We start from the raw sequence: 57,671 nt of genomic DNA, 5'->3' as shown, positions 1-57,671 counted from the left end.
TTTCCATCCCTTTAAGGACACCAACTAACAATGTATTTTCCGTTTGTCCATATCCATCTCGAACGTCTATCCCGAAGTATTTTCGAAATGTGTCGATTACTTCTCGGTTAAGTGGCTCACCAGCAGAAACGGCACTATGTAACCTCGGTAGATCATATTGACTGAGATCGTTTACCTTGGCCATTAACCGATATTCAGTTGGGGTACAACAAAGTACATTCACATGATAAGACTGAAGTAGTGATAAATATTTATTTGGATCAAATTTGCCGTAATATATAAATCCTGTTGCACCTGATCCAAGTGTCGCTAAGAAAGGACTCCATATCCACTTTTGCCATCCAGGTCCTGCTGTCGCCCATACAGTATCATCCTCATGTATATCTAACCAATTGGTAGCTGACGTTCGAAGATGTGCATATCCCCACCCATGAGTATGAACAACTCCTTTTGGATTTCCAGTTGTACCAGATGTATAGGAAAGAAACGCCATATCACCACTTGTTGTAGTGGCGGTTTTCAGTTGTTCAGCTTCACTATCAGCCATCAGATCCAAGTTATTCCAACCATTCGCATCTCCTCCTACTGAAAAAAGCTGCAGGTAATCCGTGTTTATATCCTTAAATTGATTGGTAAAGGTTTTATAGCAAATCACTGCCTTTACTTCGCCGTGCTGCAGCCGATATTCAATATCTTTTTTACGGAGCATTTCAGAACTAGGTATTACGACTATGCCACATTTTAAGGCTGCTAAATATACTTGATACGCTTCAATTATCCTTGGAATGATCACTAAAACCTTATCTTCCTTTTGAAGACCGGAATGAAGTAAAGCATTACCGTACTGGTTCACGCGTTTCATCAATTGCAAGTATGTAATTTCTTTCATATAGCCTTCTTCATTCTCCCATTTAAGGGCAATCTTTCTTTCATTAGAGGCGTATCGCTCAACTTCCTGTACAATATTATAAATTTCAGGTGCTAGTAGCTCTTCTCTATTCATCATGTCCCCCCCTTTGCTTGTATATCTAAATTATAGCAAATAGAATGACAATTATGAATATTTAATCCATTATGATGCACAGAAAATACAGAAAAATGATAGATACAGAAAAGGGTGAGGATATCCTCACCCTTGTAGCCATAATATGGAATTGTTATTGAATTCTACCACCAAGTTGTTGTTCAGCCATTTGAACTAAGCGCTTAGTGATTTCTCCTCCTACTGAACCGTTAGCACGAGAAGTTGTGTCTGCACCAAGGTTTACACCAAATTCGTTAGCAATTTCATACTTCATTTGGTCAAGTGCTTGTTGAGCTCCTTGAACAAGAAGTTGGTTTGAGTTATTGCTGTTGTTGTTTGCCATGTGTATCACCTCCTTGTGATAATAGAGTGTGATAAAACACACGGCTTCATTCATTAAATCATTGGTAATTGTTAGTAGTATAAGGGAATTCTAACATACTAAAATAAATCACTCATTGCTTCTCCAGCCTTCTTTCTAGCTGGAATTCTAATAACCTCCGTCTTTTCAACGGCTTCATCAATCAACCTAGAAAAGTCAAACGACTCTTCGAAACGATTAGCCTTATCTCGTTTTGGTCTTGTTGCTGGAGCCGCTGGGGTAAAAATGGTACAACAATCTTCATAAGGTCTAATCGAAATTTCATACGTATCAATTTTATGAGCGATATCTACAATCTCTAATTTATCCATTGTAATAACAGGTCTTATAATAGGCATATTCGTCACTTCATTGATGGTATTCATACTATAAAGGGTTTGGCTTGCAACCTGGCCTAGGCTTTCACCAGTTGCTAAAGCTAAGATTTCATGCTTTTCAGCAATTTTTTCTGCAATTCGAAGCATCATTCTTCTCATAATTGTCATGGAATAATTACTTGGAATTTCTTTATGAATCGTCGTTTGAATCTCTGTAAATGGAACAATATGAACATGGATTTTTTTACAATAGTTGGTTAACTTTTCAGCTAAATCCAGAACCTTTTGCTTGGCACGTTCACTCGTGTAAGGCGGACTATGAAAATGGATGGCTTCTACGGCTAAACCTCTTTTCATCGTTAAATACCCGGCAACCGGACTATCGATTCCTCCAGATAATAATAGTAGTGCTTTTCCACTAGAACCTACAGGCATTCCTCCCGCACCTAAACGATTATAGCAAGAGATAAACACTCCATTATTCCTAACTTCCACTCTTACTTCAAGATCGGGGTTATGCACATCAACTGTTATTCCTTCACTGTTCGTTAATATATGACTTCCTATTTCATAATTTAATTGATACGTATCTAACGGAAATTGTTTATACGACCTTTTTACATTTACCTTAAACGTTTGAATTTGATCTTTTGCTTCGTTAAAAGCATAAAGTGCTCCTTTTTTAATTTCTTCAAGATCTAACTCGGTTCGAAGTGCTAGACTATATGAATAGATACCAAACACTGTTTCAAGTCTATTCATAATTTCTTGATGATCTTCTCCATTTAATTTAATATACATTCGGTCTCGTGTTCGTTCTATCTTGATGTTTGGAAAGTCCTTAAGCTTGTGCTGAATATTCTCTTTTAGAACATCAACAAACTTCAAACGATTTTTTCCTTTTGTTGTAATCTCACCATAGCGAATTAATATTTGATCATACTGCATACAATTACCTCATTATCACTTTATTTTGTTGGAGTATATCTTCTATAACAGCCATACATTTTTTTACTTCTTCTATTGTAGTCTCAGCAGAAAAACTGATTCGTATTGCACTTTCTGCTACTCTCTCGTCTTTACCCATTTCCAATAAAATACGACTTGCACTTGTTTGCTTTGACGAGCATGCCGATTTTGTCGAAACATAAATTTGGTGTTCTTCAAGGGCATGTACAATCACTTCTGGTTTTGCACCAGGAATTGAAAAATTAATAATATGAGGTGCGGACCATTCTTTTGGGGTATTCAACACTGTTTGTTCTGTTTTTTCAACAAATTGAAAAAGCAGATTCTTTAAATGTGTTAAATGAGCTATTTTATTTTGCTGATGATCCATCGTCATTCGTAATGCTTTCGTCATTGCAACGATACCAGATACATTTTCGGTACCCGCTCTAAGCGAGTTTTCCTGTGATCCTCCTGTAAACAATGGCTCAAGCTTGATACCCTTTCTAACGTATAAAAACCCTGTCCCTTTAACAGAATGAAATTTATGACCTGATACCGTACATAAATCAACATTTGAACGTTTAAAATCTAACGGAACTTTCCCAATTCCTTGTACGTGGTCCACGTGAAATAGGACGTGAGGATACTTCTTTAGCATTTCACCGATTTCAGTGATCGGTTGTATGCTTCCTACTTCATTATTTACATGAATGACTGAAACTAATATTGTGTCTTTTCTTATTGCTCGTTGTACTTGATCAATAGAAATACGGCCCCTCTCATTTACAGGTAAAAAGGTAATCTCGAACCCAAGCTGCTCAAGCTGTTTATACCCTTCATAAATAGATGCATGTTCAACTGTAGTTGTAATAATGTGCTTTCCTCTTGATCTATATTTAAGTGCTGTTCCTTTTACAGCAATATTGTTCCCTTCTGTTCCTCCTGATGTAAAAACAATTTCACTTGGATGTATGTTTAATAATTTACTAATTACTTCTCTTGATTGATTCAACAACTTTTCAGCTTCACTACCAAGTGCATTTACTGACGATGGATTTCCAAAATAATGGCTTGCCACTTTCGTAAAAACATCCAGCACTTCTTTGTAGGGCTTAGTCGTTGCACTATTGTCTAAGTAAATCACAGACACGGTTCCCCCCTATGACTTCAGGTTTGCAACTAACAATGTTAACACAATTTTCTCTAATTCGAAAGAACTGTATTTACGCCATTTTACAATAGTTTGCTCAAGTATTTACGATTAAGTCCCATCGAGAACGATTCAAATCTCGACTAAAAAGCAAAAAATACCCATAGGGTATTTTTAAGAGTTAGTTGAATCTAACCTATATTGAATTTTTTTAAGTGCTCCTGGCTCAATTTTTTCAAGGGCAGTAGCTGCTTGCTCTAAAGCAAGCGAATATTCATAATTACGGAAAGAAGATTCTGCTTCATCTAACTGCTCCGCCAATTGATAATACTTTCCTCGGTATCGATTTCCATACTGAATGACTTGCTCCACTAAGTAAGCCTGCTCAACCATTTCTTCTGTTTGAACGGTAAGCTTTTTCACTACATGAAAGGCTTGTTCAAGCATTTCATTTAAACCAGGTATATGAAGGGGCTTTTCTTCTAACTTTTCCGCTACCATCTTTACATTCTGATTACACTCTTGAATTTTAGATAAGTATGTTTGAGGTAAACCCGGTAAGTTACTTTTTTGAACAAGACGCTTTGCCTCTAGAATCATCTTTCTCATTTCTTCTAATTGTTCCTTAGCATGAACTTCATCTTTTCTTAAGGTTTGAAGCATATTAGAGAACTCTTGATGAGAATACTTTAATGATTCAATCTGATATTTAATATCCTCAAGCTCAATCCTAATTAATGAGTAGGCCATATCCTTTTCTTCAACAGAGGATTGAACCGCAGAAAGTCTTTTTATTAACTCATTAATTTGTTTTTCAATGTCAGTTTGAGTTTCAAGGTCAGTCTTTGATATTTGATAGCTTAACTGAACTTGTTCAGTTTCTTCTTTTGTCTTTTTTGTTTCTTCAAATAGTACATCCAAGTCTTCATGAACAATATTTCTCTCTTTAAGAACAAAGTGTTTAGAAAGAGCTTCTTTCTCAAGGCTTTCATATATGGACTCTATTTTTTCCTTAATATCAGCAATTCCCTGTTTTACTGGGTCGATATTAGCATTCTCTATCAGAGTTAAAAAGTCTAGCAATTGATCCCGAATGATTGTAGTTTCCTTATCTAGAAGTAGATGCGATAGGATAAACCCTTCATCCTTCATTTCTTTAATGCCAACGACAAGCTCATCAAGTTGGTTTGGAATATGTACTTGACATTCCTTTAAAAGCTGTGGGACTTCCTCAATTAGCTGTTGCACGAGTTTTAGTTGGCCAGAAATTGCGAGTACCATTTCTCTAGCAGACATAATATTTCCTAAACTCATTGCTTCATCAAACTCTTTGAAAATAATCATTGTTTCGTCCAAAAGCTTTTCCATTTTACCTTCAGCTCTGCCAAACGAATTGCTATGTGCTAATAAAGCACGCTTTACTTCCCGATACTCTTGCTTTAATTCTTCTATTTCTGTTCGATTTTTTTCTTCACTTCCAACAAGATCTTTTAATTCTTGAAGAATCGTTTGGATCGTATCCTCAATACCTTGTAAACGATCATGTAATTGTTTCACTAGTGCTCTTGATTTTCTAAATTGGAATTTATCCGCGCACTCCTCTATATCAAAAAGGGCTTCTTCTACATTCGGAAGTTCTGTCGTGACGATTTCGTCCCATTGCTTTCGCCACCTTTCAAATAGTTCCTCTGTTTGACCAGTCATGTTTAAGCTTTTAACCATTGCCATTTCATCTGTTACGGGCCTATTCATGATTTCAATTTTCCACGATTCTAGCCGATCAACCTCTTTATATATTTTTTTCCTAGAAAGCATCCCATATATAATAACCGCAACTATTACAAGTATAATCCCGATGATGAATTCCATAAAAAGCCCCTTTCTTTACCACGTTCACCATCTTTATTTATTTTAAAAAGATAGTATTATTTATTTGTACGTCATTAAATGAAAATTCAATGACTTTATGATACCATGTAAACGACAATTTTTGACCTAATTTTTAAAATTTTTTACAGTTATGATTGAAAGGGGTTCATTATGATAGCCGACGGACATATTCATACACCTTTCTGTCCTCATGGGACTAAGGATTCGTTTGAGGATTATATCGAAAGAGCGATAGATTTAGGTTATAAGGAAATGACATTCACAGAACATGCACCTTTACCTAGAGGGTTTATTGATCCTACTCCAACAAAGGATAGTGCAATGGACCTAGAAGACATTGAAAAGTATTTTACAATACTTTCTGATCTACAAAAACGCTACCAAAAGGAGATTAAAATAAACAAAGGGCTTGAAATTGATTATATTGAAGGTTACGAGGAAAAAATAACGGATTTTCTTAATACGTATGGGCCATTTATGGATGATAGTATCCTTTCTGTTCATTTTCTCAAAAAGGATACGAACTATTACTGTATCGATTATAGTGCTGAAAGCTTTGGTAAGATGATTGCAACGTTTGAAACAGTAGATGCCATTTACCAAAAATATTTTCATACCCTACAAATGTCGATTCAGGCTGATTTAGGAAATTATAAACCAAACAGGATTGGCCACATAACACTTGCGTATAAATTCCAACAAAAATATCCCGCCCATAAGAACTTCGAGCAGGAAATAAGAGCAATTATAAAAGAAATGTCCATTCAGAAGTTACAATTAGATTATAATGGTGCTGGTGTAAACAAACCACATTATCAGCAGCCTTATCCCCCACAACATGTAATGGACTTTATAAAAGCAGAAGGGATAGCCTTTGTTTATGGATCTGATGCGCATCAGGCAAGTGATTTAGGGCAAGGACTTGAGCAGCTAGATTCTACTGTTCTTCTCCAATCACCTACCTTTTTATAGGTGTAATGCAAGCTTTTGAGAATGAGGTGGCAAGCAAATAGCAAACTCCATCCAACGTTCCATCTCTTTCTCAAATTGTTTATAGAAAAAATCATCATAAGGTACCACATGCAAAACCTCTGTTAAGTATTGGGGCTGTAAAAAAGGCATGGTAATCATCCCTTTTAATTGAGCAATAACTGTTGGAACAGAAACTCTTCTAAACTCTCCATTTCGTATCCCTTTCTCAAATATTTGTTTGAAATAATATTTTTCCTTTGCCAAATACGTTGTCATTACTTCACGAATTAACACATTATCAAGTGTCATTTCACGATATACAAATCGTGCCAAATGCCGGTTCTCTGACTGAAAGCAAAAAATTCTATGAATCATCTGCCGAAGTACCTCTTTAGAAGTAGTAAGGTGTTCGTTGGAAATGACAGATTCCATCTCAATAATATATTGATCTAAAAAAGTGGCAATTAAATATTCTAATAATCCCTTTTTATTCTTAAAATAATATGAAATCACCGCAACATTTACATTTGCTTTGTCTGAAATATCCCGTACCGATGTTCCACTAAAGCCCTTTGTATTAAAGAGGGAGATTGCTGCGTGTATAACCTTTTCCTTTGAAGAGATCGATGAACTCATTAAGTATCACTCCATTCTTACCTACTCATTCTGTTTTATTCGGTGTAATCCTCTATATTTTCATCGACAAAGTCGTGCCTAATCCAACGAATTCTGATATGATTAGAATAATTTACGCAAGAAAAAAGGGGGATTTTTGTGTTTAAGGTCGAACAATATCAACAATCAAAAGAAAAAAACTATGACTTATTGTTAAAACAGCTATCAGCTTTAATAGAGGACGAACCAAACAACATTGCTAATTTAGCTAACGCTTCTGCATTATTGAATCAATTTCTAGATAATATCAATTGGGTAGGTTTTTATCTTACAGAGGGAAGTAATGAGTTAGTATTAGGCCCATTCCAAGGGTTACCAGCATGTGTAAGAATTCCATTCGGGAAAGGTGTTTGCGGTACTGCAGCGGAAACTAGGATTACTCAGCGTATTGCAGATGTTCACGCATTCCCAGGTCACATTGCTTGCGATGCAGCATCACAATCCGAAATCGTTGTTCCAATAATTAAAAATAACGAGGTTGTAGGAGTTCTTGATATAGACAGCCCAATAAAAGATCGGTTCGATGAGATTGACGAAAAGTACTTAGAAAAGTTTGTTGAGATTTTAGAAGAGCATATTTAATCATTAAAAATTTACGGCATTAGACTTTTGAGTATAAAGTAGTAGCAATCCTTGATCAATACTACAACTTACGGTGAATAACCCTAATTCCATAGAAACTAAACGAAAACAACCAAATCCACTTTAAGGATTGGTTGTTTTTAGTTTTCCCTACACTCTATCAGTTGAAATAACATTAAGTGCCTGTTCTAAATCCTCCCAAATATCCTCCCAAGACTCCAGTCCAACCGATAGACGAATTAAGTTATCTGTAATACCCATGTTTTGTCTCTCATTTTCTGGAACTACCGCATGAGTCATAGTAGCGGGGTGTTGAATAAGGGATTCAGTATCTCCTAAACTTACGGCTACTTTTATTAATTGCAAATGATCCAACAAGGTTTGTGCTTCTTGTTTATCTCCTTTAATAGTAAACGAGATAATACCACCTGGCTTTTTCATTTGCGAATCTATGATTCTCTTCTTGTCCCCAGTCAGTAAGCTAGGATAAATAACTGTTTCGATATTTTTATGCTGTTGTAACTTTTGAGCAATGAACTCTGCATTTTCACAATGTCTATCCATTCTTACATGTAAGGTCTTTAATCCTCTTAATAGTAGCCAAGCATCAAAAGGAGACATAATTCCTCCAATGTCTTTTCTTTCATTTCCAGCAATGGCGACGATATCTTCTTCATTTTGACCGACTAGGATTCCGGCTACAACATCTCCATGACCTCCAATATATTTTGTTGCACTATGAACAACGAAATCACACCCCATAGTGAGTGGACTTTGAAGATAAGGTGAGCAAAAAGTATTATCAACAATAACTGGAATTCCTCGTTCCTTAGCCACTTCAACAACCATTGTTAAATCAATAACTTCCATTGTTGGGTTAATCGGTGTTTCAATAAAAATACAAGAAGTCTTGTCATTTATTGATTCATGTAGTTCTTCCTTTGTCTGCATATTTGATAAGTTAAATGATATATTAAATTTTTCTTTTAGCCACGTTAGAAGTCCATACGTACAACCATAGATTCCCTTTGAGCATAAAATATGACTATCTTTTTTGACATGATGCATTAACACGGCAGATACAGCTGCCATTCCTGAACCAAACGCAAGTCCTTTTGCTCCACCTTCTAAAAGAGCCATTCGGTCCTCAAGAAGCCGGACGGTCGGATTACCTAATCTAGAGTAAATCATTCCATCCTCTTCTCCACTAAATCTACGTTCTCCTTCAAGAGCAGAATTAAAGACATACGTGGAAGTCTGAAATAATGGAGGTGTTAAGCTACCTTCAAATTGCTGACAATCATATCCTCCATGAATAGCATTCGTCTGAAACTTTTTCTCCTTCTTCATTGTCTTCCCCTCCTATTACTAGAATATGATATTTCCGCCAGAATGAAAACGCTTTCTTTTCAAAAAAAAACAAAAAGCATTCACATTAGAATGCTTTTTTAGCTATTTATATTTTAAGAAAAGAATACAAATGCATGAACACAGTATATCAATGAATTGGCTGTACACTAACTTGATCCTTGCCATTCTCTTTTGCATCATAGAGGGCTTCATCAGCACGTTTAAACAAGGTAATCGGTGTATCTGATTGTCCTTTTCGCCAATAGCCAACCCCACATGAAATCGTGATACTTGGACACGTTTCTTCTTTCACCTTTAAAACTAAACGTTTTGCAATAGCTATTCCAGCTTCAATATCCACTCGAGGTAAATAAACAGCTAGTTCTTCTCCCCCCCAGCGTGAACCTACATCAAATTCCCGAATATTTTCAATAATTACCTTTGCAACTTGCTTTAAAATTTCATCTCCAACCTGATGCCCATGCTTATCATTTACTTGTTTAAAATTATCAATATCAATTAATATAAACGTCCCGTAAGCATCAGTTTCCATAGATTTACTAATTTTTTCATTTAAGTATTTTCTTGAATGTAGTTTCGTCAAGTGATCGGTTATAACTAATTTCTCAAGTTCTTCGCGAAGCATAGCATTTGTAAAAGCAAGTGTTGAATGATGAATTAATGATTGTAACAATTTAAAGGTCTCAAATGAAAAATAGTATGGTTCCTTATGAAGAACAACTGCAATTCCTCTTAAAATCCCACTTTGAATCATTGGAACAGCCATTACAGACTTAAATTCATGCTGAAATGAACGAGGATCTAATGATACATCACCGACAAATATAGGTTCGTTTTCGATATTTATTTTACTATATAGATAGTTTACGAATTCCTTTGAATTATCATCTAGAAAGAAGCCTGTACTTCCAGGAAGCAACTTATTTTCAGATTTTTCATCAAATAATATAAATCCTACCTCATCAGCAAAAAACGAATTAACGATTTGTTTTGACATAAATGTCATTGCTTCTGTAAGTCGAAGGTTTGAATTTAACTGATGTGATGTTTCATTTATCAACTGCAAGTCTACAATAACACGCTTTGATTGCTCATATAGTTGAGCATTTTCAAGAGCACTCCCTGCAGTATTAGCTAGTAGCATGATAAAGTTAATTTCTTGTTTTGGGAATAGAAGTGTATTAGGTGCCATTACCTGTAAGACCCCATATACACCTTGTTTTCCTTTTAAAGGAGCATATAGAATTGAACGCCGATCTTTAAGTGCATCCTCTAATTGCAGGTCCCCTGTTACATAAGCTTGTGCGGCAGCTAAATTCGAATCATCATATTGCAATTCTTTTATCGGTAGGTTATTTAAATTTTTGTTGTCATGGGATAATAATAAATAATAAGTAAAGTCAGGGTATACCTCTCTCAATGTTTGAATGACTTCATTTAGGACATCATCCATTTTCATTGAAGAGTGAAATTTAGAAGTAACTCTATATAGTTGCTCATATCTACGCTCATCTTCATAAAGATTTACCAACTTGTGAGACTTTTCCAAAAATTTACCACACACTTCGGCAACAAATTCCCAAGAGGAATCCTCAATCGTTAACTCGTCTAATGAAGAGAACTGAAGAGACACGATATAACTGATTTCCTTCTCTTGTATGATTGGGAGGTAGACCGCGTGTTGAGTAATACATGTATCCTTATATGGTTTACCATTCACTAAATAATTGTATAATGGTGATGATTGCTCAATCACAAACATCCCTGGATTAGTCATAATATGCATATTTGTTGAAGATTCAGGTATAAACTGATTTTTTAGATCAACATGGGTGAAGAGGGTAACAATATCGGCAGAGAAGAATCGTTGAAGTAGTTTAACAAAAGAAGTAATAAGCTTAGGTCGTGTTGTTGTATCGTCATTTATTAGAAGATCAAATAAAATACCTTTTATGGATTGATGTTCCATTTGATTACGTTCCATTTTTATCACCTACAATTCTTCCTTAGCTTCTCTTCACATACCTAATAATTATATCATATGAATCTTCTCTTATTATATATAGAAATTATGTTTTTTATTTTTTCTTGACATCAATGCTATAAAATAATATAATTTCCTTTGTGTAAAATATTGCAGCCTATGTAGTCGCTGTTTTGTTTCATTTTATTCCCGTTTAAATGGTTTTAAAGGACATCCCTACCATTCATAACGTGGTGTATCGAGTAACTCCCTGCTGCTGGAGCGAGGATACATAGAAAATAAAATGAGCATTACTGATATGCTACATCTGTTTTTATTTTATGCTAATAAAAAGCATAAGGAGGAGTCATTCATGGCTCGTTATACAGGTCCAAGTTGGAAATTATCTCGTCGATTAGGTATCTCTTTAAGTGGTACTGGTAAAGAATTAGAAAAGCGCCCTTACGCTCCTGGACAACATGGTCCAAACCAACGTAAGAAAATTTCTGAATACGGTTTACAGCTTCAAGAAAAGCAAAAGCTTCGTCACATGTACGGAGTAAATGAGCGTCAATTCCGTCGTACTTTTGATGCTGCTGGTAAAATGACTGGTATCTACGGTGAAAACTTCATGATTCTATTAGAATCTCGTTTAGATAACCTAGTTTACCGTTTAGGTTTAGCTCGTACACGTCGTGGAGCTCGTCAATTAGTTAACCATGGTCACATCGTAGTTGACGGTGGTCGCGTTGATATTCCATCATATCGCGTGAAGCCTGGTCAAACAATTTCAGTACGTGAGAAGTCACGTAATCTATCTGCTGTTAAAGAATCTGTTGAAGTAAATAACTTCGTACCAGACTACTTAACATTTGATGCTGATAAGTTAGAAGGAACTTACACTCGTTTACCTGAGCGTTCTGAGCTCCCAGCTGAGATTAACGAATCATTAATCGTAGAATTCTATTCTCGTTAATAATGTTAAAACCCTCTGCATATGCAGAGGGTTTTATTTTACTTTCAAATAGATTGGACCAACATTTTCGTTCGAATTATAATTTCTTTCATCATAAAGATAGCGAAGAAACACAAATGGAATTTCACTTCATTTTATAAGTGATTATACAAATTTAATTAAGAAGTACTTCTTCTTCCCGCGACGAATTACGGTGAATTGATTTTCGATTCTTGCCTGCTCTGTCAATGTAAAATCAAGGTCTTGAATTCGTTCCCCGTTAATGTAAATTGCCCCGTTAGTAATATCTTCCCTGGCCTGTCGCTTAGATGACACCAACTTGCTCTCAACTAACAAATCAACAAGATTTGGTTGATCGCTCTTCTCTACTTCGTGTGATGGTACATCTTTAAAGCCTTGTTTAATTTCTTCTACTGATAAATCGGAAATGTTTCCACTAAACAGTGCTTCCGATATTTTAATCGCTTGGGATAAAGCCTCTGCTCCGTGAACAAATTTCGTTACTTCCTCTGCTAGGGTTTTTTGGGCAGTTCTTTTCTCTGGAGCTTCTTGCATATCTTTTTCAATATCTTCAATCTGCTCCTTTGATAAAAACGTAAAGTATTTTATGAACTTAATTACGTCTCTATCATCAGTGTTTATCCAGAACTGATAAAATTCGTAAGGAGATACCTTCTCACGATCTAACCAAATGGTTCCAGATTCAGTTTTTCCAAATTTTGTTCCATCTGCTTTTGTAACTAGAGGGGTTGTTAACCCAAACGCTTTAGAATCTTCAATTGACTTACGGATGAGTTCAAGTCCCGCTGTAATGTTTCCCCATTGGTCACTGCCCCCAATTTGCAAGCGGCACCCTTTGTCTTTGTATAATTGGAGGAAGTCATAGGATTGAAGAATCATATAACTGAATTCAGTAAACGAAATTCCAGCATCTAGTCTAGACTGAACAGAGTCCTTCGCCAGCATATAGTTTAGCCCGAAGCTTTTACCCACATCACGTAAGAATGAAATAACATCAAGTTTTCCAATCCAATCAAAGTTATTCGAAATGGATGCCGGATTAATATCGTGTTCAAAATCAAGAAATCTCGATAATTGCTGTCTTATTTTTTGAGTGAATTCTTCTACTACTTCTTTTGAGTTAAGTGTGCGTTCGTTCGCCTTGCCGCTTGGGTCTCCGATTAGTCCGGTTGCCCCTCCAACAAGACCAATCGGGGAATGACCTGCGAGTTGGAAACGACGAAGCGTAACAATTGCCAATAAATTTCCAATATGAAGACTATCAGCCGTTGGGTCAAACCCACAATATAATTTAATGCTCTCCTCTGATAATAGCTTTTCTAATCCATCTAAATCAGTTGCTTGATGAATTAACCCTCTAAACTCAAGATCCTTTAGTAATTCCATAAATTCCATCCCTTCTTTCTATAAAAGTAGTTTTTCCTTTTTATCAAGTTATAACTAGAAAAAGAACAAAAGGCTAAGGGCTCCCCGGTTAGCTTCAGGCAGAGCAATTGTTCTGTAATGAAGAAAACGGAGATCTTTCCCTTTTCTTCATTACAGGTTATTTGACCTCATGCGGGCTTGCCGCTGAAGCCGGATTACTAAGCACATTACTCAGTTATCTTACAAATGATGAGCTTTTATAGTTTCCTAAAAAACAAAAAAACTCCTCCCTAAAAAAGGGACGAGTTTATCATTCGCGGTACCACCCTTGTTGAAAGCTTATCACTTTCCACTCAGATCATTTAACGGTTATCCCGTCTTTTGCTACTAAAACACGTTCACAAAAGAAGCTCCTGGATGTATTTCATGTGTTTATTTGTACTGATTTCCACCACCCATCAGCTCTCTATAACAGGGATACCCACACTACTAAGTTCCAATCAAAGCTTATTTCCTATTTGATATAAAAAGAACACTTATAAAATTTAATACCATATTTATATTGTAAATGTCAAACCGAAGAAAATACATTTTTAGTAGGAAAAGGTCGAATTTCCCAATATTATCACTGCAGATGTATATAAAAGTCGAATTATTATGTGATATAATATTATCAGATTTTTAGGGGGAATAGTACATGAAAATAAATAAGTCGAATTTATTAGAAAGGCTACAAACCTTTCGAGATATTATTCTACATAGAAATACCGTAAAAAGTGCCCGCGTAACCTATAATGTGGTTTGGAATTTATTATTAGTATTTCTTGTCATTGGGTTAATGGGTCTCTCTTTTGCAGGTGGAGCTGGAGCCGGATATTTTGCCTCACTCGTTAAGGATGAACCGATTCGAAGCTACGACAGCATGAAAAAAGACATCTACAACTATGAAGAAACAACTGAATTATATTTTGCCAATAACGTCTATTTAGGGAAGCTTAGGTCTGACTTAGACCGTGAAGAAATTATGTTAGCTGATATATCACCCTATTTGATAGATGCACTTATTTCAACTGAAGATCAATACTTTTATGAACATGAAGGGGTCGTTCCAAAGGCGATTATGCGTGCTCTTTTACAAGAAGTAACGAACTCTGCTACACAGACTGGTGGTAGCACGCTCACTCAACAATTAATAAAAAACCAAATCTTAACGAATGAAGTTTCATTCGAAAGAAAAGCAAAGGAAATTTTACTTGCTTTACGACTTGAACAATTCTTTAAGAAGGAAGAAATTCTAGAAGCTTATTTAAACGTCGCTACCTTTGGACGAAATAGCTCTGGTAGAAATATAGCAGGTGTAAAAACTGCTGCTAAAGGTATATTCGGAATAGAAGTTAAAGACCTAAACTTGGCACAAGCTGCGTTTATAGCTGGTTTACCACAGAGTCCATCTCGTTATACGCCTTTTACAAATAGAGGGGAATTAAAAGAGGATATTACACCAGGTTTAGATCGAATGAAAACGGTATTGTCAAGAATGCTAGAAAATAAAAAGATTACAAAAGCGCAATACGATCAAGCTCTTGCCTTTGATTTGGTTGGCAGCTTCGCAAAACCGAAACTATCACCTCAAGAAAATTATCCTTGGCTAACTTCTGAGATTGAAATGAGAGCAAAAGAAATCTTAGCCTTTCAACTAGCAGAAAAGGATGGATACGAAGATCAGGATTTACTTAATAATGATGATTTGTTTGCTAGCTATATGAGTACAGCTGATAAAAATCTTCGTCAAAATGGATATAGAATCTATTCGACCATTGATAAAGATATCTATGATAAAATGCAACAAATCAAGAATGAATATGCATATTATGGTAGTGATCGTCCTGAAAAAGTAAAGGACAAGGAGACTGGTGAAACGGTTAAAGTGATGGAACCCGTTCAAGTCGGTGCCGTTATGATAGAAAATCAAACAGGTAGAATCATTAGCTTTGTTGGTGGGCGTGATCACTCAATTGAACAGTTGAACCATGCAACAAGAGCTAAAAGACCGAATGGCTCTACAATGAAACCACTACTTGTTTATGCACCAGCAATGGAGCTAGGAGCTTCTCACCCTGGATCGATTTTAGCAGATGTAGAGATCGAGATTCCTGCGGGTTCAGATATTTGGAGTCCAAAAAACTACGGAGAAGGCTATCATGGCTTTGTATCGGCTAGGCATTCATTAGCTAAGTCCTATAATGTCCCTGCTGCCATCACTTACATGAAGATTATCGATCAACGTCCTGTTTCCTACCTTGAAAAAATGGGCTTCTCCTCATTAGCAAAGGTAGATGCTCATATCCCAGCCATGGCTCTAGGAGGTATGACAGAAGGTGTAACTGTAGAAGAAAACACGAATGCTTATGCAACATTTGCAAATGGTGGAAAGTTTGTTGATGCCTATTTAATTGAACGTATCGAGACAAAAGATGGAGAGCTTATTTATGAACATAAGAGTGAAGAAGTAGAGGTGTTCTCTCCACAAACTGCATATTTAACGATTGATATGATGAAGGATGTTATCAAAAAAGGGACCGCTGCTGGTGTACCTGGAATGCTTAATTTTTCTTCAGAATGGGCAGGTAAGACCGGAACATCTCAAGATTACAAAGATGCTTGGTTCGTCGCATCAAATCCGAACATAACTTTTGGCTTATGGCTCGGGTACGATACTCCTAAATCTCTTGAAAAAAGCTATAAAGGATACTCTTATTCTAGACGTAACCAAATGCTATGGGCTCAGTTAATGAATGCAGCCTATGAAATTCGACCAGAGTTAATTGAAACAGAAGAGTCATTTAATATGCCAGGCGGAATTGTTAGAAGAACGTATTGTACCGTATCAGGACTCCTTCCTTCAGACCTATGTAAAGAAGCAGGACTTATTGATACGGACATATTTAATGCAGAATTTGTTCCTAAAGAAGAAGATGATAGTTTAGAATTAGGTAAGTATATCATGGTGGGAGAAAAAATTTACCGGGCGCTTGAAAACTCACCAGAGGAGTTTACAAAAGAAGGAATTATGCTAAAGCAAAGTTTCCTTGAGGCAAATGGATTAGACAAATTAGAGGATCTTTCACAGCTCATTCCAAAAGATGATCCAAGATGGAATTCTATTATCATTCCAGAAACGAAGGATACGGTAGAAGACGACGGACAAATGCCATCGCAAGTGACTCAAGTAGTAATTAAGGGAAATAAATTGACTTGGGCTGCACATCCGCATAAAGACATTATTGGCTACCGAATCTATAGAGCAAGTAATTTCACTGAACTATACGAAAAAGTAGCTAGTATTACACTAAATGACTATAATAAAGAAAATGGCTTTACCATTGATTCGTCAGTATCATCCTACTATGTAACAGCTGTAGATATTGCGGGAAATGAATCGCCTAATTCTGAAACAGTAGCTTATGGTGATTGGACTACAGAAGAGCCAATTGAAGAATTACCTGAACTTCCTAAGCTTCCAGAATTACCTGGAGACGAGGATGAAAACGAAGATGATGAATCTGGAAATGATGATGGCTCCTCAGATGATCCTATTGATGAAATCATTGATCCAATTGATGATGGAGGAACTAACAATACCTCACCTGATCCAAGTAAATCAGTAGAAGCCATTCGCCAAAGTGGAGTTCCTTCCATAAAAAAGAACAAGCCAAATCTTGGCTAGCTTGAAGCTCTTGAACACCTAATAAAATGAAACTTCAATCAGTGGAGGTTTTCCTCATCCTCTACTGATTGTTAAATGAGTCCGGCACGATGTGGCATCATCTTTGTTCCTATTATCGTGTTCTTACTTTGAATCTTCTAACGTTTTGAAGTGGGGGTCTTAATGCAGTTAGATCGGGAAAAATTCAAGCATAGGATTGGAAAAAGTACCTCTCTATTATTCGTAAGTACTACAGTAAAGGTCAACAAAAACAGCCATTAGAAATAAATCAATGGCTGTTTTTGTTGACCTTTATCAAAAGACAAACCCTAGTCATATATTGTGGTCAGTCTATCAATCTTCCATAGTTGATAAGTCACCTGTTGGCAAATTAAGCTCCCACGCTTTTAGTACACGTCTCATTATCTTCCCGCTTCGTGTCTTTGGAAGCTTATCCTTAAACTCAATTTCTCGTGGAGCGGCATGCGCTGCAAGGCCTTTCTTAACAAAATTGCGAATCTCCTCTTTCAACTCATCAGAGGCTTCAAACCCTTGTCTTAAAGCAACAAACGCTTTAATCACTTCACCACGGACTGGATCCGGTTTTCCGATGACACCTGCTTCTGCAATAGCTGGATGTTCAACTAGTTTACTCTCAACCTCAAAAGGTCCCACCCGTTCACCAGAGGTCATAATAACGTCATCTACCCGACCTTGGAACCAGAAATACCCTTCTTCATCCATATAGGCAGAATCTCCAGAAACATACCAGTCACCTGGCATAAAATAAGAATCGAATTTTTCTTGATTATTCCAGATGGTATACATCATAGAAGGCCATCCTTTTTTTATCGCTAAGTTCCCCATACGATTAGGTGGTAATTCATTTCCACTGTCGTCCACTATGGCTGCCTTTACTCCAGGAATTGGTTTCCCCATAGAGCCAGGTTTGATTTCCATACATGGGTAGTTACAAATTAATTGGGCACCTGTTTCAGTCATCCACCAAGTGTCATGGATTCGCAAATTAAATACCTTCATACCCCAGCGAATTACTTCGGGGTTTAAAGGCTCTCCTACACTTAAAATATGGCGTAATGAACGGAGGTCATATTTCTTTACAATTTCGTCCCCAGCACCCATAAGCATACGAAATGCTGTTGGTGCACTGTACCAAACCGTGACGCCGTATTCTGCAATCGTGTCATACCAAGCATCTGGACTAAAGCGTCCTCCGACAATTACATTTGATGCTCCTACTAACCATGGTCCAAAAATCCCATATGCAGTACCTGTTACCCAACCGGGATCAGCGGTACACCAATAAACATCCTCTTCCTTCAAATCTAATACCCATTTGGCTGTCTGATAATGCTGAATCATAGCATTATGAACATGTAAGACACCTTTTGGTTTCCCTGTTGATCCAGAAGTGTAATGTAATATTAGTCCATCCGTTCTAGATACCCACTCAATTTCTAGGTTTTTACTTGCATTTCTCATATGAGAATTGAAGTCTACAATTGTATCATTTTCTTGAACATCTTCTCCCACAAGGACAACATGTTTCAAAGCAGGTAAATCTTTTAATGGAACACGTTCAAGCAGCTGGGGTGTTGTAACGAGTACCTTTGCCTCACTATCTAATAATCGATCTCTTACCGCACCTTCCATAAAAGCTTCAAACAAAGGACCAACAATAGCTCCTAGTTTAATCGCTCCTAATACTGTGAAATATAATTCTGGGGAACGTGGCATAAAAACAAAGACTCTGTCCCCTTTTTCCACATCTGCAACTTGCTTAAGGACATTTCCTGCCTTATTGGATTGCTCCATCATTTCTTTAAATGTATATTTTTCATCTCTTGAGGAGTCTTTGTAGTATAGGGCAACCTTATTTTTTCTAGCCGTTAATACATGCTTGTCAATTGCCTCGTACGCAATGTTTACACGTCCATTTGAGTGCCAGCTAAAGTTTTTTTCCACTTCAGTCCAATCAAACTGCTTTGACATTTCGTCATAGTTCTTCAAGTTAAAATCACCCGTAATAACAGGAAGCGCCTCCAATTGCATTACATTATCCCCCTTTTATGTATGATTCTACAATTCTATTATAGTATAGATAGTTATTTTTCTCAATTTTTAAAAAACTAAATGTTTTAATCGTTTTGACAATTGAAAACGCTTTATTTCCTAAAAATTCATGTATAATAGAGTTGTAAACTATATTTGGCGGTGATGTAATGCTTCATAACAAAACTTACAATGCGATGGAATTAAAGACACAACATGGTAGCTTAATTATAGAAGGACCAATCCCGTCTGAAAAATTAGCAACATACGAATTTCATAAGGATTTAGTGTCATTCAGAGCACCAGAACAACAGCATAAAGCACTTGTTGAAATAGCCAAATTACCTGAAGGTCGAATCATTATTGCAAGAGATCGTCATACGATCGTTGGCTATGTTACATATTTATACCCGGATCCACTTGAAAGATGGTCTGAAGGAAGTATGGAGGATCTAATTGAACTTGGGGCCATTGAAGTCATTCCAAAGTATCGCGGAATGGCAGTAGGAAAGAATCTATTAAAGGTTTCCATGATGGATGATGCTATGGAGGATTATATCATCATTACAACTGAATATTATTGGCACTGGGATTTGAAAGGTACTGGCTTGAATGTGTGGGAATATAGAAAAGTCATGGAGAAAATGATGAATGCCGGCGGTCTTGTTTGGTTTGCGACCGATGAACCAGAAATAAGTTCTCATCCTGCTAATTGTTTAATGGCGAAAATCGGAAAACGAGTGAGTACAGATTCAATACAACAGTTCGATCGATTGCGTTTTAAACATAGATTCATGTACTAGCAGAGGAGTTGATGAGTTCATGATTATTGAAGAAATTATGAAAAAAAAGGTTATCACACTTAATCAAGAAGATACCGTTATAATCGCAAAAAGTCTCATGTTTGAGAAAGGAATACGTCATCTTCCCGTAATCGACGACGAGATGAATGTAATTGGTCTTGTGACAAGAACGGATTTACTGAAGCATCAACACCTCATTCCAAAAGAAATGGAAACAAAAGTAAGCGAAGTGATGAATCGAGATGTCATCACTGGACATCCTCTTGATTTTGTTGAAGAAGTTTCTGCCATTTTTTATGAACATAAAATTGGCTGTCTTCCAATTGTAGAAGGTGGAAAGTTAATAGGAATTATCACTGAAACAGACATGCTTCATACCTTCGTACAGCTTACTGGTGCGCATCAACCAGGATCTCAAATCGAGATATGTGTTCAAAACAAAGCAGGCATGCTATCTGAAGTAGCTTCTATAATCAAGGAACGTAAGGTAAATATTTTAAGTGTCCTAGTCTATCCTGATAAAAATGAAGCTAACAAGGTTCTAGTGTTTCGTGTACAAACCATGAATCCGCTTCTATTAATACAAGATTTAAAAACTAAAGGGTACAATGTTTTGTGGCCAAGAATTCCAGGAGTCACCTATGAGTGATCAGTCCGTGTTCATTTACTCAGATAAAATTGAAAATTATAGATTTAATGAGCATCATCCATTTAATCAGGTACGAGTTACGCTTACGAAAGACCTTCTATTACAAAGTAACCTTTTGCAGCATACATCCATTATTAAGCCTAGGATGGCGACAGATGAAGAACTAGCATTATTTCATGATAGAGACTATATTCAGGCTGTAAAAGATGCTAGTAAAGGCAAATTGTCAGAAGACCAAGCAGCAAGTTATGGAATTGGAACAGAGGACACACCCATCTTCCCCAATATGCACGAAGCTAGCAGCCTGTTAGTAGGTGGAACCTTAACGGCTGTTGATTATGTATTAGAAGGAAAAACAACTCATGCACTTCATTTAGGTGGTGGACTTCATCATGGGTTTAGAGGGAAAGCATCAGGATTTTGTATTTACAATGATACTGCAGTGGCAATAAAATACATTCAACATAAATATAATTTGAAAATACTCTATGTGGATACCGATGCTCACCACGGAGATGGTGTTCAATTCGCCTTTTACGATGACCCTAAAGTATGCACGTTCTCTATACACGAAACAGGTAGATACTTATTTCCGGGAACAGGAAATGTTTATGAAAGAGGATATGGTGAGGGATATGGCTATTCTTTTAATATCCCATTAGATGCGTTTACCGAGGATGAATCGTTCATAGAAGCCTATGAAACTGCATTAAATGAAATTGCTGATTTTTTCAAACCAGATATCATTATTACACAGAACGGTGCCGATGCCCACCATCTTGACCCGCTTACACACCTTTCCTGTAGTATGAAAATCTATGAGGCAATTCCCCGTCTTGCTCACAAAATTGCACATAAATATTGTATGGGAAAATGGATTGCAGTTGGTGGTGGAGGATATGATATTTGGAGGGTTGTTCCCCGAGCATGGGGAATGGTATGGACTGAAATGACTGAAAAATCAGCCATTTATCAAAATCCCCTTCCACTCGAATGGATTCAAAACTGGCAAAAGAAAACGAAAACCCCTTTGCCAACAACGTGGTTTGATGATTCTCAATTAATGGAGCCGATTCCTCGAAGAAAAGAGATTAATGAAAAAAACTCTATTACCGTTCAAAAGGCATTAATACCAATTCGATCTAGTAATGCTTGTTAACATTGATTCTATGAATCCCACCTTGCTGTCGTAAGGTGGGATTCGTAGCTTATAGACTATTTCTAATCAATGTAATAATGATTCCCATTCACTCTTTCAGTTATAGGTCGATCTGACATGTTATCAAATTGCAGAACGTCCCCATGGCTACTATCAACCCTCATCCAAAAACCACAAAATCCATGTATGTCTTGGGCTTTCAAGAAACGGGATACCTTAATTCTTTCTCCTCCATATTTACCAGCTATTATATCTTGCATCATCGTACCAAATCCAATTTGCCCTTCTACAAGTAGTGGGAGTCTTAGCGCCCGTTAGAGTGGGATAAACTAAAAAGCGATTCTATAAAAGAATCGCTCTAAAGGAAGCTCAGGAATGTAAGTATTTCTAGGTATAGTCATACACAACTATATTAATTAGCTAAACTAGGATCCTGATAGGTTGGGTCTGAAATGATAATTTCTACTCGCCGATTTTGCTGTAGGTTTTCTTCACTAGTGTTTGGAACTAATGGTCTCGTATCACTATACCCGATAGCCATAAACCTGGTGGAAGGCAGACCTGATTTATCAATGAAATGCCTAATAACCACGCTAGCTCTAGCACTTGAAAGCTCCCAATTTGACGGATACCGGTACGTTCCAATTGGCCTGTTATCTGTATGTCCTTCTACTTTTACTAGATTTGGAATGCTGTTAAGGAGCTCTCCAACCTTATCTAATATTGGAATAGCAGTTCTTAATATATCCGCTTCACCACTATTGAACAAGACTTGTTCTGGCAGTACAAGGACAACCCCTCGATCATTACGATTGGCGGTTAATTCATTTTCTAATCCATTTTCACTAATATAGTGTGAAATTTCTTCCATGAGCTGATCTAATTTATTTTGATTATCTTGGATGTCCTCAGCTGAAGCTGCTTCAATATCCTCTGTGCCTTCAACAGGAAAATCATTTTGTTTTATAGAAGGCTGCGAGTCGAAAATAGTCCGATCCTGAAAGGATTTAATAATTGTTTGGAATTTTACTACGTCCACCTGTGATATTGAAAAGAGTAAGATAAAAAATACTAATAAGAGCGTAACCATATCAGAGTAGGTAACCATCCATTTAGGTGCACCTTTATCTTTCATTATTGGCGTTCTTCTTCGATTTATCATGATACCTTTTCCCATTCGTCTTCGGTTTCTTCTTCTGATTCAACCTGTGCATCTCTAGTTAGATACGAAGCTAGTTTTTCTCTTAGTAATCTAGGATTCTCTCCTGATTGAATACCCATGATTCCTTGAATAATCACCTGTCTTACAAACACTTCTTGTTCAGTTTTCATAGCAAGTTTTGCAGCCATTGGCAAAAAGACTAAATTTGCTAATAGTGTTCCATATAAGGTGGTCATGAGGGCAATCGCCATGTTTGGCCCAAGTGTAGATGGGTCATTTAGTCCATTTAACATAAGAACTAAACCGATTAAAGTCCCAATCATTCCCCAAGATGGAGCATATTCGCCCGCTTTTTCAAGCAACACTCTTCCTTTGCGATGACGTTCCTCCATAGCTTGTATTTCACTACTTAGAATCTCTTCTATTTGCTCTCCATCCATACCATCGACTGCTAATAATACACCTTTTCGGACAAATGGATCCTCTATATCGATAATTTCATCCTCTAATGAGAGCAGCCCCTCCTTACGAGCTCGTTCAGAAAACCTTACAATCATTTTGACTAGTTTAGGTAAATCATAGTTATCCTTCCGAAATGACTCTCGCATTACAATAAAAATTTTCTTCACTTCTTGATTGTTGAATGAAATTAAGATTCCAGCAGTTACACCTCCTAATACGATGAACAACGAAGGTATATCAAAAAATGATGTAACTCCTTCGAAACCTTTGTTTGAAAAAATACCAAGACCAATCATTATAATACCTAAAATCATTCCAAATGGTGTAAGAGCATCAAACTTTTTCATTACTTTTTTCCCTTCTTTATAATATCTTTCATAGGTGTAAAGAACTAGGAAGTTTGTAAATGAAAATCCACCCTTTATTTGGTGGATTTTCGATATTCAATTCTATGCGGTAATACTACAATATGGTCATCTACCTTTTCTTTATTCATATATTTTGTTAATAATCTCATCGCCACAGCACCAATATCATACATCGGCTGCACGACTGTTGTTAACTGAGGTCTAACCATTGTAGCCAGCCTTGTATTGTCAAAGCCGATTACCTCAATGTCGTTAGGGATCACTTTTCCTAAATCCTGAATACTATGAATAACACCTAACGCCATTTCATCTGTAGCGACAAATATAGCTGTTGGAGGAGCGGATAACTCATTAAGCTTTTCAAAAGCCTCAATTCCAGAATCATAGGAATAATCACCTTCAACAACCAATTCTTCAGAAAATGGAATGCCTGCATCGGCAAGTGCTTTTTTATAACCTTCAAACTTTCTACCCTTGTTAATTAACTCATGAAACGGCCCTGAAAGAAATGCAACATTCTTATGGCCCTTTTCAATTAAACTATTTACCGCATCATAGGCTGCTTGTTCGTAGTCAATGTTCACTGATGGAATTTGCTTGCTTTCTTCAATCGTAGCCGCTAAAACAACCGGAACCGGTGACTTTTTAAACTCTTCTACGTGTTCAGACGTAATATTACCACCCATAAATACAATTCCATCAACCTGTTTTCCTAACATTGTATTTAACAGATGGAGCTCTTTCTCTTTATTTTGATCAGAGTTACTTAAGATGATATTGTATTTGTACATCGTCGCAATGTCTTCGATTCCCCTCGCTAACTCTGCAAAAAAGATACTTGCTATATCTGGAATAATAACACCAACCGTTGTTGTCTTTTTACTCGCTAATCCTCTAGCAACGGCATTAGGTCGATAACCTAATCTCTCAATCGCTTCTAAAACTTTTTTCCTTGTCGTAGGCTTTACATTTGGGTTTCCATTGACAACACGTGAAACAGTTGCCATTGAAACATTCGCCTCTCTTGCTACATCGTAAATGGTGATGTTCATTTCGTTCACTCCTTAACTTTTAACAAGACCGAATCGTTAACAAAATTTATGTCAAAATATGCTTATTATGTAGAGTTTTGTATGTTACTAATAATACGATACAAAATGAGCAACCGCAATGTCTTTCATAGGTTCTTTACATATTTTTCATGTCATCTAGAACAAAAGGCTCATAGCGCCCCGTTTAGCCTCAGGCATAGCAAATGTTCCTAAATGAGACAAAGAGCGCTCTTTCCCTTTTACTCAGGTTTAAGGTTATCACACTCCAACTGGCGGTAAATAAACAAAACCGCCAGTTGGAGTCCGATTGGTTCAACAAACCATCTGTAAAAAATCACTGATGGAAGTTTCACTGTATCTGACCTCGAGTAGGATGAAATGGCAAAGATCGCCGCTATTTTCATCCTTGGCTGCGCGCTGGAGCCGGATTACTAAAGCACATTGTATGATGATACAACCAAAACTTATAATTTCTTTTTCATACATAAAAACCCTTCCATTAAGAGGAATGGAAGGGTTAAGTTTAAGCCTTTACTGGTAAAGCTCTTAATTCATTAATAAAATGATTAAATTGATCAATATTCATCTGCTGCGCTGCATCTGAAAGAGCTACGGCTGGATCTGGATGTACTTCAGCCATAATTCCATCTGCACCAATAGCTAAAGCAGCTTTGGCGGCAGGTAATAGTAAATCTCTTCTACCAGTAGAGTGAGTAACATCCACTAACACTGGTAAGTGTGTTTCTTGCTTTAAAATTGGAACTGCTGAGATGTCTAACGTGTTGCGTGTTGCTTTTTCATACGTACGAATGCCACGTTCACATAAGATAATTTGTCCATTTCCGCGAGAAATAATGTATTCTGCAGCATTAATGAATTCCTCTATTGTTGCAGCAATCCCTCTCTTTAATAGAACTGGCTTGTTCACAGAACCAGCAGCCTTTAATAACTCGAAGTTTTGCATATTTCGTGCTCCAATTTGAATCACATCGATATAATCTAGAGCCTCTTCAATATCGGCTGGATTTACAATCTCACTTACTACAGCTAGATTGTATTCATCCGCTACACGCTTTAAAATTTTTAAACCTTCTAGGCCTAGTCCTTGGAAATCGTAAGGAGATGTTCTAGGCTTAAATGCTCCACCTCTAAGTAATTTTAATCCCTGATTTTTTACAGCATCCGCCACTTTTGCTGTTTGGTCATAACTTTCAACTGCGCATGGACCAAAGATAAAATGAGGTTTACCATCTCCAATTAATTCACCCTTTACGTTTACAATGGTATCCTCTGGTTTTTTCTTTCTAGAAACTAATAGCGCTTTCCGATGGTCATCTTCTTGAATTTCCAAGCCGGCCTTGAAAATTTCTTTAAATATATGTTGCAACGTTGAAGTCTCAAAAGGTCCTTCATTGTTAGTAGCTATCATATCTAGCATATATCTTTCACGAACAGGGTCAAAACGGTTTACCCCTTGTGTTTCTTTAACCTTTCCAATCTCTTGCACAATCTTTGCTCTCTCATTTAAAAGCGATAACAACTTCATATTCACATCATCTAGTTGCAATCTAAGTTGATCTAACTCAGCTTTGCTCATCTCTTTCATTCCTTTCTTTGTTTAACTCAAATTGAAAATATGGTACATTTCTATTAATTAGAGTTTATTATAAACGAAAAAAAATATGATGTCACCATTTTATGCTTTATTAATTAAACGCTTTTAAGCGATAAAGCATTATATGTATTTATAATGAAGAAGGTGAAGCTTTATGCAGGATAACGGAACGATTTTCGCACTTGATATTGGGACAAGGTCAGTTGTTGGGCTTATTGTCCAACAACAAAACGAAAAATATGAAATCAAGGATTTACTAGCAATAGAGCATTCTGAACGCGCAATGGTGGATGGACAAATACACGATGTATTATCTGTTGCAAAAGTTATTTCTACCATTAAGGAACAGCTTGAAGAAAAGCACGGGCCACTTGAAAAAGTGTGTGTCGCTGCAGCAGGACGGGCACTTAAAACAGAAAGAGCTAAAGTTTCAGTAGATATTAAAAGAAAGCCCATTATGCAAAAGCAGGATATTATTCATTTAGAATTAAGTGCTGTTCAGCAGGCACAAATCAATCTCGCTACAAAGTATGCTGAAGAAAAAAGCCATCATTACTATTGTGTAGGTTATTCAGTTATGCACTATCATTTAGATGGTGAGGATATCGGTAATTTAATTGACCAACAAGGTGATGAAGCCTCCGTTGAAATTATTGCAACCTTTCTTCCAAAAATTGTAGTAGAGTCACTATTATCTGCACTTCACCGTTCAGGATTAGAAATGGAAGCATTAACATTAGAGCCCATCGCTGCCATCAATGTATTAATCCCAACCTCCATGAGACGATTAAACGTAGCCCTAGTAGACATTGGTGCTGGAACTTCAGACATTGCCATTACAGATGAAGGAACGGTGGTTGCATATGGAATGGTTCCTGTTGCTGGTGATGAAATTACAGAAGCAATAAGTGATGAATATTTATTAGATTTCCCATTAGCGGAAAAAGCTAAACGAGAATTATATACGCAGGATTTTATAACAGTTTCTGATATTTTAGGCTTTGACACAGATGTATCAAAAGAGGATGTTATCAAACAAATTGATACTGCCATTGATCGTTTAGCATCAAGTATATGTGACGAAATCCTTCGATTGAACAAAAAACCACCAAAAGCTGTAATGCTTGTGGGAGGAGGAAGTCTAACTCCTGATTTGCCAAAAAGAGTGGCACAAAAGCTAGAGTTACCTGAAAACAGAGTCGCAATACGTGGAATTGACGCCATTCAAAACCTTGAATTAGCTGACCATGTTCATAAAGGACCAGAATTAGTAACACCAATCGGAATCGCAATTGCGGCTAATCAAAGTCCAGTTCAATACGTTACCGCTTATGTAAATGATAAACCTGTTAGATTATTTGATATAAAGCAATTAACAGTTGGAGATTGTTTGCTAGCTGCAGGGATAAAAATGAATAAGCTATATGGTAAGCCGGGTATGGCTATTATGGTGAAACTGAACAACCGTGACTATACGTTACCAGGTAATCATGGGGAGCCTCCAACCTTACTAAAGAATGGAGAGGTATGCACCCTTGACTCCGTTGTTAAAAACGGAGATCAGCTTTTCGTTGAAAAAGGCAGGGACGGAAGTTCAGCTCAAGTTCAGATACGTGAGCTTTTAGATGAACAACCAATTAAAACCGTACAAATCAACGAGTCTAAATATGATATAAAAGGCACGATTTGGCGAAATGGAGAAAAAACCACCACAGAGACTGTCCTACAAGACCATGACAAAATAACTTATCAATTTCCCGAGACAATTGATGAATTATTACGTTCACTTAAACTAGAAAAGCTTTTACAGTCTATTAAACCATTTACGATAGAAATCAATAGTAAAGCTCATAAACTAATAAAGTTCAATGGACAAATTATCAAGAATGGTCTGGTCGTCAATTTACAAGCATCGTTTTCTAATGGAGACAAAATCGTTATTAATGCACCGGATAATATCACCTTACAAGAGCTTGCAGATGATCAAAACTTAAACTTAGAGATGAATGTTCCCGTCTTTTTCAAAGGAGAAAAAGTAGAGTTATCTAAAAAACAAATCGAAATTGTAAGAAATGGGATTATTTTAGAAAGTAACGATCTCGTCTATAATGGAGATTCTCTTCAATTGATAGAAAAAAATGCTGATTCGTTTATCTTTCAGGACCTGTTTCGTTTTATTGATTTTTCCATACCAACAACGGGAATTCGAGGCTTTAAGCTGATAAAAAATGGAGAAGAGGTTACCTTCCATGAGCAAATTGCCGCTGGTGATCAATTAGACATTGTTTTTTAAATTGCTGCAAACGGCGGATAGTAAATGTATACAAACAGAGTCCCATTAATAACAAAAGGCTCATGGCGCCCCGTTTAGCCTAAGGCAGAGCATATAACTCTAAATGAGAAAAAAGGGTGCTTTTCCCCTTTTACTCATTTAGGGTTATTTGACCAAGGAAAAAGTGATTTTTTCCCCTCTAGTGGCTGGGTGCTGGAGCTGGATTCCAAGTCACTAGCCCATTCTCTTGCTGAAAACCTTTATACTTTCTTAATAATTGAGAAAAAGTAGCCACTCGGCTACTTTTTTAATTGATTATGTAATGAGTCATATGTAATCTTCCAATGCGATGCATTCCATATGACTTCGTTATTTTTAAAATGTAAGGCTTGAGGTGATTCATGTTTAATCGAATATGTCTCTGCAATATAATTAGACAGTGGACGATCATCTTGTACAAATAGATGAAAGGTAGGTATTTCAGGGAATTCTTCAGAGAATTTTTCATATTCTTCATAAGCAGCTAAGCTAATAGGGCAAGTCAAGCTGTGCTTTACTATCAAACATTCTTCATACTCATTTACAGTCTTTTGAAATTCTTCGATGGAAGAAAGCTTTGTTTTCATGAATTTTAAAACCTCCCTAACAATTAGACTCTTACTCAACAAAAGGTGAGGTAATCATATCACCCCACCTTTCCTCTTCTCAAATTTTACGCTTCAACCTTTTCTTGTTTAGGATCTTCCTCCTCAGTCTCTTTCAAATCTTGCGGATTCTCTGAACTTCCGAGCAGCTCCTCGACTTCATCCTTTAGTTCATCAAGCTTACTCTCACCAGTTTCCTTAAGCTCTTGTACCGTATCATTTTCTTGATCAGAACCTGAATTTAGCTTGTCCCTTAACTGATTAGTTTGTTCGGATAACGCCTTAGTCAAGACCATCGATTGTTCCTTTGCGTAATCCGCAAGCTCTGTTCCTTTTTTATAAACATCTTTACCGATTTGGTTCGTTCTATTTTTAACTACTACTGCCTGTTTATTCAATTCCTTTCTGAGGTCTTGTCCCGCTTTCGGGGCTAAAAATAAAGCGGTTGCTGCTCCGATTACACCACCTACAATAGCTCCGATTAGAATGTCTTTTCCATTACCATTTTCTTGATTTGCCATTGAGATTTCCTCCTATTCTCCCTTACTTGTTACATTTATTTTTTTGTGCTTTTTTTCTTTCCACTTCTCCCATAGCTCAATTGCTGCACTTCCCCATTGGATTGCCTGGGAAACTTTTTCACTATTAAAATGAGCCTTTTCTGTGACGGAAGTAGAAATATCCTTAAAAGCGTGGTTCACTCGTTGGACAGAATCTCCAATGTCTTTTACAGCATATACAACACCATTTAAAGCTTCAGACTTTTTCTGAATATCGTCAGCTAACTGATTTGTTTTCGACAGTAATTCAGTCGTTTCTTTTGTCACTCCTCGCATCTGACCTTCTAAGTCTGATACTGTACCAGATAATCGATCTAAAGTTCGTTGAAGTGACGATAAGGTTCTAGATACAAAGATAACTAAAATAAGAAATGCAATTGCCATAATTGCAGCACTAACATAAAGCAAATTAATCCACACGTGATGAAACCTCCTAAAATGACTTATCCATTTTTTGCGCCTATAATATCATTACCCAATTCTATCTTGGACGAAACATTATTTGACTAAATAGACCTTCTATATAAATAAAGAATTTCCTGCTCATAATAATGATTGAATTAAGCTTTTTTTTGACGAATCGGTTACAATATGTTTAGAGGCACTAAATATTAGACTCTGCACTTGTGCCATAATTTTTTTTTAGAGAATACATAATAGAGGAGCGATAGAATGAAGGATCCAAGAATTCAAACACTTGCAAGAAACTTAATTAATTATTCTGTCAGACTACAAAAAGGTGAAAAGGTGTTAATCGAGAATTTTGGCTTACAACGTGAGCTTGTAACAGCACTTGTAAAAGAAGCATATGCTGCTGGTGGGTATCCTTTTGTTTCATTAAAGGATCAAAGCGTGGACCGTTCACTTCTAATGGGTGCTCAGGAAGAACAGTACGAAATGATGGCAAAATTCGAAGCCAATGTCATGAGTGAAATGGATGCTTATATTGGGCTTCGTTCCGGAGATAATATTAACGAACAGTCTGATGTACCTAGTGACAAGATTTCCATTCATGGCCGTACAATTGGTCAAAAAGTACATCGTGAAATCCGTGTGCCTAAAACGAAGTGGGTTGTGCTTCGCTATCCAAATGCATCAATGGCACAATTAGCTAAAATGAGTACAGAAGCATTCGAAGACTTTTACTTTGATGTTTGTACCTTAGATTATGGGAAAATGAATGATGCGATGGACAGTTTAGTGAATCTTATGAACCGTACAGACAAAGTTCGCATTTCAGGTCCAGGAACTGACCTTTCATTCTCTATTAAAGATATCCCTGCTGTAAAATGTGCCGGTCAGCTTAATATTCCAGATGGTGAAGTATATACAGCACCAATTCGAGATTCAGTAAATGGTACCATTACATATAACACTCCATCCCCTTACCATGGATTTACGTTTGAAAATGTAAAGTTAACGTTTAAAGATGGAAAGATTGTAGAAGCAACAGCTAATGATACAGAGCGTATCAATAAAATCTTCGATACAGACGAAGGAGCACGTTACATCGGAGAATTTGCAATTGGGGTTAACCCGTATATCTTACACCCAATGCAAGACATTTTATTTGATGAAAAAATTGACGGTAGCTTCCACTTTACACCAGGTCAAGCTTATGAAGAAGCATGGAATGGAAACAAGTCAAACATTCACTGGGATATGGTAAACATCCAACGACCGGATTACGGCGGAGGCGAGATCTATTTTGATGATGTATTAATTCGTAAAGACGGCCGCTTCGTCATTCCAGAATTAGAATCGTTAAACCCTGAGAACATAAAATAACTCGAAAGGCACTGTTAAGGTGCCTTTCTTTTTTTAAAATTTTAGGTTTCCCTATGGATATAGCTAGGTTGAAATGGTTAGGTTAAGGCACATAGTGGTGGATGAAAATCCAAGTAGCTGGTGACAGGATGCCTAACATCAAAACTTTTATTGAAATATTGACTAAATTACGCTTGTCTGTAGAGTCATTTTTTCATCTCGGTTTTGATAGATTGTCGTACGTTTTTTTAGGTTCGTGAATACTCAATAAGAATTATCAGCTACCTTTTCTTTTTTATCCGTAACTTTCTTGAATTTTTCAGCAAGTCCTTTCATTTATCATCAACTTTTGGATTTGGATTTAATCAGAAACTCCTATTCCATTATCATCAACTGTATAGGTGTTAACAGCAACACTATTTCCCATATGCTCAAGTTCAATTTTATACAGCAAAAGGCACTCCAACGAGTGCCTTTCAGACTGTAGACAAACTCCAAGTACAGTTTTTTTATTTTAAACAAGGTGATTTTCGCTCCATGGCACTCGCTTTCCGCGGGGTGGGCGGTGAGCCTCCTCGGCGTGAACGCCTGTGGGGTCTCACCTGTCCCACTACTCCCGCAGGAGTCGAGTGCCACTCCGCTACAATCGAATTATAAAAATCTGTCTGTTCTTTAACTATTCAATGTCTAAAAATATATATAGAAATAATCCTGAGGTGAGATTATGCTTTCAAAACATAACTCTATACAGAGAAACCAACCGAAGGTAGAGAAGTGCGGAATTTTATCATAGTATTCGTATCCTAAAAACCAGCATATGACATGTTCAAAATTACGAAAGACGCTTTAAGGATACGAACTTATTTGAACAGATTTTTTATCGAATATTAAAAAGAAGCAGCTGATAAAAAACTTATTAGTCCCGAACACGTCTTTGTTGATTCTACACACGTAAAGGCAAGTGCTAATAAAAGAAAGTTTGAAAAGAAAGTTGTGCGGAAAGAAACTCGTGCTTATCAAGAGTGTCTACATAATGACATTAATTAGAGTCGTGAAGAGAATGGTAAAGATCCGATTCCACCAGATAAATTTAATCAAGAAGAAACAAAAGAAGTCAAAGAGATATATGCAAAACGAAAGGAAACTATTGAGCGAGTTTTCGCAGATGCAAAAGAAAAGCATGGTATGCGTTGGACAACTTTAAGGGGACTTAAAAAATTGTCGATGCAGGCGATGCTTACTTTTGCTGCCATGAATCTTAAAAAGATGGCAAACTGGACATGGAAAAGTCCAGAAATGGTTTAAAAAAGAACTACTAGAGGTCTGAAAAATATACGCGAAAACATCTATTATACAAAAAGGCATCCGATATGGTCTCATTCGGATGCCTTTTGTCAACAATCTGAAGGCACTCCAACGAGTGCCTTTTTTTATCATCTATCCTAGTGTCTTTTCATATGCTTGTTGAAACTTCTGTATGTCTCCTGCTCCCATAAAGATGAGGACGCCATTTGTGTGCTGTTTCAACATGTCTACACTTTCTTCTGTGAGTAATGCTGAATGTTCAATCTTATTTTGTAAATCTTGAATGGTCAGTTCACCTTGATTTTCTCGTGCTGATCCGAAAATATCACAAAGATACACTTTATCTGCAAGTCCAAGGCTGTCCGCGAATTCTTGTAAAAATGTTTGTGTACGAGTAAAGGTATGTGGCTGAAATATAGCGACAACCTCTCGGTCAGGATACTTTTGATTTGCAGCCTCAAGCGTTGCCTTAATTTCAGTTGGGTGGTGTGCATAGTCATCTATTAATATCTGATGACCCATTTGCTTTTCAGTAAAGCGCCGTTTCACACCTTTATGTGTTTTCAGTTGTTCCGCGATATTTTCTGCTGGGATATTCTCATAATGGCATAGAGCAATTACTGCTAGTGAGTTTAAGATATTATGATTTCCAAAGGCAGGAATTTCAAACGATGCATAATAATCATTTCTTACGAATACATCAAATGATGTGCCAGATGTAGATTTTTGAATATTACGTGCTTGAAAATCATTATCTTCCCCAAATCCGTAGAATATTACAGGTACTTTCGCTTGGATTTTTTGTAGGTGTTCATCATCCCCACACGCTATAATTCCTTTTTGTACTTGTAGGGCCAATTGTTGGAAGGCATCAAATACATCTTCTATATCGCGAAAATAATCGGGATGATCAAAATCAATATTCGTCATAATACAATAATCAGGATGATATGCTAGGAAATGTCGACGATATTCACATGCCTCCACGATAAAATATTTACTATCAGGTGTACCTTTTCCAGTTCCATCCCCAATTAAGAAGGAAGTTGGTTCAGATCCAGATACAACATGTGCCATTAATCCTGTTGTTGAGGTTTTTCCGTGTGCACCAGTTATGGCAACGCTCGTGAATTTCTGCATAAATTCCCCAAGAAATTTATGATAACGAATAACAGGTATATTTTGTTTATATGCTTCATCTATTTCTTCATGACTGTCAGGATATGCGTTTCCAGCTATTACAGTCAATCCGGAATGAATATTCTCACGATTAAAAGGGAGAATCGAGATTCCTCGTTCTTCTAAGGCTGCTTGCGTAAAAAAGTACTTTTCCACATCTGAACCTTGTACTTCATAGTTCATGTCGTGAAGTACTTGTGCTAAAGGACTCATACCAGATCCTTTAATTCCTACAAAGTGGTAAACTGTCATTTAATGAACCTCCAATACCTAAATCAATTCGAGCGGCCTATCTGTAAGACAGTATATGACGTTCATCTAGATTTGCGATTGTCCTAAATCTAGGGATATTCGTATGTAAAAAACACAACATTATTATAGCATTGTTCCATTGATAATACACCCATCTAAAAATGGGCCACTACCTATAAATAAATTAAGCTTTTTCATCAAGGTTTCAACAAGCGATTTTAAAATAGAGAAACTGATAGTGATTTCTATCAGTTTTTTACAACTTAAGCTATTTTATTTTTCTATTCAACTTTTTCAAGCCTTGGATTTGGTCTTAATCGTCTGCCGGCCTTTGCACAAGGCTCTCCGTTTAATTCAACATTGTCACCAGTAAAACCAATATTAATTTTTAATAGGCTACTTCCTACCCCGTACATATCTACCGGAACTTGTTGCTCCTCAAACTCATGGATTCTCTTTTCATTAAATCCACCACTGACGACAATCTTAACATGCTCGAAACCTTCTTGATCCAAAGCATTTCTCAAGGCAAATACTAAAGGGGCATTCACTCCTCGCGGATCAAATGTTCCTAATACTTCTGGGTGTCTAACAAAATATTGGTCAATCATTGTTCGAGATGTATCAATGCGAACAGCCTTTAACTTTTCACCGAATTCATGTGCTACCTTTAGTGCGTCTATCACGACATCATTGTTATAATCAACAAGAACAATTAACTCATCCTCGGGAAACATTTCATGGTAAGCCTTAGCTGCTGCCACTACATCACCATCAAATAATTGAATGAGTGCATGTGGCATTGTACCCATTCCCTTTTTTCCCCACCATTCATTCATTGCATGAGTGGCTTGTGCTTTAGAGCCACCAATATAGGCTGCATACCCATCCCCAGCTTGCTGGGTGAAGTGATCATCACGGTCCCCCATGAAAATTACGGGCTTTTGGACTCCGCTAATACTCGCAGCTTTCATCACATTATAAACATTAGTTGCTACAGAAGTACGTCTAGCTAGAATCCCATCTATAATTCCCTCTAGGTAACCGAAATATTGATAAGGTCCTTTTATTGTTAAAACCGTTTCAAAAGGAGTAATCTTATCCCCATCCTTGAGTGAATGAATTTCTAATTCTTCAGGATGCTCGGCGAATGTTTTAACAAGTGCGATTACTTCATCTGTTCCACACAAAACACCATGTTGCTTTTGAAAGAATTGCATTGTAACGGTGTTATTAGGCTTATATTTTTTGATAATTTCTTTTGTTTTTAGAAAATATACAGCTGAAAACCAGCCATCTTTTATTCGCTCATCAAACTTAAAGGTTTTGTTCGTGAGACGTTTGATTTTCCCTTGAAGTTTTAATTCAATTTCTTTCATAGTTTGACCCCTATCTATCTGTACTATGTCAAGTATCGTTACTAATTATCATAGCCTACTTGTATTTTATACAACTAGGTTCCATTTCACAAATTAGACTATGTCAAACTAGCTTTACTTTGTTCATTTAGCTCTTGTAGTTGATTTTCTGTTATTAGTACATCACGTGGCTTACTCCCTTTTTGCTCGGAAACAATACCTTGCTCCTCCATCATTTCCATTAAACGAGCAGCTCGATTGTAGCCAATTCTAAATCTTCTTTGAAGACTAGAAGAGGATGCTCCGCCTTGATCGATGACAAATTCACAAGCCTCATAAAACAACTCATCTTCCTCTTGGGTAATGCTTGATTTTGCAATAAGCTCTTGCTGTTCAAATAAGTACTGTGGTTTTACTTGGTGTTTAACATGCGATACAATCTTTTCAATTTCGTCATCGGATACGAAATTCCCTTGTAGTCGAACAGGTTTTGAGGCACCGTTTTCAAGAAATAACATATCACCTTTCCCTAGTAACTTCTCAGCACCACTTGCATCAACGATGGTCCTCGAATCAACTTGTGATGAGACCGAAAAAGCAATACGGGTCGGGATATTTGCCTTAATCAAACCCGTAATAACATCAACAGACGGCCTTTGAGTAGCAAGTAACAAATGAATTCCACACGCACGAGCTTTTTGAGCAATACGGCAGATAGATTCCTCTACCTCACCTGGAGCAACCATCATAAGATCTGCTAGCTCATCAATGACGATAACAAGATACGGCATTTCACCTGAAGGATCATTGTGCTCTTTAACCAACTCATTATACCTAGTAATATCACGAACACCGGAATGGACAAATCGCTCATATCGTCTTTCCATTTCCTCCACTGCCCATTTTAACGCCGCGGTTGCAGCTTTCACATCTGTTATAACAGGACTCACTAAGTGAGGTATATCATTATATGGTGCTAGCTCTACCATTTTGGGATCAATAAGTAACAGCTTTACCTCATGAGGAGAGGCCTTGTATAACAAACTAACTAACATAGCATTAATACATACACTCTTACCAGACCCTGTTGCTCCGGCGATAAGTCCATGTGGCATCTTCTTCAAATCGGTCACAATTGGAGCACCAGAAATATCTAAACCTAAAGCAACCGTCAGAGGAGACGGATTGTTTCGAAACGTCGGGCTATTAATAATTTCACTTATAAACACTGGCTTGCTGTTTTTATTTGGGACTTCAATTCCGATTGTGTTTTTCCCTGGAATTGGAGCTTCCATCCTTATATCCTTAGCCGAAAGGGCTAACTTCAAGTCATCAGTTAAATTTGTAATTTTATTCACTTTCACGCCAGGCTCTGGATGAACTTCATACCTTGTGACAGATGGGCCTTGAGTAACATTCACTACCTTGGCCTTTACACTAAAATTCTCCAATGTTGAATCTAGTAATTCCTGTTGCTCTCTTAACCACCCCTCATCCTTTCCTATATCGATACGTGGTACTGTTAAAAAGTGTAGAGGGGGAAAATGATAGCCTGAACTCGTTTCTTCAAGCTTCTTTTTCTCTTCAAGCTTTTGACGGTCCTGTTTAAGCATCACAACGTTAAAAGGGACGTAATGCCGTGACGCCTGTGTCGTATCAGCTGCTTGGGGTTCTTGACTCACACTTTCGTTCATTAAAGGCTCTTCAATTGATGAGGCTGTCTCTTCTACTTCTGGTTGATATTGCTCTTTTGCTACTTCAGACACATAAGCTGATTTTTTATCTTTGTTTTGATCATCATATAAATCTATGTTTTCTCTAACTACTGCACTATCCTCACTCATGATTTCTACTTTTATTTCGTCTGATGGTAATTCGACTTGCTCAATATCAATAATTGCTTCTTGCATGACAACATTCTCTTCAAAATCTTTAGCAAATGCAGGAGTGTCAAAGCTAGTCCTAAATTCAGGAATGAGCTCAAACTCAACTACATCTTTAGAGGTGTCTCTTTCTCGAAAACCATATATAGGTGAAGGAACCTCAGTTGATTTGAATTGAGCTTTCGGTTGTATTTTCCGTTGAGTTTTTTCAGTTTTCTTTACGTTCATTGGAACAGGTTTCGATTGATTGGGTTTGCTTTTGGCCTTCCTAGCTTCAACCCTCTGATTGTCAGGGATTAATGGAAATCTAAAATTCCCTTTCGGATATTGAAAGACAACTCGTGCTTTAACCTCCGCGTTGTAATTCGAATTAGGTGACTCCTCGACCTTCGGTTGTTCTTTTGTTTCATCTCCAGTTAAAAAGTTAACCATTCTTTTAATATATTTAAACATGTTACCACTCTTTCAAAATACTAGTATCCTTCTATTTTATCAGTATTTCATCATTTTGGGGATTTAAAATTAAAAGAACCACTAGATCTAGTGGTTCCTGAACAAAAGGCTCGGAGCACCCTGCTAATTTGGATATCAATCTATAATCGCAACGTCCAGTTGCAACGCCTGGCTGACCTCATCCTAGATCCACAGGTGAAAAAAAGGTAGTTTTCTCATATTTTCGGCGCGTGTAATTGGACCTCGATAAGGTTGAAATTGTAAGTAAGGAATCATTGCAATTCATCTTGGCTGGATTACTAAAGTAAACGAAATACGTTATTAAACTTCAAAAAAAGCTTGACCAGCTTCATATTCATCAGATAAAACTAGAATTCCTTTTTCCTGAGGGGCATTAGGTAAGTCTAGCTCTCGTGCAGAGCAAATCATTCCCGAAGAAGCGACTCCTCTTAACTCTGCATCTTTGATTACCAACCCGCTTGGCATTACGGCTCCTACTTTTGCTACGACTACCTTCTGGCCAGAGCCAACATTTGGGGCACCACAAACAATTTGTAAGATCTCATTCCCAATGTCAACTGTACAAACACTTAATTTATCAGCATTTGGATGCTTGACTTTTTCCTTTATATATCCGACTACAAATTTCGGAGAGAGGTCTACATTTAGTTTTTCGTCGTAGCCATTTTGATTCAATATTGTTTGAATATTTTCGATTAATTCTTTTGAAAGAGTAACTGAACCTGACTCTTCCACATTCAAATAGTCCGATACACTAAAAATATTATAGCCTACTGTTTCATTTGTATCTTGGTTATAAATCCTTGCAACGTTTCCTTTTCGGTCGAATCGTTTCTTTTCCCTAGGTAAATCTTTCAGTGATAGTAAAAGTATGTCGCCAATCCCTTGTTTATTATAGAAAATATTCATCATTTCTCATCCCCTTTCATGACTTTCGCTTATTTTTTCCGAGAATAAATATTGGCTCTAATTCACCGTCTTCATATAAGAATGATAGAGCTGTAATAGGAACTAGACCGTTTGTAAAAAAGCTCATCGTCATCTGGGCGAGTATATCATAACCTGTTTCATTTCGAATGTCCGCAATAATTAAAACATCTTGATGAGGGACAGCTACTGCTAAATCTCCCATTTTCTCTTTGTGATATTTTTCAAGTAATGGCTCATGTAAGATTCGACTAGCGTCATATCCATCATTCGTATTGAAAAAGTAAAACACATTGTCAGCAACCACATCCTGTTTCACTTGAATTGGCAAGGAACGTACATTAAATTTAGCGATTTCCTTAACCCGCTCAGGACTCCAGGCTTGGGCTACTAATAGTTCCTCATCAATAAGCTTATAGGTTGTTCCAAGGTCAACTGCATAGTAGATTCTTGTTTCGGCTGTATGTTCATCTGTAAGTAGCTTCTTTCCATCCTTTGTTTCCATTGGGAAGGAAGTAGATCTTATAACTGGATATATTTTATTTTCCTTACCTTCTAGTTGGTGATTTTTCTTCGTTGCTTTTAATGATTCTTCTATGTAATATACAACCTCGTCTACCGCTTGATCTTTTTGTTCTTCCCATTTATTAATGATACCTGGTAATGACACTGTCACTCCTGTCTTTGATTCAGTATCAAAGACACGCAAAGTATCTTTTTTGGTATCATATTGAAGCGACCAGGCTGGATGTTGAAGTCGAGCTTGAAGAATATCTCTCATCTTTTTACTAGTCATTTTCACATCCATCACTCCTTTAGGCTATACCCTTACATTCCGATTTTATAAAGAATGTAAGAACTGCTCTATTTCTTCTTTTGTTTTCCGATCCTTACTTACAAATCGACCTATTTCTTTGCCTTTTTCATATGCAAGAAAACTTGGAATGCCATACACTTCTAATTCCGCACAAAGATCAATAAATTGATCCCGATCTACATAATAAAACGTATAGTCCGAAAATGCTTCTTCAACTTCAGGTAGAATAGGCTCAATGACTCTACAATCAGGACACCAATCAGCTGAAAACATTAGGACTGTTTTTCCATTTTGTACAACCTCTTGATATTGCTGCATGCTTTCAAGTTTTAACATAAATGACATCCTCCCATATAGTTATGTACTTTTTTCATTATAAAGCTCCAAAAGATAGAACACAAAAATAACAGATTCTTGCTCCTCTCAACATACATTACATTTCCAATTAAAATAAAACCCTATTTCTAGGGTTTATATCGAACAGAGTTTGCAATCCGCATCATCGATTCTGTACTCTTGATAATATCTCTTTGTTTTGTCTCCGTGGTGATCTTGACACCACCAATTCCTACTGTTACTTCATAAAGCTTTTTATCAATTTGAAGCACTTGAACAAATCCAAATCGTTCTTCCCCTTCAAATGTTTGATTCAAAAGATATCCCTCTTCAGTTGAAAGGGTTGTCTCATAAATAACCCGGCTATTCTGTTTTTCCAATGTGTTTACAAACAAAATATAAGTTTGTTTTCCTTCTTTAAGTATAATATTATGATTAATTTCATTATTGACCTTCATTGATCCTGGGATATAGTAAGAAAAGCTGCTTGTCTCCGCGTTAACTCCTTTTGGACTTTCAGCAAATTCCTTTTCTGCAATGTTCTCTACTTCCTTCAATACTTCTTCTGTCGTTGAACAACCAGCTAATAGCATAGCAAATGTTATTACAAGTAATATTTTCTTTATTGTCTTCACAAAATGAACCTCCTTATTACTACCACTATTATATATTACCTCTACAAAAATTCACGTGACAAGCTCTATTTTTTTTAGTAAATGATGGAATCCACTTCATAATCTAGTAGACTAGACCGTTATGAGAGAATTTCTATATATTTTATGATATATTCTCACTAAAGCTTATGTTAGGAGGAATTGGAAATGGAATTAGTTGTATACCTAGCTGGTGAAATTCATACAAACTGGAGAGATGAGCTAAGAGAGAAGGCAAAGATAAGTGATCTACCATTAACCTTTGTTGGTCCCATGACAGATCATGAACGCTCTGATAACATTGGTGAAGAAGTACTCGGTAAGCAGCCGACTTCTGTACTAAAGGATGAAGCAGCCTCAAACATTAACAATTTACGAACGAAGCTATTAATGGAAAAATCAGATGTAGTAATTGCTTTATTCGGAGAGAAATATAAACAGTGGAATACAGCGATGGATGCTTCTACAGCTGTTACTCTCGGTAAACCTCTCATTCTTATACGTCCAGAGACACTACACCACCCTCTTAAGGAGCTATCGAACAAAGCAAGCGTCACTGTTGAAACAGTAGATCAAGCAATTAAGGTATTGAACTATATTTTTGAATAGTGGAAATCGGCATTTATATGCCGATTTCTATTTTTTTTGATGGAATGCATATTGTCCTGCCAAGAGACGAACGACATGCTCAAACATTTCTTTTCTATTCACAAACCCTTCCGTTAAGATTCCTATGGCACCTTCTAGCTGTCTAACATTTCGTTTTTGTGCATATTCGTCCATTACAGGTCCTAATTCTCTCCCAGAGCGAAGCTCCTCTGCAATTTCATCTGGTAATAGGATTCTTGCTCCTCCTGCTGTAATGATACTTCCACTCCCATCAACCAATGCCCCCCAATTACAAAGATACATCCCTCCGTTCGTTTCCATAACACCGCCTTCAAGGCCAATTCCAATATGGGACCTGCCTGCTTCAAGAGCATTTTTGGCACGGTTTAGAGCCCCCATTAAAGTTTCTTCATCTGTAATGGGTTGATCGGAGACATGAGATGGAACTGAAATGCCTTTTACTTCATCTTTTTCAAAAATGAATTTAACTGCCTCAACTTTTGCATAGTTTTTTGATCCAATTGTGATTGTCCTCATTAGTCCTTCACTCCTTTACTAAGGTAACTCTAACTAGATACTTAGTACTTCACCAAGCAATTTTGTAATTTTTTTATTATTAGTAAGAAGGAAGCATAGGCTTTAGTGAATACAATTTCAACTCTCGCTGCTGAACAAAAGGCTCAGAGCGCCCCGTTTAGCCTAAGACAGAGCAAATATTCTGTCATGAAAAAAAGGGTGGTTTTCCCTTTTATCCATGACAGGTTATCTGACCAAGGAAATAGTGATTTTTCTATTTCCCTCGAGTAGGATGAAATGGCAAAGATCGTCGCCATTTCATCTTGGCTGGGCGCTGGAGCTAGATTTAGCCGTAACATTGTATAAACTAAACACCATAAACTTATACTCTCTTAACTTATAAAAAAAGAGAAGCCCTTAATGCTTCTCTTTTCATCGATACTTCTTAACCCTTTTGAATGATTGAATCAATCGTAGATTGATCAGCTGACTTTACTAATTTTACAATTAGTTCTTTTGCAGCTGCGTAATCATCAATGTGAACAATAGATGCATGTGTATGAATATAACGTGAACATATTCCAACTACTGCTGAAGGTACACCCTCATTTGATGTATGAACGCTACCAGCATCGGTTCCACCTTGTGAAATAAAATATTGATAAGGAATATTGTGTGTTTCCGCTGTATCTAAAATATACTCTCTCATCCCGCGATGTGTGATCATCGATCGGTCGAAAATACGAAGAAGTGCACCTTTTCCAAGTTGACCAAACGCCTGCTTATCACCAGACATGTCATTTGCCGGACTTGCATCAAGTGCAAAGAAAATATCTGGTTTAATCATGGTGGCAGCTACTTTTGCCCCGCGAGTTCCCACTTCTTCTTGAACAGTAGCGCCAGAGTATAAAATATTAGGGGTCTTTTCATCTTTTAGCTCTTTTAGAAGTTCAATTGATAGACCACATCCATAGCGATTATCCCATGCTTTTGCTAAAAGCTTCTTTTCGTTAGCCATTGGAGTAAATGGACAAATCGGAACGATTTGTTGTCCTGGCCTAATACCGATGTTCTTTGCATCTTCTTTATCGTCCGCTCCAATATCGATAAGCATGTTACCAATATCCATCGGTTTTGAACGCTGTGATTCGTCAAGTAAATGTGGGGGAATCGAACCAATGACACCGACTACTGGACCATTATCAGTAATAATTTGTACACGTTGTGCTAATAGTACCTGACTCCACCAGCCACCTAGTGTTTGGAACCTAATCATACCATTTTCAGTTACACTCGTAACCATAAATCCAACTTCATCCATATGACCAGCAACCATTATAGTTGGACCATTTTCAAGTCCTCTTTTTTTACCAAATATTCCTCCAAGTCGATCTTGTACAACCTCGTCAGAATACTTTTCAAGCTCCGTACGCATAAATTGCCTTACAGCATGCTCATTACCTGGTGCTCCTGGTAACTCGGTTAGTGTTTTAAATAATTGAAGTGTTTCTTGATTCATCTTATTCGTTCCCCTCCTATGGTATTTCGGAATACTAAATAAATGATAGCCTTATTGTACAGAACTTTCTATCGTGTTTCCAGTTTAAAGTTAGAACCTCGAATGGAAGCATAAGTTCATGTATACTGTAAATAGTATAAAATAGATGCTTACACGCAGAGGAGGTAATAGACCTTGAGTTTACGAAGATTTGTTTTAGGTATTGCTGTTGGAGTTCTCGGTACATATGTTGTCCAAAAAATCGCACCTTCACCATCTATTTCATCTGAACACGCATTAAAAATTGTAAAACAAGAATTAAAAAAACATGGACCCATCGATGGATCTTGGATCCACATGGAACCAGAATCATTTGTTAGAAATAATATTACTTACAAAGTGTACAGAGGCGGTATTTCAAGAACGAAACACGAGCAGCCTGAACAAATGGAATTTCTAGTTGATGCACAAAATGGTACGATACTAGATGTCCAAAAAGTCGAGATGTAAGTACTTATCATTCATTGGTATTTCTTAGCTTTTCTTATACAGTTTCATATAAAAAGATAGTTTTAGGGGAAAGGATATTATTCTTCCTATTCGAAAACAAAATGCGCAAGCGCCCCGTTTAGCAAAGGCTGAGCAAGTGTCCTAGAAAAGAAAAAGGGTGCCCTTTCCGTTTACTCTCCAATGGTTATTTGACCAAGGAAAAAGTGGTTTTTCTTTTTTCCCTCGAGTAGGATGAAATGGCAAAAATCGTTGCCATTTCATCTTGGCTGGGTGCTGGAGCCAGATTTCGCAGGGAACATTGTAAAAGGTAAACGCCAGAGCGTTATACTTCCTATATTACAAAATAACCCACTTAAAACCTTTTAAGTGGGTTTTGTATTAACTCCTCTTTACTGAATCTGTAATTTCTCCATTTTCATTCCATTTTAATGCTCGATACTCGGCATCATGATAAAAAATGAACCAGGAATGATCCTGTACCCCTTTTTCTATCCACCTTTGCTTTTCTTTGATTGATTGCATTGGATAATCATCATAGGCCATTACCCATAAAGGATTTTGATGTGCATGAGTTGGCATTAAATCCGCCATATGAAGGATTCGTTCATTCTCGCTCGTTAACACAATGATTGAATGTCCATCACTATGTCCGCCTGTATGAATCATTTCTATTTCGTCCGTTATGCTTATATGGTCGTTGAAAGGATTAACCATTTCAGAAATCGCTTCCCAATTTTCTTTCCAATACGTGTTTCGAGACCTAATATTGGGATTCCTCATTTCATCCCACTCCACTTTCGAGGTAATAATGGTAGCGTTTTCAAATGTAGGAACCAATTTACCATTCTTCCATTTTGTTAACCCGCAAGCATGATCAAAGTGCATATGTGTCATCAGTACGATATGTATATCCTTTGTGGTTAAGCCTAATTTATCAAGATCCTTTTCAATTGAAGATTCCTCTATAACCCCGAAGTTTCTCTTTAATTTATCCGACATTTTTCCATTACCAATTCCTGATTCAATCAAAATATTCCTGTTGCCATCTTGAATCAGAATAGGATCAGTTCGAAGCTGAATTTGGTTGAGTTCATTAACCTCGTATTTTTTTGACCAAAGAGGTCTCGGTACAACACCAAACATCGCACCACCGTCTAGGTGAGTTACTCCCCCATTTAGCCAAGTTAATGTGATCTTTCCTACTTTTAACGTTTCCATTGTATCCCTCCTTACCTTCATTTTAGCATGAACGAGGGCCGTTCGTAATATAGATGATAGGAAAATAACTTATCCGATAAATTGGGCATTAGACTCTATCACCTTGCCATGTGTGTTTTTTTGTCATTTTCTGAAAAGGTAAATAATTACTATATATGAGCCTACTCGTTGGAAGTGGAATTTAGCTTGATTTTGTGGTGCGAGTAGCACAGAGAAAATGTTTTTGCTACGCAGCTATGGACACCTCGTATCATACCAAGTGGGCTTTTTTTTGTTCAAACCTCATCATAATTAAAAAATCCTGCAAGTTGCAGGACTTTTAAGAACGATACTGTACCTCTGATCGATAGATACGTTGACCCTTTGCAGAAAATTTCTCTTCATACTCTGTCATGATATTTCCTTCAAAGTCGCTGTTGTGAAGGTCAAGGCTGACAAATTTTAGCAGGAGTCCATATTCTGAGAAGCTCTTTAATGAATATTCAAATAAACCTTGGTTATCCGTTTTAAAGTGAATTTCCCCATTTTTTATGAGAAGTTCCTTATATCTGTCCAAATATGTCTTGTAAGTTAACCGTCTCTTTTCATGACGATTTTTAGGCCAAGGGTCGGAGAAATTTAAATAAACTCGGCTAATTTCGCCTTGTTCAAAAAATGTAGTTAGCTCTTCTGCATTTTGATTAAGCAACTTCACATTTGGGCTAGGATCTTCGAGAATTCTCTCTAATGCTCCAACAATCACACTGTCTTGAAGCTCAACTCCAATATAATTAATAGATGGGTTTGCCTTCGCCATCCCAGTAATAAATTTTCCCTTACCTGTTCCTACTTCAATATGAATGGGGTTGTTATTACCAAATACTTCATTCCACTTTCCTTTTTGTAATTCTGGGTCTTGAATCACATATTGGTCATTTTCTCTTAGCATGTCTTTTGCCCAAGGCTTATTACGTAAACGCATATTTTAAACACTTCCTTATTACAAGTTGAAACAGTCAAGAGTAAGACTTGACTGTTTTTTTTCAGTATAAATTTACTTGATAAACAAAATATAATGAAAGAATGAATTTTAAAGGATGTGAAGGAAATGCCAATCAATCTTCACCATCAACTCAGTGTTTTATTAGATATATTAGCAAACCATCAAACAGATTGCTGCGGTACAGTAGCAGAATGTGAACAGCTTGAAAGGCTTGTGCAATCATTACTAGCCAATGACAACTTAAGTCTAGAAGCCAAAAATGTACTGATTGATGTATATCAATATAGTCAGACTGGAAAGTACACTCAGCATTTAGATGAACATATTACAAATCATCAGGAAAATCTTTCTCACTGGGTACATGATATTCATCACTTTTCCTAGGTTATACAATTAATGTCTTCAAAAATCGCTCAGCATAATTTTTTTGTTCATGTAGTTGTTTCTCCTCAAACCATTTAATGGAAAGCAAGGTTTGATAAATCACATACCACCTCATTCGATTATGAAGGTGGTCATTTAACGTTAATCCATAATGAGAAAGCCATTCATCCCAATCCTCTTTTGGAATATATGAATATAAAAGCATTCCGATATCAATAGCTGGATCTGCAATCATGGCACCGTCCCAGTCTATTAAGAACAGTTGATTTGTGTGTGATAGTAGCCAATTATTATGATTTATATCACAGTGACAAACCACATAATCCTCGTAGATTATTTGGGGTAGGTTCCTCTCTAATACTTGTATTGCAGTTTGAAGTAATGGGATTTCCCTACGTTCCGAATAAAATGTAGAATTTTTAAAATCTCTTAGCATTTCATCAGGCTTCAATGGAAACTTCCCCATTCTAAGCATCATATCAAGAAGCTCTTTAGAAGAGTGTATTTTACAAAGAAGCTTAGCTACGTGAGCCTCTTTCATATCGGTTGCTTTCAGCTCTCTACCATCAAGCCAATGCTGAGCAGTTATAACATCACCATCTGCTAGTCTTTTGGTCCAGACAAGCTTAGGTACGATGCCTTCTGCTGACAGCACTGCTAAGAAGGGAGATGAATTTCTTTTCAAAAAAAGCTTTTTATTTTTAAACTGTGCAAAGTAAGCTTCTCCAGTAGCACCACCTGCTGGGGAGACTTCCCACTCTTCACCTAGAATATATTTCAAAAGGTTCACCTTCAATGCAGTATCTAAATTATACTTATAAAATAAAAAAGACAGCGTATCGCTATCTTTTAAATTTTATCTTGTACAACGAAATAACGTCAAGTGTATGAAAAAATTTCTATCGTGCCAAAATAAGTATACTTACTTGCTTTATAATAACTTTTTTCGTCTGTAGCCTATATAAAGGCTTTGGAGAAGCTGATAATTCATCTGCTAACACATTCCAGCTCTGTTTTTCTCCAAGGTCCACCTGCTTATCTTGTAAGCCATTATAAAGGATAACAATAATCTTTTCCCACTCACCATAATCTATTACATTCTTTAATTCAAAGCTAATCACACCTTCTGGAACATTTTGAAAAAAGGAAAGATGCTTTCTTACTAGTTCCCCTTGTGGCAAACGAAACGCTTGATGTGATTTTCTGATTTGTATTATTCCTTTAATATACTCAACATCTAGATGGTATTCTTTTCGTCTATCCCAATCTAATTGATTAATCATGTCAGAGGATCGATAGCTGTTTCCGTCCCCTTGCTTTGTTCGGTAAAACTCCTGTCCACTATGAAGAAATGGGATCCCTTGTGATAGTAGCACGATGCTCGTTGCTAGTTTTTGCCTCTTACGTAGAATGTCTATTGTCTCATAGGAGTTACTCTGCACCATTTTATCCCAATACGTATGGTTATCGTGAGATTCTACATAATTAATCGAGGACGTCGGATGTAAAAACATACCCTTATTTGTCACATCCTGAAATGAGATACTGCCTGAAATGACTTGTTTTGCCTCTTCAACTAAATGATTATTTCCGAGCGAATAACCACGATCGTATAGATTAAATGTACTTCCTTTTATTACATCTCTAAATCGGTCATTGAAAAAAGCAATCCCAGGAAGCAAGTGTGCGTTTCGAGTGGTTGCTTTTCGTTCAACTGCTAATGGAGTGTTTAATTCCCATCCTTCTCCCAACAAGACGATTGAAGGATTTAGTTTTTGAACTTGATCCCGAACAAGGTTCATCGTTTCAATGTCTAAAATCCCCATTAAATCAAACCGAAACCCATCAACCTTGTAGGTCTGTATCCAATACAACACACAATCCACAATAAACTTTCTAACCATCCTTCGCTCTGAAGCAATATCATTTCCAACACCCGTACCATTGGATGGCAAGCCATTTTGGTCATATCTGAAATAATAGCCAGGAACAATTTTTTCAAAGGACGATTCCTCTTTTATATAAACATGGTTATAAACAACATCTAAAATTACACGTATTCCCTTTTCATGAAGGCTGTAAACTAGCTCTTGAAGCTCCAAAATCCGAGCATACGGATCTTTTGGATTTGATGAATAGCTGCCTTCAGGTGCAAAATAATGTAGTGGGTTGTATCCCCAATTATAGGATTTGTCAGGGTTCTCCTCATCGATGCCATCAAAATCATTGACCGGAAGAAGCTCGATATGCGTAATTCCTAAGTCCATCACATGGTTTATACAAGTGCATTCAGAAGGTTCTTCTATAAATCCTTTGTACGTCCCTTTTTTGATAATTCCGCTTTCTGGATGTATTGTAAAATCACGAATGTGTGTTTCATAAATAATAGCATCCGTTACATTTATAGGCTGTGAGACGATAACCCGTGAATTATGTAGTTTATCTCCGTTAATAACTACACCGTACTGACCGTTAATGGAAACAGATTTTGCATAAGGATCGACCGCTTCTCTTGATATCTTATTCACACAAACACGATACGTATAGTAAAACCCATCCCAGTTTCCCTGTATGTTTACCTCCCATATTCCAAGCCTTTTTCGACTCATTGTAATTTCTTGGCGAGTTTCATGTTGGATATCAAAGAGGACGAGTGTCACACTGGAGGCACTTGGGGCCCAAACCTTAAAGGTTGTATGGTCCGGTTGATAATTAGCCCCTAAATCATCTCCATCATAAGCATATTTTTCATCAAATTCTTCTGTTCTGATTACTGCACCAACTTGCAAATCTGTTGTTAAGTCCCCTATCGAAATCGTATAGCATTCTCCAACTTCAAGTTGTGATTTTGTGATGCATTGAAGTTTATAAAAGTATTCATGTTCTTCTCTACTAGTAGGTCGTAAAGTCTCTATGTATCCGTTTGGAGCCAATAATGTAAAAGTCAATACCTCGCCCCAGCTACGTGCCTTTGGAAGTATGATTGTAATCAAATTCATTTTATCTAAATACGCTTCAAATACTCTAGAATGAATTAACAATCAGATCCCTCCAACTTAAAAGTCATGTTAGGTTGTCACTCAGGAGTGTTCCATTCAGGGCGTTTTACATAAGTCGTTTGACAGTGCTGTAATAATACCTGTGCTGCCTTAAGCTGTACATGTTTTATAGGAGAGGAATGCTTTCTTAAATTTCTAAACCAGCCTTCATACTTTCTTTTATCAATAAACAGGATATCAGGTGGGCTATATGGGAAATCGAAATACCCTGTCCTGTTAAGGATGACCTTTCGAATCGGTAGATCGATCTGATAATTGTTATAGATTTGATTCACGACTTTTTCCATACGATTAATCGCGATAACTGGATTTAAGTGTTTTTTCTCTTCTTCCAAATACTTCTCCGTCCAAAATCTTTCTTTTGACCCTATAAATACACTGTTCTCCTTGCCTTCCAATACAGTGATGCACCATGTTTCAGTTGGACTAATCATCACTACTTCTAACTCTACTGGTGCTCTTTGAACTAAAAAGACTGGATGATAAAGAACAAGGTAATTGTCTGGGAAACGTTGAAGGAAATATTTTAAGGTATCTTCATCATAAAGGTCTTTATCAAGATAAGACTTTTCTCTAATAGTTGAACTTGCCCATTTCACTTGGAATTCAAATAATCCATCTAAAAACCTTTGTTTAAGCTCTTCCTCCGTTTTAGGTTTACTCGTGAATTGGTAGTCTATATGAAATCCCGGAACTTCCTGTTCATCATCCTCTTGCCCAAAAACATATGAACGATTCGTAACTTCTTCTTCGGGTGTTGATTCTCTTTTAAGAATACTTTTTAACGGTTTAAAAAATGTTTTTTTATTCACAACAGGCTGATGATTTTCCTGCTTATTTTCATGAAGACTATTTTCAAAATAATGCTTAAATTTGTTCCATCCTTGTTTTTTCAGTCGTATGTACTGACTGGGATATCGATAAATATTCATTTCATATCTAGAAATGAGATCAAATAATTTAATAAGCTGAGCCAACAATTTCACCACTCTTAAAAAATATATTAATGAAGCTATGAAGTAAGTTAATCTTTTAAGGAAAAGATGGATAACGGTTCGTATTTAGGTGTTCTGTCAAGATGGGTTTGATACAAAATAAAATCCTTAACAGAAAATGATACTATTTTTTCTTCTCCTTTCACAATATGAGAAAGGTTGTTAGGAAATACATCGTCTGAACTCCATTTTCTCGCCAATGTCATATGCGGATTATACGGGCGATCATCTAGCGTAAAGCCCAGCTTCTTACATGCTCTGTATACATCCATTTGCAGATCAAATAATTTTTGTTCTCTCTCAAGTCCGGCCCAAAATATTCTAGGAGATTCCTTTCTACCAAATGTTCCTATACCATTTAGTGACAGTTGAAAGGAATGATGTTTGCCTGCAATAACCTCCATTTCCTTACTAATATTTCGTAGCATAGACTTCGGAATATCCCCTAGAAAAGCTAATGTTATATGATAATCTTCAGGATGGACCCAGGATTTAAAGGGTAACTGATTCTTCATGGATTGTTGCCATTTTGAGTATACTGCTTTTAATTCATTAGAAATAGGAATCGCAAGAAAGAAATGAGTCTTTGTATTCATCGTAAACCACCTTTAATGAGTATTTTCGTCTCATTATTGTATATTTTACCAAAGTCGTTAAAAATAGTGGTATCAAAATCATCGTGCACGATAAACGGGTATGATACGATGGTAAAAAGGAGGAACGGGCATCATGAAAAAAGTAAATAATATCAATGAACTTATCGGAGACACCCCCTTAGTCAAGCTTCAACGTGTAAAACCCGAAAAGGGTGCACAAATTTATTTAAAGCTAGAGTTTTTCAATCCTAGTAGAAGCGTAAAAGACCGTGCAGCCTATAATATGATCTTACAAGCTGAAAAAGCCGGATTACTAAAGAATGGCTCTACCATTATTGAGCCTACAAGTGGAAATACAGGAATTGGGCTTGCCATGAATGCAGCTGCTAGGGGTTATAGAGCGATATTAGTTATGCCAGACACGATGACAAAGGAAAGAATCAATTTATTAAAGGCGTACGGAGCCGACGTGGTATTAACCCCTGGTGAGGAAAAAATGCCTGGTGCTATAAAAAAAGCCCAAGAATTAGCAACTGAAATAAAGAATAGCTTCATCCCTATGCAATTTGATAACTTTGCTAATCCAGATGCCCATCGCCATACAACAGCAAAAGAAATTATAAAAGCGATGAATGAAATAGGCAAACCATTATCAGCTTTTGTAGCTACTGCTGGAACAGGTGGTACCATCACTGGTACTGGTGAAGTATTAAAAGAACATTTCCCAAACATAAGCATTCATGTTGTTGAGCCCGCCGGCTCTCCGGTGCTATCTGGTGGAAAGCCTGGTAAACATAAACTAGTTGGAACTAGTCCTGGTTTTATTCCAACTATATTAAATCAAAACATTTATAATGAAATTATTAAAATTGAAGATGACCAAGCCTATAACATTACAAGAAGATTAGCAAAAGAAGAAGGAATATTAGTCGGTCCATCATCAGGTGCTGCCTGCTACGCAGCGATACAGGTAGCAAGTAGGCTGTCAGAAGATGACGTTGTTGTGTGTATTGCTTGTGATACTGGTGAACGTTATCTATCTAGCGACTTATTTGATTTTTCCGAATAATTCAGCTTCCAAAGGTTATATTAAAACAGGGCTCTTTTCATAGAGCCCTGTTTCTAATTGGAAGCTTGCCTTAACGCAGTTCGCCTTTTTATATGATCAATTCTTGTGATGGCTAGTAATGTAATCACCCCAAAAGTCGTTAATACTCCATAGAATAAATAAACAGCTTGTATAGAGTTCAACTCAAGAATTATGCCTCCAAAATAGGTACAAAACCAACTTCCTAAACCATTACCAATAGCCGAATATAAAGAAACCGCCGTTATATGAACTTCCTTAGGAGAGATATCCCTTACATATTGAAGTGCTGCTGGGATAAAGAGTCCTACTGAAATGCCTTGAGCAATGGTGGTGGCATACACAAGAAAAAGAGAAGGTTCATAAAAATAAAAATACCATCTTATCATTGAGATACTAGCCGCAATGAGCAATACATGGAGCATTCCTACTCGTTGAATAAACTTTCTTGCATATTGCATGAATGGTGCTTCACTTCCTGCTGCTAATAAGAAGGCAATCCCTACTCCAGTAAGGGTACCACCTAAATCTTTGATCAATAAGCCGAAATAGAAGTTATTTGCATAAATCGGTCCAAATATTAAAAATGTTGTGAGCAGAAATAGTAAAAATCTAGGGCGTTTCCCGAGCGAATGAATTCCTTGAAAGAGATTCGTTTGTATTCTTTGACTCTCTCCTGGAAGACGCCAGCTAAAGATTGTCGATAGGAATAGTACAATAGCAAATGAGTAAAAAATAACCGTTAATCCTACGAATTCTGCTGCCCTTCCAACGACAAGCACAGATATTGCGAACCCTAAGGCCCCCCATAGCCGAAACGACCCATAATTTCCATTTACTTTTTGAACATAATTTAGAGTTATACTATCTGATAAAGGTACGATTGCACTTTGAGCAGTCGCAATAAAAATAGCGATGATAAATATCGTGACGTATGTATCCATAAAGGAATAGATAAACCCTATTAGACTCGTTAAAACAATCGCAATTGTTAGTAACACCTTTGGCTTTTGGGTCCAATCACTAAGCATGCCCCACATTGGCTGAACAATAATCATCACCACAGGGCTAATAGACATAATAACTCCAATTTGACTACCGGTTAAACCAATATTTTCATCTAAATATACGGTTAAAAGGGGATATAGGGACCCAATCCCAAAGAAGGTTAAGAAATAAAAAGCACTAAAATTCCACCGCATTGAACCATGTTGAACGATATGACTTGACAACAAAACCCCTCTATTTCTTCATTCAATTTTAAATCAACTAGCACTTATTCTATCATAAGTTTCTTTATCACAAATAATATAAAGGACAGAATCTGCTGCAATTGATTCATCCAATCTACGGTTAATGTTTAAATTGGTTTGGTCAGATATTAATGTGGCTCCCTCTTTTAAAAGGTCATCAAATGCTTCACGGTACGTCTTCCACTCAGGCTTTGCTTTAATTTGAAACAAGTCATCTCCATACCTACGACTAATAAGCTGTGAAAATATTTTTGTTATTCCCTTTGAGGTAGCGGATCTCACTGCAAGGTGCGAAATCGTTTCATGAGACATTAGAAAATCATCTACTTTAATATGTTGGAAATTTTTAATATGATGTTCATTCATAATCTCAACTGTCGTATGCACATGTGCTCCAAATTGCTCAATCGAGGAAGCAATTAATAATGTTTTTCCATCAGTGAGTTCATCATCCTTAATGGTATCATCTGCAAAAATTAAGACAGCTTTTGCTTTTAATACATTCGCCTTCTCGAGTGTCTCATTTTGGGTAGCCTGGCCTTTCACATAATGAACTCGCTCTAACAGTAGAGGCGCTTTGTCCAACTGGTCAATAATGACAATATCGATATTAATGTTTGATTCCACTATCTCTTGTACAGCATATTTTGCCTTTGGCGACCATCCTATAATAACGATATGTCCTTCACCTTTATATGTCATTCTTCCTTCCTCCCTTTTCCTGCGAAACTCTGAAAAGAAATCAACAACCTTACCAATTACAAGTCCTATTAAACCAATTCCAATCAAATATAAAAAGATGGCAAATATTCGACCTTCAATCGTTAAAGGTGAATAATCTCCATACCCAACCGTTGTTACAGTCGTCATTACCCACCAAAGTGCAATGAAAGGTGTTGGAAATGTTTCAGGCTCTAAATAGTGTATTACATAAGTACTAAAGAAGATGAAACTAACACTTGCCCAAAATAAAACCCAATTATTTAATTTTACCGCTTTCAAAAATAGCTTTCTCAGAAACAGCATAAGGTACCTCCCTTTCTCTCTTTTAAGAATAACAAATCATTAAATAAAAAGGGTGAATACAAAGGTAGATATGATTACGAAATATGACATAATGCAGATACATACATATGAATACACCCATTCTCGCCTTCCATAGGTTTCGTCTTTCATAGAATGAAATAATGGATGACCTGAACTACTCCATACCTTCCCCCAAACAATATGAAACCAATACGTTATAAAAAAATAAAACAATACAGCCAGTAATATTTTTAGCCAAAACGGCAAAACAATTATACTAACAGCCGTAATACCTACTATACGTACGAACCAGTTGACAAAAGTTTTGTTTCGCAAAAACAGTTTAAAGAATAACTCAATCCTAACAAACTCTGATCTTCGATTCGCAAAAATATGCTTCGAATTCTTAAAAAAGGGGAAGTGTCCCTTCTTATCTTGCTCCTTTTCAATCTCGTATGATAATTGATACACAAGTTTTGTAAAGGTTCCTGCTTTGGATTGTTCATACGAAACAATCGATAAAAAATCTTGCCTTTCCCTTATTAAGTAGTAGACCAAATAAAACAAACTACTACAAACGAAAACAAGTAAAAGCGAAGAAACCCAGAAAGAAATATGATTAAGCCATATACCCAAATATAGTAAAATATGTAAACCTACAACTAAAACTATATTACGCCATGTTAATTTTTTTCTTTTTATTGCCTTCAAGATTAAATGATGAAGGAGGGTCAATAGATAAAAGACGATTCCTTGCTCCAAAGTAAAGAGTTGATTGTGCAAATAGATGGGTAGCAATAAAACGTGAAGGCTAGTTATAGCAACAAATCCTTGGAAAAGAGTAGTCCACCAGCCAATTTTTATCATAGTCGAGAGAAAAAGTGGGATTCTGCTTAAAAACAATAAATCTGCTTCTCTAATAAAACTTCGAAAGTTCCCAAAAGATAGGCTAAAGATAAAAAATCCAATCATTATATGATTGATTTTAACTTTGGATAAATATAAAGGAGGGTCACCCCACCACATTGTATATGTATATATACAAAAAGCTAAGACTGGCACTACTAGATAGAGAACAATCGTCCAATCAAAAACAGATAAGAACACTTTCTGTTCATTTAGCCACTCCTCTTTAAACCTTTGAAAATATATGTTAAACTCCCGCATATTCGTGCCCCTCTATTATTTCATAAAAACAATCTAATAGGGATCCATTTTTTAAACCTGCATAATCTTGAATTTCTTCTAGTGTACCAGAGGATAAGATTCTTCCCTGAAAAACGAGAATAAAGCGATCACATATCTTTTCAGCCGTATCTAATACATGAGTTGAAAGTAGAATGCCTGAACCGTTTTTCTTTTCTTCTTCTAATTTTAGGATTAAGCGCTTCGTTGCACCAGGATCTAATCCAATAAATGGCTCATCTACAACAAATAATTTGGGCTTAATAAAGAATGCAAGTATGATCATTAGTTTTTGTTTCATTCCTTTTGAGAATGTAGACGGATATGCGTGAATAGCATGTTCCATTCGAAATTCCTTCAGTAGATGATTCGCTCTTGAATTCAGTATGTTTTCTTGTATGTCGTAGGCAGTTGCAGCCAATTCTAAATGCTCCCATAGCGTTAGCCCTTCATAATATAACGGTTGTTCAGGGATGTAGCCAATCTGTTCTGAACCGGAATGTAATTGTATATTGCCAACAACCGAAGGAAGCACTCCTAAAATGGCTTGTGTTGTTGTACTTTTCCCCGCACCATTTGGTCCTATGAGCCCGACAATCTCCCCAGCTTTAATCGAAAATTTTATTTCTTGCAATGTATGTTTATGTAAGGAATAACCTGCTCTATGAATATCAACATCAAGTAAGTGCATAACACCCGACTCCTTCCTATTCCCTTACCATCATATACGAAATAAATGGAAAATGGTTACAAAAAAAAGTGTCGATTATAATCGACACTTCTCTTTTAAGGCTTATCATAGGTGACATAAGTACCTGCTAAAAAGTCATGGATGGCCCTTTTGTCCTTCCGAACTCCAACCATTATAGCAGAAATGATAAACCCTATCCCTAACGTTAACAAATAAGTAAGATAAGCAACAATCGTTCTCATAAGCATTGACCCAATTCCTAATTTCTTACCATTAACCTTTGCAATTCTGATACCGGCAATCCTTTTTCCAACATTATATCCATGCCAAATGACTGGTAATATTATCGCATATAGTAATGATAGTAAATATAGAAATGATATAAGTATTTGCTTATCTTCAAATCCTCCCACCATATATTCAATGGTATAAAATGGTGTGCATACAATAATCCCATCTAAAATTGATGCAACAAATCGAATCCAAAATCCAGCAGGGTTATGAACTCCCACCTCCATTATCATCACCTCTTAATTTCTAGTTTATCAGGTCTATAAGGAATAATCAGGAAAATATCGTATATTCCTACATAGATAAATTGATACTAATAATGAAAAAAATGAAGGGAAACCACGATTTTTGTAGAAATAGTCATACTATTAAGAATTCGGCACATATATTTACAACAACATAAAAAATGAGGTGGTTGTCTATTTTTAGTGTAAATATTGTGTAAATTCAAAACTCAAAAGTAGCTTCTCTTTTTTATACGATGTTAATATGGACTTAGGGTCAAAAAAGGACCGACATGTTTGTTGAAAAAAAATACGAATAAACATTAAGGAGTGGTTTTTTGAAGCCTTCAACTTCCCGTATGCTTAACCGTATCAAATCTGTTTATATGTTCATCAGTGAAAAAGGTACTGTAACTACCGAACAACTCGTTG

General features: G+C 36.7%; 52 protein-coding genes, 1 pseudogene and 1 other annotated feature (2 of these 54 cut by a window edge). Of the genes and pseudogenes, 15 read left to right on the top strand and 38 right to left on the bottom strand.

The genetic code is table 11. From position 1 onward, the window contains the following. The 5 genes from mbcS to ezrA all read right to left on the bottom strand — a co-directional run. Positions 1-1,003, bottom strand: the 5' portion of a protein-coding gene (gene mbcS / locus ACFSCX_RS22860) for an acyl-CoA synthetase MbcS (RefSeq protein ID WP_377930556.1). It extends 581 nt beyond the left edge of the window; only the first 1,003 of its 1,584 coding nucleotides appear in the window; its start codon is at positions 1,001-1,003; its stop codon lies beyond the left edge, outside the window. Positions 1,004-1,157: 154 nt separating this feature from the next. Continuing rightward, the gene (locus ACFSCX_RS22855; RefSeq protein WP_377930555.1) at positions 1,158-1,367 is read right to left on the bottom strand and encodes a small, acid-soluble spore protein, alpha/beta type; all 210 of its coding nucleotides are present in this window, start codon (positions 1,365-1,367) and stop codon (positions 1,158-1,160) included. Between the two features lie 98 nt (positions 1,368-1,465). Next, positions 1,466-2,671, bottom strand: a complete 1,206-nt coding sequence (gene thiI / locus ACFSCX_RS22850) for a tRNA uracil 4-sulfurtransferase ThiI (RefSeq protein ID WP_377930554.1) — start codon at positions 2,669-2,671, stop codon at positions 1,466-1,468. Between the two features lie 4 nt (positions 2,672-2,675). Beyond that, the gene (locus ACFSCX_RS22845) at positions 2,676-3,818 is read right to left on the bottom strand and encodes a cysteine desulfurase family protein (RefSeq protein WP_377930649.1); all 1,143 of its coding nucleotides are present in this window, start codon (positions 3,816-3,818) and stop codon (positions 2,676-2,678) included. Positions 3,819-3,998: 180 nt separating this feature from the next. Then, on the bottom strand, positions 3,999-5,693 hold the full coding sequence (gene ezrA, locus ACFSCX_RS22840) for a septation ring formation regulator EzrA (protein WP_377930553.1): 1,695 nt from the start codon (positions 5,691-5,693) through the stop codon (positions 3,999-4,001). Between the two features lie 171 nt (positions 5,694-5,864). Between ezrA and hisJ the strand changes: the two genes are divergently transcribed. Next, complete coding sequence (gene hisJ / locus ACFSCX_RS22835) at positions 5,865-6,686, top strand: histidinol-phosphatase HisJ (RefSeq protein ID WP_377930552.1); 822 nt, start codon at positions 5,865-5,867, stop codon at positions 6,684-6,686. On the opposite strand, the gene refZ is transcribed toward hisJ, so the two are convergent. Continuing rightward, the gene (refZ, locus tag ACFSCX_RS22830; RefSeq protein ID WP_377930551.1) at positions 6,681-7,322 is read right to left on the bottom strand and encodes a forespore capture DNA-binding protein RefZ; all 642 of its coding nucleotides are present in this window, start codon (positions 7,320-7,322) and stop codon (positions 6,681-6,683) included. The two genes, hisJ and refZ, sit on opposite strands and share 6 nt — an antisense overlap. A 138-nt stretch (positions 7,323-7,460) precedes the next feature. On the opposite strand from refZ, the gene ACFSCX_RS22825 reads away from it, so the two are divergent. Next, positions 7,461-7,943: a GAF domain-containing protein gene (locus ACFSCX_RS22825; protein ID WP_377930550.1), complete on the top strand. Its 483-nt coding sequence runs from the start codon at positions 7,461-7,463 to the stop codon at positions 7,941-7,943. Between the two features lie 150 nt (positions 7,944-8,093). On the opposite strand, the gene megL is transcribed toward ACFSCX_RS22825, so the two are convergent. Both megL and ACFSCX_RS22815 read right to left on the bottom strand, forming a co-directional pair. Next, the gene (gene megL, locus ACFSCX_RS22820; protein WP_377930549.1) at positions 8,094-9,293 is read right to left on the bottom strand and encodes a methionine gamma-lyase; all 1,200 of its coding nucleotides are present in this window, start codon (positions 9,291-9,293) and stop codon (positions 8,094-8,096) included. 148 nt (positions 9,294-9,441) lie between these two features. Further along, a complete protein-coding gene (locus ACFSCX_RS22815; RefSeq protein WP_377930548.1) occupies positions 9,442-11,298 on the bottom strand; it encodes a sensor domain-containing diguanylate cyclase in 1,857 nt (618 codons plus the stop codon). 352 nt (positions 11,299-11,650) lie between these two features. Here ACFSCX_RS22815 and rpsD point away from each other — a divergent pair, with 352 nt between their 5' ends. Then, positions 11,651-12,253 (top strand): 30S ribosomal protein S4, encoded by a 603-nt coding sequence (gene rpsD / locus ACFSCX_RS22810; RefSeq protein ID WP_377930547.1) that lies wholly within the window; start codon positions 11,651-11,653, stop codon positions 12,251-12,253. 144 nt (positions 12,254-12,397) lie between these two features. Here the strand turns inward: rpsD and tyrS are convergent, their stop codons facing one another. Continuing rightward, positions 12,398-13,660, bottom strand: coding sequence for a tyrosine--tRNA ligase (tyrS, locus tag ACFSCX_RS22805; RefSeq protein WP_377930546.1), 1,263 nt, complete (start codon positions 13,658-13,660; stop codon positions 12,398-12,400). A 273-nt stretch (positions 13,661-13,933) separates the two neighbouring features. After that, positions 13,934-14,152 (bottom strand) — a binding site (T-box leader). 184 nt (positions 14,153-14,336) lie between these two features. On the opposite strand from tyrS, the gene ACFSCX_RS22800 reads away from it, so the two are divergent. After that, complete coding sequence (locus ACFSCX_RS22800) at positions 14,337-17,366, top strand: transglycosylase domain-containing protein (RefSeq protein ID WP_377930545.1); 3,030 nt, start codon at positions 14,337-14,339, stop codon at positions 17,364-17,366. A 333-nt stretch (positions 17,367-17,699) separates the two neighbouring features. Here ACFSCX_RS22800 and acsA read toward each other — a convergent pair whose 3' ends face one another. Further along, entirely contained in the window at positions 17,700-19,418 is a 1,719-nt protein-coding gene (acsA, locus tag ACFSCX_RS22795; protein ID WP_377930544.1) for an acetate--CoA ligase, read from the bottom strand. Between the two features lie 170 nt (positions 19,419-19,588). On the opposite strand from acsA, the gene ACFSCX_RS22790 reads away from it, so the two are divergent. From ACFSCX_RS22790 to ACFSCX_RS22780, 3 genes are read left to right on the top strand one after another with little or no spacing between them, the layout of a single operon-like run. Then, complete coding sequence (locus ACFSCX_RS22790; protein WP_377930543.1) at positions 19,589-20,221, top strand: GNAT family N-acetyltransferase; 633 nt, start codon at positions 19,589-19,591, stop codon at positions 20,219-20,221. Positions 20,222-20,240: 19 nt separating this feature from the next. Beyond that, entirely contained in the window at positions 20,241-20,870 is a 630-nt protein-coding gene (locus ACFSCX_RS22785; RefSeq protein ID WP_377930541.1) for an acetoin utilization AcuB family protein, read from the top strand. Then, the gene (locus tag ACFSCX_RS22780) at positions 20,863-22,029 is read left to right on the top strand and encodes an acetoin utilization protein AcuC (RefSeq protein WP_377930540.1); all 1,167 of its coding nucleotides are present in this window, start codon (positions 20,863-20,865) and stop codon (positions 22,027-22,029) included. Before ACFSCX_RS22785 ends, ACFSCX_RS22780 begins: the two co-directional genes overlap by 8 nt. Before the next feature lie 62 nt (positions 22,030-22,091). Here ACFSCX_RS22780 and ACFSCX_RS22775 read toward each other — a convergent pair whose 3' ends face one another. From ACFSCX_RS22775 to ACFSCX_RS22755, 5 genes are all read right to left on the bottom strand, one after another. Next, the gene (locus ACFSCX_RS22775) at positions 22,092-22,292 is read right to left on the bottom strand and encodes a hypothetical protein (protein ID WP_377930539.1); all 201 of its coding nucleotides are present in this window, start codon (positions 22,290-22,292) and stop codon (positions 22,092-22,094) included. Between the two features lie 149 nt (positions 22,293-22,441). Beyond that, entirely contained in the window at positions 22,442-23,191 is a 750-nt protein-coding gene (motS, locus tag ACFSCX_RS22770) for a flagellar motor protein MotS (RefSeq protein ID WP_377930538.1), read from the bottom strand. After that, entirely contained in the window at positions 23,188-24,000 is an 813-nt protein-coding gene (motP, locus tag ACFSCX_RS22765) for a flagellar motor protein MotP (RefSeq protein WP_377930537.1), read from the bottom strand. The genes motS and motP overlap by 4 nt, the downstream gene beginning before the upstream one ends. Positions 24,001-24,074: 74 nt before the next feature. Further along, positions 24,075-25,073 (bottom strand): catabolite control protein A, encoded by a 999-nt coding sequence (gene ccpA / locus ACFSCX_RS22760; protein ID WP_377930536.1) that lies wholly within the window; start codon positions 25,071-25,073, stop codon positions 24,075-24,077. Positions 25,074-25,596: 523 nt separating this feature from the next. After that, the gene (locus tag ACFSCX_RS22755; RefSeq protein WP_377930535.1) at positions 25,597-26,670 is read right to left on the bottom strand and encodes a bifunctional 3-deoxy-7-phosphoheptulonate synthase/chorismate mutase; all 1,074 of its coding nucleotides are present in this window, start codon (positions 26,668-26,670) and stop codon (positions 25,597-25,599) included. Positions 26,671-26,842: 172 nt separating this feature from the next. On the opposite strand from ACFSCX_RS22755, the gene ACFSCX_RS22750 reads away from it, so the two are divergent. Continuing rightward, on the top strand, positions 26,843-28,981 hold the full coding sequence (locus tag ACFSCX_RS22750; protein WP_377930534.1) for a cell division protein FtsA: 2,139 nt from the start codon (positions 26,843-26,845) through the stop codon (positions 28,979-28,981). Between the two features lie 278 nt (positions 28,982-29,259). On the opposite strand, the gene ytxJ is transcribed toward ACFSCX_RS22750, so the two are convergent. The 3 genes from ytxJ to ACFSCX_RS22735 form a co-directional block, all read right to left on the bottom strand. After that, on the bottom strand, positions 29,260-29,586 hold the full coding sequence (gene ytxJ / locus ACFSCX_RS22745; protein ID WP_377930533.1) for a bacillithiol system redox-active protein YtxJ: 327 nt from the start codon (positions 29,584-29,586) through the stop codon (positions 29,260-29,262). Positions 29,587-29,672: 86 nt separating this feature from the next. Continuing rightward, positions 29,673-30,125, bottom strand: a complete 453-nt coding sequence (locus ACFSCX_RS22740) for a YtxH domain-containing protein (RefSeq protein WP_377930531.1) — start codon at positions 30,123-30,125, stop codon at positions 29,673-29,675. 12 nt (positions 30,126-30,137) lie between these two features. Then, entirely contained in the window at positions 30,138-30,584 is a 447-nt protein-coding gene (locus ACFSCX_RS22735) for a DUF948 domain-containing protein (protein ID WP_377930530.1), read from the bottom strand. Between the two features lie 252 nt (positions 30,585-30,836). Between ACFSCX_RS22735 and ACFSCX_RS22730 the strand changes: the two genes are divergently transcribed. Both ACFSCX_RS22730 and ACFSCX_RS25685 read left to right on the top strand, forming a co-directional pair. Beyond that, entirely contained in the window at positions 30,837-31,952 is a 1,116-nt protein-coding gene (locus tag ACFSCX_RS22730; RefSeq protein WP_377930529.1) for an aminopeptidase, read from the top strand. A 1,092-nt stretch (positions 31,953-33,044) separates the two neighbouring features. Next, positions 33,045-33,236 (top strand): annotated as a pseudogene (locus ACFSCX_RS25685) (transposase); the annotation flags it as partial. 132 nt (positions 33,237-33,368) lie between these two features. On the opposite strand, the gene murC reads toward ACFSCX_RS25685, so the two are convergent. The 7 genes from murC to ACFSCX_RS22690 all read right to left on the bottom strand — a co-directional run bounded on the left by murC (position 33,369) and on the right by ACFSCX_RS22690 (position 41,097). Beyond that, positions 33,369-34,667, bottom strand: a complete 1,299-nt coding sequence (gene murC / locus ACFSCX_RS22720; protein ID WP_377930528.1) for a UDP-N-acetylmuramate--L-alanine ligase — start codon at positions 34,665-34,667, stop codon at positions 33,369-33,371. A 281-nt stretch (positions 34,668-34,948) separates the two neighbouring features. Continuing rightward, positions 34,949-36,046 carry a nicotinate phosphoribosyltransferase gene (locus ACFSCX_RS22715; protein WP_377930527.1) on the bottom strand — a complete coding sequence of 366 codons (1,098 nt, stop codon included), beginning with the start codon at positions 36,044-36,046 and terminating at the stop codon, positions 34,949-34,951. A 98-nt stretch (positions 36,047-36,144) separates the two neighbouring features. Further along, positions 36,145-38,361 (bottom strand): DNA translocase FtsK, encoded by a 2,217-nt coding sequence (locus ACFSCX_RS22710; protein WP_377930526.1) that lies wholly within the window; start codon positions 38,359-38,361, stop codon positions 36,145-36,147. 321 nt (positions 38,362-38,682) lie between these two features. Further along, entirely contained in the window at positions 38,683-39,291 is a 609-nt protein-coding gene (gene ytpR / locus ACFSCX_RS22705; protein ID WP_377930525.1) for a YtpR family tRNA-binding protein, read from the bottom strand. Positions 39,292-39,307: 16 nt separating this feature from the next. Then, positions 39,308-40,111, bottom strand: coding sequence for a DUF1444 domain-containing protein (locus ACFSCX_RS22700; protein WP_377930524.1), 804 nt, complete (start codon positions 40,109-40,111; stop codon positions 39,308-39,310). A gap of 39 nt (positions 40,112-40,150) precedes the next feature. Continuing rightward, the gene (locus tag ACFSCX_RS22695) at positions 40,151-40,462 is read right to left on the bottom strand and encodes a thioredoxin family protein (protein WP_377930523.1); all 312 of its coding nucleotides are present in this window, start codon (positions 40,460-40,462) and stop codon (positions 40,151-40,153) included. 128 nt (positions 40,463-40,590) lie between these two features. After that, complete coding sequence (locus tag ACFSCX_RS22690; RefSeq protein ID WP_377930522.1) at positions 40,591-41,097, bottom strand: hypothetical protein; 507 nt, start codon at positions 41,095-41,097, stop codon at positions 40,591-40,593. Positions 41,098-41,283: 186 nt separating this feature from the next. Here ACFSCX_RS22690 and ACFSCX_RS22685 point away from each other — a divergent pair, with 186 nt between their 5' ends. Then, a complete protein-coding gene (locus ACFSCX_RS22685) occupies positions 41,284-41,724 on the top strand; it encodes a YtoQ family protein (protein WP_377930521.1) in 441 nt (146 codons plus the stop codon). 27 nt (positions 41,725-41,751) lie between these two features. Here ACFSCX_RS22685 and ACFSCX_RS22680 read toward each other — a convergent pair whose 3' ends face one another. Together ACFSCX_RS22680 and ACFSCX_RS22675 are read right to left on the bottom strand one after the other, a co-directional pair. Further along, positions 41,752-42,261: a DUF84 family protein gene (locus ACFSCX_RS22680; protein WP_377930520.1), complete on the bottom strand. Its 510-nt coding sequence runs from the start codon at positions 42,259-42,261 to the stop codon at positions 41,752-41,754. Between the two features lie 424 nt (positions 42,262-42,685). Continuing rightward, complete coding sequence (locus ACFSCX_RS22675; RefSeq protein WP_377930519.1) at positions 42,686-43,759, bottom strand: M42 family metallopeptidase; 1,074 nt, start codon at positions 43,757-43,759, stop codon at positions 42,686-42,688. A gap of 174 nt (positions 43,760-43,933) precedes the next feature. On the opposite strand from ACFSCX_RS22675, the gene ACFSCX_RS22670 reads away from it, so the two are divergent. Further along, entirely contained in the window at positions 43,934-44,248 is a 315-nt protein-coding gene (locus ACFSCX_RS22670; protein ID WP_377930518.1) for a PepSY domain-containing protein, read from the top strand. A 378-nt stretch (positions 44,249-44,626) separates the two neighbouring features. Here the strand turns inward: ACFSCX_RS22670 and ACFSCX_RS22665 are convergent, their stop codons facing one another. Beyond that, the gene (locus tag ACFSCX_RS22665; protein ID WP_377930517.1) at positions 44,627-45,466 is read right to left on the bottom strand and encodes a YtnP family quorum-quenching lactonase; all 840 of its coding nucleotides are present in this window, start codon (positions 45,464-45,466) and stop codon (positions 44,627-44,629) included. A 319-nt stretch (positions 45,467-45,785) separates the two neighbouring features. Beyond that, entirely contained in the window at positions 45,786-46,427 is a 642-nt protein-coding gene (gene trmB / locus ACFSCX_RS22660) for a tRNA (guanosine(46)-N7)-methyltransferase TrmB (protein ID WP_377930516.1), read from the bottom strand. Between the two features lie 126 nt (positions 46,428-46,553). On the opposite strand from trmB, the gene ACFSCX_RS22655 reads away from it, so the two are divergent. Next, positions 46,554-46,832, top strand: coding sequence for a YtzH-like family protein (locus ACFSCX_RS22655; RefSeq protein WP_377930515.1), 279 nt, complete (start codon positions 46,554-46,556; stop codon positions 46,830-46,832). A gap of 1 nt (position 46,833) precedes the next feature. On the opposite strand, the gene ACFSCX_RS22650 is transcribed toward ACFSCX_RS22655, so the two are convergent. From ACFSCX_RS22650 to thpR, 4 genes are all read right to left on the bottom strand, one after another. Beyond that, positions 46,834-47,613, bottom strand: coding sequence for a phosphotransferase family protein (locus ACFSCX_RS22650; RefSeq protein WP_377930514.1), 780 nt, complete (start codon positions 47,611-47,613; stop codon positions 46,834-46,836). Between the two features lie 118 nt (positions 47,614-47,731). Continuing rightward, entirely contained in the window at positions 47,732-49,873 is a 2,142-nt protein-coding gene (pulA, locus tag ACFSCX_RS22645; RefSeq protein WP_377930513.1) for a type I pullulanase, read from the bottom strand. 35 nt (positions 49,874-49,908) lie between these two features. Further along, positions 49,909-50,877: an NERD domain-containing protein gene (locus tag ACFSCX_RS22640; RefSeq protein WP_377930512.1), complete on the bottom strand. Its 969-nt coding sequence runs from the start codon at positions 50,875-50,877 to the stop codon at positions 49,909-49,911. 38 nt (positions 50,878-50,915) lie between these two features. Beyond that, on the bottom strand, positions 50,916-51,482 hold the full coding sequence (thpR, locus tag ACFSCX_RS22635; RefSeq protein ID WP_377930511.1) for an RNA 2',3'-cyclic phosphodiesterase: 567 nt from the start codon (positions 51,480-51,482) through the stop codon (positions 50,916-50,918). Positions 51,483-51,615: 133 nt separating this feature from the next. On the opposite strand from thpR, the gene cysK reads away from it, so the two are divergent. Beyond that, positions 51,616-52,551, top strand: coding sequence for a cysteine synthase A (gene cysK, locus ACFSCX_RS22630; protein WP_377930510.1), 936 nt, complete (start codon positions 51,616-51,618; stop codon positions 52,549-52,551). A 53-nt stretch (positions 52,552-52,604) separates the two neighbouring features. Here the strand turns inward: cysK and ACFSCX_RS22625 are convergent, their stop codons facing one another. The 5 genes from ACFSCX_RS22625 to ACFSCX_RS22605 all read right to left on the bottom strand — a co-directional run bounded on the left by ACFSCX_RS22625 (position 52,605) and on the right by ACFSCX_RS22605 (position 57,242). Next, positions 52,605-53,771 carry an MFS transporter gene (locus ACFSCX_RS22625; RefSeq protein WP_377930648.1) on the bottom strand — a complete coding sequence of 389 codons (1,167 nt, stop codon included), beginning with the start codon at positions 53,769-53,771 and terminating at the stop codon, positions 52,605-52,607. Positions 53,772-53,834: 63 nt separating this feature from the next. Further along, entirely contained in the window at positions 53,835-54,848 is a 1,014-nt protein-coding gene (locus ACFSCX_RS22620; RefSeq protein ID WP_377930509.1) for a potassium channel family protein, read from the bottom strand. Between the two features lie 39 nt (positions 54,849-54,887). Continuing rightward, positions 54,888-56,015, bottom strand: a complete 1,128-nt coding sequence (locus ACFSCX_RS22615; RefSeq protein ID WP_377930508.1) for an ABC transporter permease — start codon at positions 56,013-56,015, stop codon at positions 54,888-54,890. Further along, the gene (locus ACFSCX_RS22610) at positions 56,002-56,724 is read right to left on the bottom strand and encodes an ABC transporter ATP-binding protein (protein ID WP_377930507.1); all 723 of its coding nucleotides are present in this window, start codon (positions 56,722-56,724) and stop codon (positions 56,002-56,004) included. Before ACFSCX_RS22610 ends, ACFSCX_RS22615 begins: the two co-directional genes overlap by 14 nt. A gap of 95 nt (positions 56,725-56,819) precedes the next feature. Continuing rightward, positions 56,820-57,242, bottom strand: a complete 423-nt coding sequence (locus ACFSCX_RS22605) for an RDD family protein (protein ID WP_377930506.1) — start codon at positions 57,240-57,242, stop codon at positions 56,820-56,822. 335 nt (positions 57,243-57,577) lie between these two features. Between ACFSCX_RS22605 and ACFSCX_RS22600 the strand changes: the two genes are divergently transcribed. Beyond that, positions 57,578-57,671: the 5' end (the start) of a DeoR family transcriptional regulator gene (locus tag ACFSCX_RS22600; RefSeq protein WP_377930505.1), read on the top strand. It continues 128 nt past the right edge of the window; 94 of the gene's 222 nt are visible here — the first part of the coding sequence; the start codon lies at positions 57,578-57,580; the stop codon falls past the right edge of the window.

The sequence above is a fragment of the Bacillus salitolerans genome, from assembly GCF_042680805.1.
Lineage (GTDB): Bacteria > Bacillota > Bacilli > Bacillales > SA4 > Bacillus_CJ > Bacillus_CJ salitolerans.
Note: the sequence above shows the minus strand (reverse complement) of the source record. Positions and strands in the feature narration are given on the sequence as shown.

Excerpts from the sequence above, each read along its gene's own strand:
- ACFSCX_RS22855 (WP_377930555.1), bottom strand. The coding sequence starts at position 1,367 with ATGGCAAACAACAACAGCAATAACTCAAACCAACTTCTTGTTCAAGGA.
- thiI (WP_377930554.1), bottom strand. The coding sequence starts at position 2,671 with ATGCAGTATGATCAAATATTAATTCGCTATGGTGAGATTACAACAAAA.
- ezrA (WP_377930553.1), bottom strand. The coding sequence starts at position 5,693 with ATGGAATTCATCATCGGGATTATACTTGTAATAGTTGCGGTTATTATA.
- hisJ (WP_377930552.1), top strand. The coding sequence starts at position 5,865 with ATGATAGCCGACGGACATATTCATACACCTTTCTGTCCTCATGGGACT.
- refZ (WP_377930551.1), bottom strand. The coding sequence starts at position 7,322 with ATGAGTTCATCGATCTCTTCAAAGGAAAAGGTTATACACGCAGCAATC.
- megL (WP_377930549.1), bottom strand. The coding sequence starts at position 9,293 with ATGAAGAAGGAGAAAAAGTTTCAGACGAATGCTATTCATGGAGGATAT.
- ACFSCX_RS22815 (WP_377930548.1), bottom strand. The coding sequence starts at position 11,298 with ATGGAACGTAATCAAATGGAACATCAATCCATAAAAGGTATTTTATTT.
- rpsD (WP_377930547.1), top strand. The coding sequence starts at position 11,651 with ATGGCTCGTTATACAGGTCCAAGTTGGAAATTATCTCGTCGATTAGGT.
- tyrS (WP_377930546.1), bottom strand. The coding sequence starts at position 13,660 with ATGGAATTACTAAAGGATCTTGAGTTTAGAGGGTTAATTCATCAAGCA.
- ACFSCX_RS22800 (WP_377930545.1), top strand. The coding sequence starts at position 14,337 with ATGAAAATAAATAAGTCGAATTTATTAGAAAGGCTACAAACCTTTCGA.
- acsA (WP_377930544.1), bottom strand. The coding sequence starts at position 19,418 with ATGCAATTGGAGGCGCTTCCTGTTATTACGGGTGATTTTAACTTGAAG.
- ACFSCX_RS22790 (WP_377930543.1), top strand. The coding sequence starts at position 19,589 with ATGCTTCATAACAAAACTTACAATGCGATGGAATTAAAGACACAACAT.
- ACFSCX_RS22785 (WP_377930541.1), top strand. The coding sequence starts at position 20,241 with ATGATTATTGAAGAAATTATGAAAAAAAAGGTTATCACACTTAATCAA.
- ACFSCX_RS22780 (WP_377930540.1), top strand. The coding sequence starts at position 20,863 with ATGAGTGATCAGTCCGTGTTCATTTACTCAGATAAAATTGAAAATTAT.
- ACFSCX_RS22775 (WP_377930539.1), bottom strand. The coding sequence starts at position 22,292 with ATGATGCAAGATATAATAGCTGGTAAATATGGAGGAGAAAGAATTAAG.
- motS (WP_377930538.1), bottom strand. The coding sequence starts at position 23,191 with ATGATAAATCGAAGAAGAACGCCAATAATGAAAGATAAAGGTGCACCT.
- motP (WP_377930537.1), bottom strand. The coding sequence starts at position 24,000 with ATGAAAAAGTTTGATGCTCTTACACCATTTGGAATGATTTTAGGTATT.
- ccpA (WP_377930536.1), bottom strand. The coding sequence starts at position 25,073 with ATGAACATCACCATTTACGATGTAGCAAGAGAGGCGAATGTTTCAATG.
- ACFSCX_RS22755 (WP_377930535.1), bottom strand. The coding sequence starts at position 26,670 with ATGAGCAAAGCTGAGTTAGATCAACTTAGATTGCAACTAGATGATGTG.
- ACFSCX_RS22750 (WP_377930534.1), top strand. The coding sequence starts at position 26,843 with ATGCAGGATAACGGAACGATTTTCGCACTTGATATTGGGACAAGGTCA.
- ytxJ (WP_377930533.1), bottom strand. The coding sequence starts at position 29,586 with ATGAAAACAAAGCTTTCTTCCATCGAAGAATTTCAAAAGACTGTAAAT.
- ACFSCX_RS22740 (WP_377930531.1), bottom strand. The coding sequence starts at position 30,125 with ATGGCAAATCAAGAAAATGGTAATGGAAAAGACATTCTAATCGGAGCT.
- ACFSCX_RS22730 (WP_377930529.1), top strand. The coding sequence starts at position 30,837 with ATGAAGGATCCAAGAATTCAAACACTTGCAAGAAACTTAATTAATTAT.
- murC (WP_377930528.1), bottom strand. The coding sequence starts at position 34,667 with ATGACAGTTTACCACTTTGTAGGAATTAAAGGATCTGGTATGAGTCCT.
- ACFSCX_RS22715 (WP_377930527.1), bottom strand. The coding sequence starts at position 36,046 with ATGAAAGAAATTGAATTAAAACTTCAAGGGAAAATCAAACGTCTCACG.
- ACFSCX_RS22710 (WP_377930526.1), bottom strand. The coding sequence starts at position 38,361 with ATGTTTAAATATATTAAAAGAATGGTTAACTTTTTAACTGGAGATGAA.
- ytpR (WP_377930525.1), bottom strand. The coding sequence starts at position 39,291 with ATGAATATTTTCTATAATAAACAAGGGATTGGCGACATACTTTTACTA.
- ACFSCX_RS22695 (WP_377930523.1), bottom strand. The coding sequence starts at position 40,462 with ATGTTAAAACTTGAAAGCATGCAGCAATATCAAGAGGTTGTACAAAAT.
- ACFSCX_RS22685 (WP_377930521.1), top strand. The coding sequence starts at position 41,284 with ATGGAATTAGTTGTATACCTAGCTGGTGAAATTCATACAAACTGGAGA.
- ACFSCX_RS22680 (WP_377930520.1), bottom strand. The coding sequence starts at position 42,261 with ATGAGGACAATCACAATTGGATCAAAAAACTATGCAAAAGTTGAGGCA.
- ACFSCX_RS22675 (WP_377930519.1), bottom strand. The coding sequence starts at position 43,759 with ATGAATCAAGAAACACTTCAATTATTTAAAACACTAACCGAGTTACCA.
- ACFSCX_RS22665 (WP_377930517.1), bottom strand. The coding sequence starts at position 45,466 with ATGGAAACGTTAAAAGTAGGAAAGATCACATTAACTTGGCTAAATGGG.
- trmB (WP_377930516.1), bottom strand. The coding sequence starts at position 46,427 with ATGCGTTTACGTAATAAGCCTTGGGCAAAAGACATGCTAAGAGAAAAT.
- ACFSCX_RS22655 (WP_377930515.1), top strand. The coding sequence starts at position 46,554 with ATGCCAATCAATCTTCACCATCAACTCAGTGTTTTATTAGATATATTA.
- thpR (WP_377930511.1), bottom strand. The coding sequence starts at position 51,482 with ATGAATACAAAGACTCATTTCTTTCTTGCGATTCCTATTTCTAATGAA.
- cysK (WP_377930510.1), top strand. The coding sequence starts at position 51,616 with ATGAAAAAAGTAAATAATATCAATGAACTTATCGGAGACACCCCCTTA.
- ACFSCX_RS22625 (WP_377930648.1), bottom strand. The coding sequence starts at position 53,771 with ATGCGGTGGAATTTTAGTGCTTTTTATTTCTTAACCTTCTTTGGGATT.
- ACFSCX_RS22620 (WP_377930509.1), bottom strand. The coding sequence starts at position 54,848 with ATGCTGTTTCTGAGAAAGCTATTTTTGAAAGCGGTAAAATTAAATAAT.
- ACFSCX_RS22615 (WP_377930508.1), bottom strand. The coding sequence starts at position 56,015 with ATGCGGGAGTTTAACATATATTTTCAAAGGTTTAAAGAGGAGTGGCTA.
- ACFSCX_RS22610 (WP_377930507.1), bottom strand. The coding sequence starts at position 56,724 with ATGCACTTACTTGATGTTGATATTCATAGAGCAGGTTATTCCTTACAT.
- ACFSCX_RS22605 (WP_377930506.1), bottom strand. The coding sequence starts at position 57,242 with ATGGAGGTGGGAGTTCATAACCCTGCTGGATTTTGGATTCGATTTGTT.